Source organism: Snodgrassella alvi (genome assembly GCF_002777745.1).
Classification (GTDB): domain Bacteria; phylum Pseudomonadota; class Gammaproteobacteria; order Burkholderiales; family Neisseriaceae; genus Snodgrassella; species Snodgrassella alvi_D.
In genome coordinates this window covers 1-44,118 of the sequence record NZ_MEIO01000056.1, presented here as the reverse complement: position 1 = coordinate 44,118, position 44,118 = coordinate 1, and the positions used below count along the sequence as shown (strand labels likewise).

Below are 44,118 nucleotides of genomic sequence, written 5' to 3'. Positions count from 1 at the left end.
CCGGGGATAACAGGCTGATTCCGCCCAAGAGTTCATATCGACGGCGGAGTTTGGCACCTCGATGTCGGCTCATCACATCCTGGGGCTGTAGTCGGTCCCAAGGGTATGGCTGTTCGCCATTTAAAGTGGTACGTGAGCTGGGTTTAAAACGTCGTGAGACAGTTTGGTCCCTATCTGCAGTGGGCGTTGGAAGTTTGACGGGGGCTGCTCCTAGTACGAGAGGACCGGAGTGGACGAACCTCTGGTGTACCGGTTGTGACGCCAGTCGCATCGCCGGGTAGCTAAGTTCGGAAGAGATAAACGCTGAAAGCATCTAAGCGTGAAACTCGCCTGAAGATGAGACTTCCCTAGGGATTAAATCCCTCTGAAGAGACGTTCGAGACCAGGACGTTGATAGGTCGGGTGTGGAAGAGTGGTAACACTTGCAGCTAACCGATACTAATTGCTCGTGAGGCTTGACTCTATCATTTGAAGGACTTCGTACATAAAGATATGTACAGAATGAATGATAAAGCTTACTGATGAATACACATCACCAAGATTAAGGCTTTCTGATTTGACAGTTTAATGTCTGGCGGCCATAGCGGGTTGGTCCCACGCCTTCCCATCCCGAACAGGACCGTGAAACGACCTAGCGCCGATGATAGTATGGATACCCATGTGAAAGTAGGACACCGCCAGACTCCCCATAAGAAGAACCCAGTTGAGAGATCAACTGGGTTCTTTGCTATGTGCGTGAGATAGCGTGAGAGGGGGGAGATGTAGTGGGGGGAGCAGAATAGCAGCTGTGTGACTGCTGAGGGAATTCAACCTTCTATAAATAGAGTGATAAATACGGTGGTAGTATGGAAACCTCAGATATCAACGCTTAACGCAACTGGAAACTGAAAATCGTAAACTTAAGCAGATGTCTGCTGAGCTGAGTTTAAAATCTCAGCTTTAAGAGGAAATCATAAATAAGCTATAGTGCCAACTCAAGCACGTAAAACTTGGGCTGTGCAACTGCAATAAAATCATTTTATTACTATTGCCATGAGCTGCGCTATTGGTGGCTTAAGCCGTTGTGCTTACTATTATCAGCCTAAGTTACCGGATGATTCGGTGATTATGTCGGTACTCAGTGCTATCACGGATAAGCATTTACGCTGGGGCTTTCCTAAGTGTTTTAATCGTATCAGAAAGTTCGGCTATAAATGGAGTCATAGATGTGTGTATCGGGTGTATTGTGAATTAAAGCTTAATCTCAGGGTAAAGCGTAAACAACGCATTCCTCCACGAAGCCCAGAAAGGCTATCAGCACCCAATAAACAAGGTGAATGCTGGTCAATGGATTTTATGAGTGACAGCAGTCGCAATCAACAGCGTTTTAGAACCTTCAATGTGATAGATGACTTTAATCGTGAGGCGTTAGACATTGATATTGCGGTTAATTTACCGGCAGGTAGGGGGTTGCCTGTTATCTGGATAAACTGGCCGAATATCATGGCTATCCACTCAAAATACGAGTGGATAATGAACCGGAATTTACTGGAAAAACATTCATCGACTGGACAAAATCACATGGTATAAACATAGATTATATTCAAGCAGGTAGTCCATATTAAAACGGATATATTGAACGACTTAATCGCATCTATCGTACAGAGGTACTGGATGTATATCTATTTAATAATCTGGAGCAGGCAAGAAAGGTAACCGAAGAATGCGGTTAACCATTTATAGCACTAAAAGACCTCATGAAGCATTAAATAATATGACGCTGATTGAATATAAAACCCTAAAACAAGCAGCATAATTTGCTACTTGAATCTTGTACTAAGTTTGGGGTATTTACAATCTTAATCTCAAAGTAATATTTTTTGTTACGAGAAATACCTAACTTTTATTGCTTATACTGGTTTTTAATGTAGCTATTGCGACTATTACTACTTTATTTCTTTTCGTAATCAAAAAATTTTTCTTTAATCGATTTATTAATTAGGCCAGTTAATTTGTCTAAATCATCTTAGTTTTTTATCTCTGTTATCTCTACTGTTTTCTCATATGGCTCTTTTCGTCTATATTTATTTATCTTTTTTATTTAATAAGACAGTCCAATAATTGGCAAATACATAAAATTTTTATAGATTTTTTATTTTAGTATTTATTTAAATAACATTATTGTTTTTTAGTGGTAAATTATTTAAATATACATGTATTTATACTGCATTAGATTTTAATTTTTTTATGTAAAATATGAATTTTTTTAATATAAATATTAATTTATTTTGTTTTGTTAATTATGATGCTGTTTGTTAAGCTATAATCTTTTTCTTTTAACTAGATATATAAAGGTATGTTTATGAAAGAGGTCAGGGAACTGGTTGAGGCTGAGTTAGGTACTTTTATTCAGTTGCGTCATGATATTCATCAACATCCTGAATTGGCTTTTGCTGAAAATCGAACCAGTGATATGGTAGCTGGTTTGCTGGAGCAATGGGGTTATACGGTTGAGCGTGGGATTGGTGGTACTGGTTTAGTGGCTCAGCTTCGAGTTGGTAATGGTTCAAGGTGTATTGGTATCCGGGCTGATATGGATGCGTTGCCGATTACGGAGGAAAGTGGTGTTGCTCATACCAGTAAGCATACGGGCAAGATGCATGCCTGTGGTCACGATGGGCATACTGCGATGTTGTTGGCTGCTGCCAAGATATTGGCAGGCAGAAAGTCGTTTAATGGTACGCTGAATCTGATTTTTCAACCGGCAGAAGAGTATGGCAGATCTGGCAGTGGTGCGATGCGGATGATTGCTGATGGTTTGTTTGAGAAGTATCCGTGTGATGCGGTATATGGTATGCATAATATGCCAGGTTATCCACAAGGGCAATTGCATTTTTATGATGGATGGATGATGGCTTCCTCTGACGTGGTAACGATTACGGTTAAGGGTGTAGGTGGCCATGGGGCGAAACCGCATAATACACACGATCCGATTGTGGCTGCTTCTTCGATTGTGATGGCATTGCAGACGGTTGTGTCACGTAATGTGAGTCCGCTGGATTCTGCTGTGGTGACTGTAGGCATGTTTCATGCTGGTGTGGCCAATAATGTGATTCCGGAACAGGCTGAGTTGAAGCTGACTGTGCGTTGCTTTAAGCCGGAAGTACGTAAGTTACTGGAAGAGCGTATTGTGGCTATAGTGCAGGCTCAGGCACAAAGTTTTAATGTGGAGGCTGAAGTAGATTATCAGCATGGATATGCTCCTGTGTTCAATACTAGTAAGGAAACTCAGTTTGCCCGTCAGGTAGCGCGTGAAGTGGTTGCGGAAGAGAAGGTTGTTGATCAGACGGAACCGATGGCTGGTAGTGAGGATTTTGCATTTATGCTGGAAAAATGCCCAGGAAGCTATCTATTTATTGGTAATGGTTTGAAAGAACTGGATGCTGCTTCTGGTTTTGATTTGCATAATCCTTATTATGATTTCAATGATAAGAATATTGCTATTGGTGCGACTTACTGGGTAGCGCTCGCAGAACGTTTTCTGCAATAAATCCGATTTTGAATTTTTATAGAATAAAGGGGGTATTGATATGAGTACGGGACAAGTGGCGCTTGAACACAACAAACCACCGGCGAAGTCGATTGCGGCGGCGGTGGCAGGGAATGCACTGGAATTTTACGATTTTATTATTTATTCGTTTTTTGCAGTGTATATTGGGAAATCATTTTTCCCCTCAGGTGATGGATACGTAAGTTTGCTGTCTGCACTAGCTGTGTTCGGAGTGGGTTTTTTTACGCGGCCGTTAGGTGGTGTACTAATTGGTGCTTATGCAGATAAAAAGGGACGTCGGGCAGCGATGATGCTGACGGTGGCACTGATAACCTTAGGTACGCTTGGGTTAGCGGCTACTCCCAGTTATGAAAAGATTGGGATTGCTGCGCCGATTATTGTGGTTATTGCGCGCATGATTCAGGGGCTGGCTTTGGGTGGTGAGGTTGGTCCGGCTTCTGCAATGCTGATTGAGTCTGCTCCGCCAAATAAACGTGCTTTTTATGCCAGTTGGCAGATGGCCAGTCAGGGGGTGGCGGTAATGGTTGCCGGTTTGGTTGGTTATGTTGTTTCTAGTAATTTGACGCAAGAACAGCTGGGTACATGGGGCTGGCGCATACCTTTTCTGGTGAGTCTGGCTCTGATTCCGATTGCTCTGTATATTCGCCGCGCTTTGCCGGAAACTCTGGAAGAGCCTACATATCACAATGATACTGAGATGCTGACGATAATATTCACTCGCTATAGAAAAGAGGTGATATTGGGCATCATGGTGTTGATGGCAACTGCTATTACCGCTCAGGTAGGCAATTATATGACTACTTTTGCTATCAATACGCTGAAATTTAATCCAAAGATTGCACAAGTCTGTACGATTTCAGGTGGGTTGATGATGTTTCTGTTTTCTTTGCTGGCGGGACTTCTGGCCGATAAATATGGTCGTAAAAGCATTATGTTATGGCCACGTGTGGCTTTGATGCTGCTGATTGTGCCGATGTTTTATCTGCTGGTGAAAACAGAAAGTGTGGTTATACTGCTACTGGTGACGATGATGATAACGTTGTTAACTGGTATGAGCGGAGCCAGTAGTCTGGTAGCGATTCCGGAAATGATGCCGATTGCACTGCGCGCAACCGGGGTATCCGTTGTTTATGCTATTGGTGTTACGTTGTTTGGCGGTACAGCACAGTTTGTTTTTGCCTGGTTGATTAATAATTTTGGCGTGTTATCGATGGCCTACTATGTGGCTGGTACCAGTATATTATCTATTATCGCGATTTTGATGATGCCGGAAACACGTCATGTTAATGTGAAAGATTAAATTGGCTGTAAGCTGATTTAAAAAAAGCCAGCAGATTTTGCTGGCTTTTTATATGGCTGGGATTAAATAACGCTTTTAACCACATCGACAACTTGATCAACTGTGAAGCCAAATTCCTGAAACAGCTGCTCTGCGGGCGCGGATTCGCCAAAACGGTTGATGCCGATAATGGCGCCATTGGTGCCGACATATTTATACCATGAATCACTTACACCAGCTTCTATGGCAATACGTGGCAAATTGGTTGGCAGTACGCTGTCACGATAGGTTTTGTCCTGCTGATCGAAAATATGGGTATTGGGCATGGAAACAACATGAGTAGCTATGCCTTTTTCTGCCAGTCTGGTCTGGGCATTGATCGCCAGCTCAACTTCTGAACCGGTGGCAATCAATACTGCCTGTGCATTTTCTTCGGTAGCTGCTTTCAGTACGTAGCCGCCACGACGGATATTGGCCAGTTGCTGGCTATCACGCGGCATAAATGGTAGTCCCTGACGGCTGAATATGAGGCAGCTGGGGTGATTATCTGCGGCTACAGCATCAGCCCAGGCTACCAGTGCTTCGGCACTGTCACATGGCCGCCATACGCTCATATTGGGAATCAGGCGCAGGGTAGCAATTTGTTCGATTGGCTGGTGTGTGGGGCCGTCTTCGCCTAGGCCGATAGAGTCGTGCGTAAACACAAATATCGGATTAATCTGCATCAGTGCAGCCATGCGCAAGGCATTACGTGCATATTCGCTGAACATTAGGAAGGTAGCGCCAAATGGTTTGATACCGCCATGCAGGCTCAGTCCGTTCATAATGGCGGCCATGCCAAATTCGCGTACGCCATAATGGATATAGTTACCGCCTCCTGTGGCTGTTACTGCGGTGCTGTCTGACCAGTCGGTTAGGTTGGAGGGCGTGAGGTCAGCAGAACCTCCGACCAGTTCAGGCAGGATTTGTGCTAGGATTTCGATACTGTTCTGACTGGCTTTGCGGGTAGCAATTTTTTCTGCCTTGCTGCAAACATTGTTTAGTGCGTTTTGTACGTGTTCAGTAAAGTTTTCTGGCAGTTTGCCATCCATGCGGCGGATAAATTCAGCTGCTTCGGTAGGGTATTGTTGCTGGTAGCGGTTGAATAAATCCTGCCACTGTTGCTCTAGTTTTGCTCCGCTTGCTGCTGCATTCCAGGCGTCATAGATTTCCTGTGGAATGGTAAACGGTTCATGTGGCCAGTTTAGAGCTGTGCGAGTAGCTGCGATTTCTTCGGCACCTAATGGAGCACCATGGGTTTTATGGCTGCCTTCCTTATTGGCTGCACCTTTGCCAATTTTGGTTTTACAGCAGATTATTGACGGTTTATCGGTTTCGGCTTTGGCGGCAGTAATGGCTGCTCGGATAGCTGATTCGTTATGACCGTCTACATTGGCGATGGTGTGCCAGCCGTAGGCAGCGAAGCGTTCGGGAATATTTTCGCTAAACCAGTTGTCTACTTTGCCATCAATAGAGATGTTGTTGTCGTCATACAGAACAATCAGTTTACCTAATTTTAAAGTTCCGGCCAGTGAGCATACTTCGTGGGATATACCTTCCATCAGGCATCCGTCACCAACGAAAACGTAGGTATGGTGATCAACGATATTGAAGCCCGGTTTATTGAATTGGGCGGCGAGGATTTTTTCTGCCAGAGCCAGACCAACGGCATTTCCGATTCCCTGTCCCAATGGGCCGGTAGTGGTTTCTACGCCATCGGTATAGCCATATTCTGGGTGTCCGGGGGTTTTGCTGTGCAACTGACGGAAGTTTTTCAGGTCTTCGATGCTGAGGTTATAGCCGCTCAGGTGTAGTAAGCTATACAACAGCATGGAAGCGTGACCATTGGAAAGTATGAAGCGGTCACGGTTGTAGAATTTGGGGTTGGCTGGGTTATGCTGTAGGAATTCGCGCCACAATACTGTAGCCATTTCGGCCATACCCATCGGTGCGCCGGGATGGCCGGAATTGGCCTGTTGAATTGCGTCCATTGCCAGGAAGCGAATTGCATTAGCAAGATGTGATGCCATGAAGTTGCCTTTTGATGTGGGAAATAGCTGGTTTCAATAGCTATGTAAAGTAATGTGCTGAACCTTGCTGTGTGAGACAGGGTTTATCCAGTGTGAATTATCCTGAATCTGTGCAAACCTTTCAAGGTAAGTGTGTTTTTTGTGCTTATGCTGGTTGTGAGTAATTGAATATTTTTGATAGAAGAATTAGTAATTGCATAAATATTGTTTGTGTTTTATGCTTTTGGCAAATTTTCAGTGCGGCTATTATGATGCCGAGACTCTTCAATCAGGTATGGCAGGAGATAGAAATGCATAAAATTTTTATGATTCTGGTATTGCTGTCTGGTATGGCCGCGGTATGGGCTGCTGTAAATATTAATACAGCATCATCGAAACAACTGCAATCGTTACCGCATATTGGTGTAGTCAAGGCTCAGGCAATTATTGATTATCGCGATGCACATGGATCTTTCCAGTCCACAAAGGACATTATGCGTGTAAGGGGAATTGGTAAGGCAACTTATGAGAAGCTGCAAAATGATATCTGTGTGAGTGGGGGATCTGTTCAACCCGCTGCATCAGCTTCTAAATACCGTCGTGCATTACCAGCCACTGCTACCAGATAATGGCCAGTGATATGCAGGCTGTTAATTGCTAAAAATGTTGGCTTTGATATGGTGATAGAAATTCTCTGCTTGTACTGACAGTTTGCGCTCTTTATGTTTAATCAGATAAATGGAGCGCTCCAGATTCATATCTTTGACATCTTTAACCACTAGATTTTTGTGCTCGAACTGAAATAGTGTCAGTCTGGGCACAAGACCAATACCGAAGTTGGCCGCCACCAGACCCATCATGGTGGTGAGTTGGCTGACTTCTACTACATAATTAATCCCGAATAAATCAACAATTTTATCTACGTAGTGGCGGATGCTTGTACCTTTGGTAAAGCCTATCATGTCATATTCAAGTAAATCTTTTAATTCAATGTTTTCTTTACTGGCCAGTGGATGGTTGATATGACAGATGAGATGAAATTTATCTGAAAAAAGAAATTCAGAAGAAATTTCTGTCAGAGAAGGGGATTTTGCGGTTAAGGCCAGTTCTGCGTGTCCTTGTAATAAGGCTTGCAGACACAGATCCCATTGAGTGTCGAGTAATTCAACTTTGATATTGGCATGCTGGCGATGAAAAGTAGCTAAAAGCTGTGAAACCCATTGTACAACGATGGATGGCATGACGGCGACAACCAGTTTTTCCTGATGATTGTTGGCATGTGAACGTATTTCTTTGGTTGTACGTTCGTAGGCGAACATAAGTTCACGTGCCAGTTTGATGAAGTGGATACCGTTTTCATTCAGTTGAACTTTACGGGTATCTCGGTCAAACAGGCGATAGCCGATTTCTTGTTCCAGATTGGCGATGAGGCTGCTGAAGGCTGGCTGGGATAGATGGATCTTTTGTGCTGCTCGGGTGAAGTTGTCTTCTTCTACCAGTGCTAGAAAAGCTTTTATCTGTTTTATTGATATATTCATATAGCATTAATTGCTGACATTTTAATCCATAATACTGTCTACAATAGCATATTTATTGTAAAGGCAATTTGAAGTTTATCAAGTTTTCTATGGGTTGTTGGATTAATCGGTTTTGGTTATCAATCCATCTTTATTATCGATTAGACAGGCTGGGACGTTATGGTGAGAATGCGGAGGCTTTCTTGGATATTTAATTTTTTCTTTATTTATAACGACCCAAAAGGGGGCATTTATGCTGGCTTTAGTAGGCATATTGACTATTGCAATTTTGCTATTTTGCATTATGAGCAAGCGATTATCGCCGATAGTTGCTTTGATTATTATTCCTATTCTAGGGGCTGTGGTAGCACTTTATGTTGTACCGCTGTGTCAGAATGGTCTGGAAGCAGTATTTCCGCATTACACCACTATTCCGAAAATGGTGTTGGCCGGCATTGCAAAACTGGCACCGATGGCAGCAATGTTTGTATTCGCCATTATTTTCTTTGGTGTGGTGAGTGATGCGGGGATGTTTGATCCGATTATTGCCAAAATTCTGAAAGTTGTAGGTACTAGCCCGAAGAAAATTATCATTGGTACTGGTGTCCTGGCGCTAATTGCTCATCTGGATGGCAACGGAGCGGTAACTTTTCTGATTACTGTACCAGCGATGCTGCCTCTGTATGACAAACTCGGTATTGATAAAAAGATTCTGGCCGGAATTACCGCACTGAGTGCTGGTGTGAATTTTTTGCCGTGGACCGGGCCAATGATTCGTGCTGCAGGTGCTTTGGATGTATCTACACACGATCTGTTTACGCCGCTGATTCCGGCGCAGCTTTGCGGGCTGGCATTCATGGTGTTTATGGGCTGGTACTGGGGGCATAAAGAAGAAAAACGTCTGGGGCTAGTGGGAGCAGGTAATGCTGCTGGTGCGGCTGAGGAAGATTCAGATGCAATAACGCATTTTGCACCCAAGGAGCTGACAGAAGAAGAACGTAAGCTGCGCCGTCCGCACTTGTTCTGGCCGAATATTACTCTGGTGATTCTGGTGATTCTGGGAATGGTAACCACCAAAATACCACCAGTGGTTATTTTTATGGTGGCCTGCTGTATTGCACTGACGTTGAATTACCGTAAGCCGGCTGAGCAGTCTGCACGAATTAATGCTCATGCCAAGGGCGCACTGATGATGGCATCAATTCTGTTTGCTGCTAGTGTATTTACGGGCATTATGGGTGAATCCGGTATGCTGAAAGCCATGGCGGCTTCTGCCGGTCAGTTTGTGCCTGATGGTTTGTCTTCACATATTCCGTTTATTGTTAGTTTGGTAGCGATGCCGTTGAGTCTGGTATTTGATCCTGATTCTTATTATTTCGGCATTATGCCGGTGGTGGCCAATATTGGCGGATTCCCACCAATTCAGGTAGCACAGGCGTCTTTATTGGGACAGATGACTACCGGTTTCCCGGTTAGTCCGTTAACACCAGCTACATTTTTGTTATGCAGTTTGTGTGGTGTGGATTTGGCTGACCATCAGAAATTCTGTATTCCGATTCTTTGGCTGGCGTCTATCGTGATGGCTATTGGTGCGGTGTTGACTGGGGTATTCCCGATATAAACAGGCTGTTTTTGATTAGTTAAATATAAAAGAGGTATGACCTATGAAGAAAATCAGGATTGGTTGTGGTGCCGGATATGGTGGAGACCGAATTGAGCCAGCTGTAGAGCTTGCTGAAAAAGGGGATATTCAGTATCTGGTGTTTGAGTGTCTGGCAGAGCGTACGATTGCGATCGGACAGCGGCAGAAAAAACATAACCCGGAAACTGGCTTTAATGAGTTGCTGGCAGCACGTATGCAGGCTGTATTGCCGGCCTGTTTGGAAAAAGGCATCAAAATTGTTACTAATATGGGTTCGGCCAATCCACGTGCGGCGGCGAAAGTAACAGCTGAGATTGCGCGTTCGCTGGGGGCAAAAAATCTGAAAATTGCCATTATTGAAGGCGATGATGTTTATGAGCAGGTAATGCAACAGGATTTGCCGCTGGATGAGCTGCAAAAACCAGTTTCGCAATGTGGTAAGAAAATTGTTTCTGCCAATGCTTATATTGGTGCGGAACCTATGGTTCAGGCGCTGGACAATGGTGCAGACATTGTGATTGCTGGTCGTGTGTCTGATCCGTCTTTGTTTTTGTCAATCATGATGCATGAATTCAAGTGGGGCGCAGAAGATTGGGTTCATCTGGGTAAGGGGACTATTCTCGGACACTTGCTTGAATGTGCAGGTCAGATTACCGGTGGTTATTTTGCTGACCCGGGCTATCGTGATGTACCTGATCTGGCACGCTTGGGCTTTCCGATTGCTGAAATCAGTGCTGATGGTGATGCGGTGATTACTAAGGTTGAGGGCTCTGGCGGGATGGTAACTCCTGATACTTGTAAAGAACAGATGCTGTATGAAATTCATCGCCCGGATGAATACAAAACGCCAGATGTGATTGCTGATTTCTCTAGCATTACTTTCACTCAGGAAGGTAAGGACCGTGTTGCAGTTACTGGTGGTACTGGTCGCGCTCGCCCTGAAACGCTGAAAGTATCAGTAGGCTATGAAGATGGTTTTATTGGTGAAGGGGAAATGAGTTATGCCGGCCCGGGAGCAGTAGAACGCGGTAAGCTGGCTTTGGATATTGTTAAAGAACGCTTTGCTATTTCAGGTGTCAAACCTCAGGAAGTGCGTTATGACCTGATCGGGGTTAACTCTTTGCATGGCGCCACTTTATCCCAAAACAGCCAGCCTTATGAGGTACGTGCCCGTGTTGCCGGCCGTTTTGCTACTAAAGCTGAAGCTGCTGTGGTTGGTAATGAAGTAGAAGCGCTGTATACCAATGGACCGGCTGGTGGCGGCGGTGCCATGAAGTCTGTTAAGGAAATTGTAGCGATGGATTCAACCTATATTTCCCGCGATCTGGTTAAAACCAATATTGACTATCTGGAGGTTTGATAATGAAGTTACGTGAAATTGCACATTCTCGTACTGGTGATAAAGGTAATACCTCAAATATTTCGGTAATTGCTTATCGGCCTGAAGACTATGAACTTCTTAAAACGGCGGTAACAGCAGAAAAAGTAAAAGCTTTTTTTGCAGATATTGTAACTGGTGATGTGGTGCGTTACGAGTTGCCGAATATCGGTGCGCTGAATTTTGTGATGTATGGTGCTTTGGGTGGCGGGGTAACCCGTACGCTGGCTCATGATATGCATGGCAAAGGATTGAGTGCGGCGATTCTGGACATGGACATTGAGTAATTGTTGAATTGCTGGCAGTGCTGTCACGGCACTGCCAGTAGACAATGCGATATGCCTTGATGTGCCCGTTGACTGGATAGGTTATTACTTATTCTGTTCGGTTTTTTTGTTTGTCTCAGGTTAGAAGAGTATGAAAACGAAACAGCTCAGTTTGACAGAAGTGAAAAATCATCTGTGGGATGGCATGACCATTATGTTTGGCGGTTTTATGGGGATTGGTACCCCCGCTAGACTGGTACAGGCAATTCTAGATGCTGGAGTTAAGGATTTAACGATTATTGGCAATGATACTGCGTTTGTTGAAACCGGTGTTGGTCCGCTGATTACGCATAATCGGGTTAAAAAGGTTATTACTTCACATATTGGTACCAATCCGGAAACCGGTAAAAAAATGATTGCCGGTGAGATTGAAGTTGAACTGGTACCGCAGGGGACGCTGGCGGAGCGGATTCGTGCTGCTGGAGCTGGTCTGGGTGGGGTGCTTACGCCAACCGGACTGGGTACGGTTGTTGAAGAAGGTAAACAGAAAATTGCGGTGAATGGGCAGGAGTTTCTGCTGGAATTGCCGTTGCAGGCTGATTTAGCCATCGTGGAAGCAAAAACGGCTGATAAGCTGGGTAATCTGGTATATGAGCTGTCAGCTCAGAATTTTAATCCACTGGTGGCACTGGCAGCGAAAACTGTGATTGTCGAAGCCAATAATGTGGTTGAAGTGGGTGAGATTACGCCGGATGCAGCCATTACGCCGGCAGCACTGGTTGATTATATTGTTTATCCGGAATAAGGGAAGAATCACCATGAATGCAAAAGAGTTAATTGCCCGCAGAATTGCGATGGAATTTAATGATGGGGATGTGGTGAATCTGGGCATTGGCCTGCCGACTCAGGTAGCTAATTATGTGCCGGAAGATATTCATATTACCCTACAGTCGGAAAATGGTTTTTTGGGTCTGGCGGCGCTTAATCCGGATACGGCTAATCCTAATTTGGTTAATGCCGGTGGTCAGCCGTGCGGGATTGCTGCCGGCGGCTGTACTTTTGACAGCGCGTTTTCATTTGCACTGATCCGGGGTGGTCATATTGATGCTTGTGTGCTGGGCGGGCTGGAAGTTGATCAGGAAGCAAATCTGGCCAACTGGATGGTGCCGGGAAAAATGGTACCGGGTATGGGCGGCGCGATGGATCTGGTAACTGGTTCACGTCGGGTAATTATCGGTATGGAACACTGTACCAAACAAGGTGAATCCAAAATCCTGAAGCAGTGCACGCTGCCGTTAACGGCAAAAAATAAGGTTGATCTGATTGTCACTGAACTGGCAGTGTTTGCCTTTGCAGATGGCCAACTGGTTTTGCAGGAACATGCTCCGAGTGTTGATCTGGATACGATTAAGGCTAAAACGCAGGCTGAATTTGTGGTGGCTGAAAATTTCTGTGAAATGACAATTAGTCAGCGTGGTTTGTAAACCAGAAAATAGTCAGGTTGAGGAGTGAGTATGGAAAGTGCGGTTATTGTCAGTGCGGCGCGTACGCCGGTAGGCAGTTTTAATGGTTCATTGGCCAGTGTGGGTACAGTAGATTTAGGCAAGCTGGTGATTGCAGAAGCAATCAGCCGTGCCGGTGTTGAAGGTGCTCTGGTTGATGAAGTGATGATGGGCAATGTATTACAGGCAGGTCTGGGGCAGAATCCAGCACGGCAGGCAGCATTGGCAGCTGGACTGGCTGATACGGTGCCAGCCTATACGGTTAATAAGGTATGTGGTTCTGGGTTGAAAACAGTGGCTTTGGCTGCGCAAGCTATTGCTGCCAAGGATGCTGAGGTAGTGGTTGCCGGTGGCATGGAAAATATGAGCCGGGCACCCTATCTGCTTGATAACCGGGCACGCTGGGGCTATCGTATGGGCAACCAGCAGGTCATTGATACAATGGTGCATGATGGACTGACTTGCGCCACTAATCATTATCATATGGGTATTACGGCGGAAAATATTGCGCAGAAATACCAGATTAGTCGCCAAGAGCAGGATGAGCTGGCTTTGCGTTCGCAGCAGCTGGCCGCGCAGGCCGTAGCTGCCGGTGTGTTTGATGCGGAAATTGTGCCAGTGACAATTAAATCACGCAAAGGTGATGTTGTGTTTGCACGCGATGAGTATCCGCGTGCTGAGGCAACTGCTGAGGCGCTAGCTAAGTTAAAGCCGGCTTTCAGTGCCGAAGGTACGGTTACTGCGGGTAATTCATCCGGTATTAATGATGGTGCTGCGGCTGTAGTAGTAATGTCTGAAAGCAAGGCAAAAGCACTGGGATTGCAACCTTTGGCTCGTATTCGCAGCTATGCCAGTGCTGGTGTGAGTCCGGCACTAATGGGGCTGGGGCCGGTACCTGCTACGCAGAAAGCCTTACAGAAAGCAGGCCTGACTTTGGCTGATATTGATCTGATTGAGGCAAATGAGGCTTTTGCTGCCCAGTTCCTCGGGGTAGGCCGTGAGCTGCACTTTGATATGGATAAAACCAATGTTCATGGTGGTGCAATTGCCATCGGCCATCCGATTGGAGCCAGTGGTACGCGTATTCTGGTTAGCCTGTTATATGGTATGCAGGCCAGAGATGCCCAGCTTGGTTTGGCTACGTTGTGTATCGGCGGCGGTCAGGGTATTGCTATGATTGTTGAGCTGATGTAATGCTGTAGATTCAATGCGATGCTGGATTAATAACAGACCATATAATACTTGTGTTATGTGGTCTGTTTTTGCGTCTGGACAGTACTATTTACCCGTTGGAAAATTTGATGGGTAAGGGCTATTTTTTTGTTGGCTATTATTTGTAGGATATTTGCTTCACTCATGTTATGCATTTAGTTGGCCAAGGCATATTTAAGTTTATTGTCTATATATTTACAGTTAAAATCCAGTGGAGAAGCTGTTCAAAAATCTATGTTGCTATGAAATATTGATTGTTGTTTTTTGAGGAGATAACACAAATGAAATTTCTAGTACTTACTACAGCATTAGTTATTTTGTCTTTTACAAGTCAGTTTTCAAAAGCCAGTTCAAACACGCAAACAGATGATGCCATCAGGCAAAAAATAATTGATGCATCAATACAGCAGTATCCTAGTGTTTGCGCTTGTCCTTACCATACTGCCAGAAATGGTAGTTCCTGTGGAAAAAGAAGCGCATGGAGCAGACCGGGTGGATATTCGCCCATTTGCTATAAAAAAGAAATAACTCCTGAAATGATTGATGCATGGAAAAAATCAAATCAATAATTATGTGTGATAGGAGTCAGTCTGTATCAGATTTTGTGTAAATAGTTTTTCTATAAATAATCGGACGCGACTATCAAAAGTAATCATAAACCCATTCATAGCCGATTTCTAGCTATGGATGGGGATTATTTGTTATTGCAAAGTATTTATGTTTATGGCATTAAAAAATACTTTTTTGCCCACTCAGATGAGTGGTAGTATTTAATCAGCTATTTATTCTCAAAGTAAATTTTGCCAGTATGTATGTTGGTCATTAACAGGTCGGCACTTCATTTGCCGCAGGCGCGACTGTGACAGTCACGCAGTGACAGGTTATTCAGTTCTGGCCAAGTTTAGCCTTACCGTAAAGACAGCAACCGGTGATTTGTGTGAATCGGACATAAATTTATCTTCTTATAGCTGAAAAGCCTGTAGTGTACTTCTGCCGACCATTTTTTATATCAGCCATTTATATTCAGATTGCGGCGATATACAGAGCGATAATGCACAAAACGCCAAATCCCCAGATACAGGAACGGGCAAAAGATTTATCGTTGATATAGCAGTAAAAATAACCCAGACGGCTGAGGATAAACAGGACGCTCCAGAAGTTGATAGTGAACTGGGCTGCATTTTCGGTTGCATGAGCTATGATTACAGCGGCAGCGAATGGGGCAAAAATTTCGTAACCATTTTGTTGGGCAGCATTAGCCCGTGCTGCTTTGCCTCCAGCCTTAGCCAGAAATTCACGTGGCTGATGATTGTCGTCGGTGCTGAAACCACCACTTTTTTTGGCATAGGAAGCGGCAATCCACGGCAAGAGCATAGCGATTAAAACACACCAGTAAGCGAGAGTCATAATATTTTCCTATTTATGTATGTGGTTGTGCTGCGGTGGGATGGATGTGGGTACGCGGAAATCATAACGGTTTTATCCTGCTTCTGACTTTACCCTATGGGTAAATTATAAGATAATTTAAAGTTTTTCAAGTTTTTTGTGGTTTATAACTAATTTTATCTGTTTGATGCGTTGATGATGTAGTCGTCTGGGCAGTATGGCGATGTTGTCGGCGTTTTCGTTTCGGGAACTCTACCATGTTGTTTAAAAAATTGGCTGATCAGGATGTGTCTGGTAAGACTGTCGTGATTAGGGTGGACATGAATGTGCCTATTAAGGATGGTGTCATTGTTGATGATACGCGTATTCGTGCTTCGTTGGCCTCAATTCGTTATTGTTTGCAGCAAGGGGCAGCGGTAGTGGTGCTGACGCATCTGGGACGTCCGAAAGCGGGTGCACCCAAACCGGAAGACAGTGTGGCACCGGTGGCTCAGCGTCTGGGAGAATTGCTGGGGCAGAGTGTCAGAGTAGTGGAAGACTGGCGTGAGCATAAACCGCAATTACAGGCTGCTGAAGTAGTTATGCTGCCTAATGTGCGTCTGAATATAGGCGAAAAGGAAAATGACCATACTCTAGCAGCGGCTTATGCGGCACTGGGTGATGTGTATGTTAATGATGCTTTTGGTACGGCACATCGTGCTGAAGCTTCCACAGCGGCAGTGGCTGCGGTAGCACCACTGGCCTGTGCCGGCATGTTGTTGACAGCAGAGCTGGAAGCATTGACCCACACGGTGCAGAATCCACAGGCACCAGTGGTGGCTATTGTTGGTGGAAGTAAAGTTTCTACTAAACTGACCATTCTGGAAAGTCTGGCAGATAAAGTGGATTATTTGATTGTTGGTGGCGGGATTGCCAATACGTTTTTGCTGGCACAGGGCTTGCCTGTCGGGCAATCTCTGGCTGAAACTGATCTGGTGGAAAATGCACGGCAGATTATGGCTAAGATAGCAGCCAAGGGCGGCGATATTCCTTTGCCTACTGATGTGGTGGTGGCCAAAAGTTTTGCAGCGGATGCACCTGCTGAAATCAAAAATGTGGCGGATGTGGCTGCGGATGACATGATTCTGGATATTGGTCCACAATCGGCGCAAAGGTTGGCACAAATGATGCAAACGGCAAAAACCATTGTATGGAATGGGCCGGTAGGGGTATTTGAATTTGCCTCATTTGCGCATGGTACTCAGGTGCTGGCCGAGGCGATCGCTCAGAGTGATGCTTATTCGATTGCTGGTGGCGGGGATACGCTAGCTGCCATTGCCCAGTTTGGCGTTACTGATGACATCAGTTATATCAGTACTGGTGGCGGGGCGTTTCTGGAATTTCTTGAGGGTAAGACTTTGCCAGCCGTAGCGGCATTAACTGCCCGCGCCTGATTCCTGATAAAGCCTGCTGGCGCTGTTGTGGTGCCATTAATTCTGGCGAAATCACTATGTGCAGTGATTTCGCTTTTTTATTCTTTGTTATTTCGACCGACTGGCAAGGTGCCCAGAATGTGGCAGACTGAGTATTTCCCTGTGGTGCGGGATACGTAAGTATTGGGCATTAAAAACCATTAGCCGATGCCTAATTGATATGTCTGTGCCAGATGGTGTTATGGCTAAAGTTTCCGGTTTGGTGTGCTTTATTGTTATGCCGGGACTGTCAACCATACTGCGGCTGCTGGCGATTCTATAATTGCTTATGCGTTGAGCAGTAAAAAGTATCTGACAGGCAGAATAAAACGGCATCTTTTATGATGGATGCTATGATGCTTACCAAAGGGTCAAAATAGAATTGTTTACTAATTTATTGCATTTATATTCCTGTTTTTACGTTGGTTTATGGAATACTGATTGATAAATGAGGATGTAATGTATTGTTGACTGAGATAACAAGGAATCGTGTTATGAGAACTATTGCCCGTGTAGTAACGCTTGCTGCTTTCTCTTCCATGAGTATGGGTGCTTTTGCTGCTGCAACAGCACAACCGACTGCGGTAATGACTGAAACGGTAGTCGTTCAGGAACAGACGCCGGCTTATGGTCTAGTAAGTCCGCGTTCGATTCTGTCACAGTTGAATCTGAATACTCAGCAGAAAGCGCTGGTACAAAAGATTGACCATCAGTATGCCAGTCAGCGCCCGCTTATGAGCAATGAAAATCGCCAAACTCTGGCCAATCTGCGTCAGGAACGCAAAAATCTGGTGGTAAGCAAGCAGTTTGATGATGCTAAGGCCAAAAATATGATTGCACAGGAGCAGCATATCTGGGCACAACAGCAACAGGCACGTGCTGACTATGATTTCTTACAGTTGAAACGTGAGCACGATATCTACCAGATTCTGACGCCAAAACAGCAACAACAGTACTGGCGTTTGCGTCAGCAGCAGAAACTGATGCGTTAAGACTGTAGTAATTTTCTGTTGGTATAGATTAGATTTGTAATTTCTAACCCCGGTTTCCGGGGTTTTTGTTTACGCGGGCAGAAGATACGGCGGTTTATTAGAAACGAATCTGTGCCCGTGCCCACAGGGTACGGCCTGGTTCTTTGACCCGGCGCTCTTGTACGGAATAGGTGTCGAAATCATAAGCAGATTTGTTTACAGCTTCGGCATAGGTTTTGTTAAAAACATTATCGATACCAATTTGTACTAGTGTGTTTTTGTTGGCTTTCCAGCCAGCATTTAATGCCAGTGTGCCAAAGCCGTTGCTCTTGCCTAAATCCATACCGGCAATATTGCCCTGATTTCTGGCATAGCGATGCTGGCCGGTAGCAACACGCCACAAGGCACCGGCACTGAAGTGTTCATCTTCCCAGTTCAGATAGGTGCGCCATTCCAGTGGCGGGGTTTGGGCTAGCGGCCGCTTATCACTGCGGTTGCTGGCGTAGGTATAGGCAAGGCTGCCGCCCAGATTCCAGTGCGGGGCAAAATGCCAGTTGGTTCTGGCTTCAAAGCCATAACGGCGTGCCGCTATCTGACGGGCGGTATTCTTGCTATTAATGCTTTGAATTAAGATAAAATCGTTAATTTTACTGGCGAAGACATCAATAGAGCTGCTGATGCTGTTACTCTGGTAGCTTAGGCCGGCATCGATTTCGTGGTTGGTTTCCTTGTGCAGTTTTTCACCGTTTACTTTGCTGCGTTCCCAGTAATCGGGCGCCCGGTCAGCCAGGCCATAACCGATATAGCTGGTGAGCGTGTCACCACGGTGTTGCAGACGTATAAATCCGGCATTCAGCCCCTGATGCTGGTTCAGATAGTTTGCGGCAATGGTATTTTTCTGTGGATTGAACTGTGTGCTTGTCCAGTCGTGACTTAGACCGCTAAACAGACTGTTGCTGTTGCTCAGATTCCATTCGCTCTGAACATAGACGCCATGGCGCTTGTAAGTCTGATTCCATACAAATGGTAATTTAGCGTAATTTTCTGCCTGTTGTTTATTGGTACTCATAACCATTGGTCGTGTACTGACTGTGTCACTCTGCCAGTCGGCACCAATTTCGCTATGAGTGTTACCCAGTTCTATCTGTGCAGACAATTTGGCCGATTTAATCTCACGTGCCGGATTCATTACTGAATACATGCGCCGTATCGGCATAACTGCCATATGCATACCACCCATGCCTGATCCCATTTTCATCGGTGCAGGGGTACGCAGAGTGAAGTTATCCATTACATGGTTGATCTTGCTACGACCATATTCAAACTGTATCTGACTTAACCAGCTGGTTAGGTTTTGCTGACGCAGTTTCATCGACCAGCCGTGGCGATTAAACTGGGTTCCGTCCATTTTGCGGTCTGCATAGCGGGCATGGCCGGTGCTGTGTTCGTATTGCATGGCTAATAGCGTATCGGCAAAAGGGGTAAGCGCAGCCTGAACCATCTGATTGTTGCGCTTGAACGCTGAATGGACGGTGTCGCCATTGCCATCTTTGTAGTCTTTGGATTGATTATGGCTGGCATTGAGTCGCAGCCAGCCATAATGATTGCCTAGTATGCTGTCTATATAGGCATCGCTGCGCCCGAACGAACCCTTGGTGAAGGCGCTGTCCACTTTGGCTGTAGGATGAGTTAGTGGTTTTTCATCGCGGATAAAGCGTACTGAACCGCTAATCATGCCCGGCCCCTGATTGACGGCCTGCGGACCCTTGGTAATGATTACGCGGTCGTAGCTGGCAGGAAACAGGTAGGAAGTAGGTGGATCCATGCGTCCGGGACAGCCGCCAAGTACGAACTGGTCGTCAGCGCTAATCAGCAGGCGTGAACCGCCAAGGCCGCGTAGCAGCGGGTCGCCGGAACTGCCACCTTTGCGGATAACGCTTATCCCTGCAACGGATTTAAGTAAATCAGCACCATCTTGTGCTGGCAGAGGCTGTAGAGCGGTTTTAGGGTCAATTACTTCAACACCCGGCGTATTTTGTTTTGAGGCAACAACGACAACCGGACTTAATTCGGCTGTGTGTTCCTCAGAATTGGTCGGCTGTGCCTTTACGGTGGTAACGAGGCATGTGAGGGCGAAGAGAACGAAAGAGCGGTCACGATATTGCATGAGAACGGACACGCCTAAATGGTTGAGAATAATATAATTTATTATATATTAATTAATTATTGTGAACAAATCTTTAAATAAATTTGTATATAAAAATTAATTTTTATGCTTATGTTGTATTCAGAGGGTTAGCCATTGAGAAAGAATATAAATAATCAAACCGATGCATCCGCCCACCAGTGTGCCGTTGATACGGATAAACTGTAAATCGCGGCCAACGCTTAATTCAAGTTTGTCGACCATTTGTTTGCTATCCCAGCTTTTTACTTTATCAGCGATAAACTGGCTGACGCGATTTTTATATTGGCGGATGGTAATTCGTACACACAGGGTAATGCGGGTATCCAGCCGGCGCATAAATTGCGGATACTGGCTGGCCTGCTGCTGCATATGGGTACACAGACGTGTGAGTTGTTGCTGCCACCATGAGTGACTTTGGCTGGTGTCATGTTCGCTCCAGCCAACAAAGCTATCCCATAAATCCATGATGCTTTGCTGTAATGCGGCTGAATGTAGCAGTTGTTTCCGTCCGGCCGCAAGCCGCCGGTGCCAGTGCGGATTACGGCGTAACTGGCGTTCGGCAGTGAGAAGCTGTTTTCGGCAGGCACGCCAGAAGGCATGTTGCGGGTCGGCCAGTACAGCGTCTATATAAGAATCTGCCCAGTTGAGTGCTTTGCTGGCTACCCAGTCGTCAATCTGTGCAGTCAGGCTGATTTTTAGTGAGGCTTTGAGCTTATCCCATGTATTGGGGTCATTTTTTTCGATTTTACCTACCCATGACAACAGGCTTTTTTCAAGCTGGGCACGAGTCTGCTCATTTTGCAGCCACTGACGCACTTGCTGTAACAGAGCGCATAACAGTAGTGTGTGGATGCCCTGTTTATGGATTAATTCTAGAATATTGGCTAGGGTTCTGCCCAAACGAGCACCGTTGTACTGATTGTTGAGTAGCTGACTACAGAATCTGGCAACATCGTTGGCGGTGGCAGTACGTAATAGCAGTGGAATCTGGCGGGTAAGAACAGGCAGCCATTGTTGCTGATTGTGCGGATCAACTAGCCATTGCAGCGCTTTGCTGGCAGGATGTAAGCGATAGATTCGGCTGGCAATGGCTTTATCCTGCAAGAAATTGTTTTCGATAAAGCGCCCGAGCTCATTGGCGATTTTATCCTGCTTTTGCGGCAAAATGGCTGTATGTGGAATGGGGAGGCCTAGTGGGTGGCGAAACAGTGCACTTACTGCAAACCAGTCAGCTAGTGCCCCTACCATCGCCGCTTCAGCAAAGGCCTTGAGATAGACCAGCGCGGGATATTGTTTTTGCCACAGGCAGCTTATGACAAATAGTGCACAGGCTATTAGTAGCAGACTAGTGGCCAGTAAGCGCATCTGGCGCAGACGCCGGCGTTGCTGGAGGCTGATTACGGTGGTGGTAGACATGGTAATCGATTTGGTTTAACTTGGAATAAAGGTATCAGTACTTGAGCTTAGCAGCAGATACGGAATATTAATGTATGGATAAATACCTGATTCAATATTGCATTATTACATGAAGAAGATTTGGCATGACCCGAAATCATTATAACGGACTTTCGTGCAACTTTTCCTTTAGTTAAAACATCAATGGTTTTAATATACAAAAATTCTGCCTCAATAAGCGCAAATTGTTTAGGGTGTGTATTTATTATTTTGGTAAATTCTCTATTTTGATAAATATTTTTTTAAGGTTGCTGCTAATAGAATAATCAGCGTGCCAATGTAATTTAATATAGCACATGTTAAAAGATAATCTATAAAAACAATGCCATATTTTATAGTACTGATAAGCTGAGCCGGCTGATTACTGGCAATAATATACTTACCGTCAGTAAATAATAGCCCGACTTAAAGGTTAAATAATCAGATAAACCATAGTAAGACGGCGAACTACCTTCTGGGGCAAAATGACTTTTGATGGTGCGAATAAACACCAATAATCAATCAACCCAGTAAAGCACAGAAACATCGCTACTGACAGTATGATATGAATTAAATTACCCTCAAAATCAGGAGTCAGTACTCCTTTATTAATCACGTTATCACTATAAGTCACCACAAATAAGCAAACTGCTGCTCTGATTAGCAAATTTTTATTGTTTAATTTAACTGTATCAATTTTTCTGAGGTTGACGAGGCAGTAGGTTTGTAGCTAAAAGCAGTGCAACCACGCTTCAGTAATGTTATTCGGTTATGAACAGGCAGTGCCAAGATGTTTATGTTTAATGGTTACAATTTAACTTTAGGCTTTTTTGTCAGAATATTATTTTATGTATAACTGTAATTTAGCACTATGTGAAGATTGCAACGCAGCTTGTACTGTTTTGACGATAGTCAGATTAAGAAAGCGAACTGTTACATACAATAGCATAAAGATAATCGATAAAAGTAAGAATAGAAAACATTCTATATTTGTTGCATTTTTATCGTAAAAATATGGGTAAGATCATAATTAGATACATACCCATAGTAATTGTGATGCGCTTATCTCAGCCAGTGCGACATGATTCAGACGGATGTTTGCGAGCTATGGCGTTTATATTGCCACCATTTAAACGCATAGCTGCCCATCACCGGAATCAGAGCGTAGGCAATCAGTGCCGGCCAGCTGCCATACCAGTGTATCAGTTTGGTGATGCTGTTATCAGAGTTAATGATAACTTCAGCTGAGCCATAGTGTATAGCGCGCCACCAGCACATCACCAGTAAACCGAGAAACAGTGGCCAGATGTTACGGGTACGACCACGCTGCCACAACAGGAAAAACACCAATGCCCATACCAGAGTCAGGGTGGTTACCAGTAAACCCGTATCAGTAGGCAGTTGCAGATAGCGGCAAATAATAAAGGTAATAGCGACCCAGATGCCTGCGAGTACGGCCATGATAAATTCTTCGGGTTTGTTTAGCATGTTGTTGCTTCCTTAGCGAAAATATGGCAATTACTGTCAATATACCGCAGCTATTATGCTTTGTCATGTTCTACCAGCCAAGGCATCAGATTGCTGGTATCAATATCCCATTTCCATATACCATTATCATTATGAGGATTGAGGCCGCGCAGAAAAAGATAACGTACGCTGATGCTGGCCGGCAGTTGCTGGCGACTGTGTAGGAAACGTGCACAGGCAATACTGTAAATCAGTGCTTGAAGATAGTAGTGGTGTTTAGCAATGGCTGCATCCATGTTTTCTTGTGTATAGTCAGCCAGTCGATTGCCCAGATGGTTGGATTTGTAATCAATCACATATACCTGTCCATGTATGTCTTCTCCCAAAAGATCGATGGCGCCGTTTATAAAGCCGTTAACAGTAGTGAAATCCAGCTCCTGTGCAGCCTGAATACAGCACTCAGGCAGTCCGGATACCTGAGCAAACCATTGTTGTAAATCTTTGATATTGAAATCGGCAACGTGGAGCATGAAATTCATTTCTGATATCCGTTGCTGCACGGGCAGGCTGGCGATGGTGGTATGGGCAGACAGCGGGCACTGGTGCACGGAATCAATAAGTTCCTGCATGGTGCGGCCATGTTCGTTGTCAAAGCCGTAGCGAGCCAGACAGGCCAGTATCTGCTCCTGATCGGCTGCACTGGCTGGCAGACTGAGTTCAGTCTGCTCCAGTATGGCATGCAGGCACAAGCCGGCGTTGATGCCACGCTCAAAAGCCAGCAGAGCAGTTTCAGCTTCTGTACTGGTATCCAATGGCTGTACCTGTACTTCAGCATGATCCAGTGCGGGTGCCATTTTTTCTTCTTCGAGACTATGTTCATAGTGACGGTAATCATGCCGGCTCAGGCTGGTAAAGCTGGTATAGCGTATGGCATGAAACGGGCGTGCAGTTAGGGTTAAGGCGCGATAGGGCTGGTTTGGGGCTTTCTGGGGACGGACACTGGTGGGCGCCACGCTGCCTTCACACCAGTGAAACAGTGCCGGACTACAGCTGGCCAGACAGGTTTGCCAAGCTGCACGCAAGGTACTGGGCAAGTGTTTTTTATGCGTTTGCTGCCAGAATACTTGTGATTCTTCCAGTGTGCCATCTGGCTGGCCATCCAGCAGCCACGACATGGGATTAGTGGCAGTACTGTTACAGGCGGCAGCGTACAGAATCAGTTGTTCGCGCGCACGAGTAAAGGCTACGTAATATAAGCGCAGGTTCTCAGCCATGCTTTCGCGTGCCAGTTCTTCCTTGTCGCTGTCGCTGAGCAGGGCATGGGCAATCAATTCCACATTATCCTGCTGGTGTAGGCGTTGCCAGCGCTCCTGATTTTTTGCAGCTTTTTTACCGTCCCAGACAAAGGGGCAGAATACTACCGGATATTCCAGCCCTTTAGACGCATGCATGGTAACAATTTTTACCAATGCTTCGTCACTTTCCAGCCGCAGCAGACTGTTTTCATTGGCCGGATGCCTATCGCTGATGGCGCTGGACAGCCAGTCTAGCAGGGCATTGGCGGTAGGCAAGGTTTGTTCAGCTTCGGCCAGTAGCTCAGCCAGTTGCCATAAATTGGTCAGGCTGCGTTCATTGCGCTGGCTGAGCAGTCTGGCTTCCATGTTGGTCTGGCCGGCAAACCAATGCATGGCAGTATAAATACCATACTGCTGCCATTGCTCACGTGTTTTCAATGCCAGTTGAATCCATTCGCTCAGAGTATTTTCATTCTGATTCAGCTCTGCCAGTTGTGCTGCTGTCCAGCAAAACAGCACGCCGCCAAGAATAAAGCGCAGGGTTTCGGTACGCTGTGGTTGTAGCCAGAAGCGTAACAGAGCCATCACAGCCTGTGCCTCAGTACTGGCAAAAACCGACTGGCTGCCAAGGGATACGCTCATAATGCCACAGCGTTTCAGTGCGCTGGCAATCATGCTGCCTTCATTGTGTGAATGTACCAGCACGGCAATATCACCAGCCTGTAATGGTTGATTATCCAATTGCAGCTCACCGCGCATGCCCTGATTAATCATTGTCGCGATTTCATAAGCACAGCATTCAGCGGCACGTACTCGCAGGCTGTCCTTGTTCGGGATAATTTCTTCGCCTTTATCGTTAACCTCAATCTGTTCAGGCAACCAGCGCACCACCACTGCCGGCATAACATTGTCGTTCTGACTGGTGTGCAAACGGTTGTCTGTTGCCTGTGCTTGTACTGGTGGATAGTCAATGCCCTCAATAATAAATGGTAATTGTTTGCCACTGAACAGATGACCAATTGCCTGCACCAGCGCCTGATGGCTGCGGTAATTGGTAGTAAGAGTATAGCGCTGTTGTGGCGGGGTATCAGCGGCGGCACGTAAATAGGCATGAATGTCGGCGCCGCGAAAGCGGTAAATAGCCTGTTTCGGGTCACCCACCATAATAAGCGGTCTGTTTTGTGCGGCAAAAGCAGTTTTAAAAATCCGGTATTGCAGTGGATCAGTGTCCTGACATTCATCTACCAGCGCAATCTGCCAAGTCTGTGCCAATGCTGCGGCGAGGTTTTCTGCCATCGGATTATCCGCAGACAGAGCCATGCCCACATCAGCAAGTAAATCGTCATAGCTGCGCTGGTGGCTGTTGCGCCTGTGTTTACGCAGGCACTGGCGCACGTAATTAAAACAGTCTAACTGTAATTGCAGCACCATATTATTTTCTGCTGTCTGCATAGCGCCGGCAGCCTCAGCCAGCTCAGCCAGTAGGGCAACTTTGGTCACCAGCTCATCGTTGAGAATTTGATTTTTTTTGGTTTTTTCGTGTAATTGAGTTGCAGCCAGTTTGGTACATTTTTCCAGTGTAGTGGCTGAAAAGGTCTGACAACTGTCAGAGTTATCCACAGCCTGTTGCAGCTCGCTGAAAAGTTGCTGATAGCTTTTCTGGGCGTAAGATTTACCATTGAGCTGAGGATATAATTGCCAGAATGCATCGTGAATGCTGCTGAAATGGGTGCAAACGGTTTGCCATGCCTGCTGCCAGTTGGCATTAATAGCAGCAATATCCACAGCAGGTGGCTGGCGTATCTGTAAATCTGCCACACCACAATACTGTCCTATTTCCTGCATCAGTCGGGCAGGAGTCAGCTTGTTTGCTACTGCCAGCGTAGCCATGTGATTGTTATTGCTTACCTGCTGGCGCCAGAAATCTTCAGCAAAGCGGCACAATAGTTCAGGGTCGGTATCTATGGTTTCTGTGTCAAATGGTGTCTGGCACAAAAAGGCATAATCAGTGAGTACACGCTGGCAGAAACCATGAATAGTGTAAACAGCAGCACGGTCAAACTGGGTAATGGCTGCCTGCAGGCGCAAAATCAGACTGGCATCGTCATCCGTAGTACGTGCACTGTCAATCAATTGTTGCAATACAGGATCGTTCTGTTGCGGAGGTAAATTATTTTGCAGCAGAGCCAGTGCCTGATTCAGACGGGTACGCAAGCGAGTTTTCAGCTCAGCTGTGGCCGCCTTGGTAAAGGTTACCACCAGAATGGCGTCAACCGGCAGGCGTTCCAGCAGCACCAGTCGCGCAAACAGGGCAGCAATATTGAAGGTTTTGCCGGTACCGGCAGACGCTTCAATCAGACTGCTGCCGTGTAAAGGCATGGTAATCGGATTTAAGGCTTGATTCATTGTTCTTTATCAGCAGTTCCCAGCGTCACCACCAGCGGCAGTAATAATTCTTCAATCAGTTGCCAGAACAGAGGACTGTCAATTGGCAGTTCTTCATCGCGGCCAAATACTTGCGCTACTTCAGGATAATCGGCCTGCGGTTTACCGCTGTGGCTGTCCATATAAACTTTAAAGGCTGCGTTGCGGTCTTCGGCACTATGTTCAGGAGCACAGTTTTTCTTTTGCCGGCGTTTATACCAGGAGCGGGCTGCGGCGAGGCTGGTTTTCGGAAAAAACGGCAACGGCCGGCTTTGCCCCAGTTGGTAGTACTCCAGCCATAAAGCCAGTTGTGCTTGCGCATCTGGCCGGCTCAGTGCGGCCAACATGCGCGGTTTGGCCGGATAAAGCTCGTATGTGTCCTGTGCACATTCAGCTTCGGCTGCACAGAAGAGTAAATGGCGCAGGTATAGCTCAATATCATCAGGAGCGGTGGGTGCATGACAGCGTTCAAGCAGTTGTCCGCATTGGCGTAAATGGCTGATGTTGCCGCCTAGCTGTAGCTGCTGATGATGGAAAGAAAAAGGAATATCGACCACGGCCGGACTAAACAATATGTCGCTATCCAGAGCCAGCGTCTGCGTGCGCAGAGTCTGGCTGACAACCACGCCCAGCTCACCTTCCGGTATTAACCCGCTAACTGCCAGTGCGGCATCCACTTCAGCAAAATCCAGATGTTGCTGGCGTGCACGGGTGTAGGCAGTATATATCATCGCACTGTTTTCAATTGTAAATGGTTCCGCCGCGCTCACCGGTAGTTCCTGATACGGTGATTTCCATTGTAACTGCTGCTGGAGCCAGTGGCGTACCGGATTGCGCCAGAAACGGATGAAAGATTCAATATCAATTTCCTGATTATGATTTTCCGTTTCCACTTTTGTAGCGTAGAAAGGGGAGGGCTGGACAATTTCCTGATTCAGTGCATCGGCATAATCATGGCGATAGCTGGATAAATCACCATTGAAATAACGGTAGGAAAACGGCTGTAACGGGTGCTTAATAATATGCTGCTGATTGAATACCAGCGGATTGCTGCCGGTCATGGCTGCCAGCACATCAGTAAGTTCATATAGTAGAGCAGAAGGTGCCAGTTCTTCATTTCTGCGGATATCTTTACCAATATAAGACAGATACAGTTTTTCACGCGCACTCAGAATAGATTCCAGAAACAGATAACGGTCGTCATTGCGGCGGGCACGGTCACCACGGCGCGGATGTTGGGCAATTAAATCAAAAGCTGCCGATTTGGTGGTGCGTGGAAACTCACCATCATTAAGGCCAAGCAGGCAGATACAGCGAAAGGGCAGACTGCGCATCGGCACCATACTGCAAAAAGTAATGCCACCACGGAGAAATCCGGCTTGGCGGGTGCCGGATAGATAGTTTTGTAAATGCTCGATTGCAATAACCGGCTCAATGGGTAGCTCAAACTGAGCCAGAGCTGCCTGTGCCTGCCAGTCGGCCAAACTGGTTTCCAGTTGCTGCATAGCATTGCTGGCTAGAGAGTCTTCATCGGCCAAATCCCGCAGTAGCTGCCGGGTACGCGCAATCCATTCTGGAATCGTAGCGGTGCTTTGCCAACGCGTATGATGTTCAATCAGACAATCAATTAACTGTTGCGCCCGTGCCAGAATTTCAGTTTGACCAATATCGCCGAACCATGGCAGCTGTTGCTGCCACAGTGCAGTGTGTTTATTGTCTGGCAACAGCCAACCCAGTACCGTGCGTTCACGCGCCTGCTGCCAAGTAAAATGTTTGCCTTGACCACCATATTCATGGCGCATGTCTGCATCCACGCCCCAACGTACCCCCTGTTCACGCCAGACACGGTTAATCAGTTCCACATCACTATCATTTAGATCGAAGCGTGCGCGCAGAACGGATTCGTCCAGCAGAGGCTGTACCGTTTCGATATCAAACCGACTCTGCATCAGTCGCAACAGTTTTTCCAGCAATTGCAATAAAGGTTCTTGCAGACTGATTTTAACATCGGCTATATTGTAAGGTAGGGCTGGTGTATTGCCCTGATTCTGGCCGAATACGGCATGGATAAATGGCAAATATGGCTCAATATGTGGTGTGAGCACAGCAATATCTTGTGGCTGCCAGCTTGGATGTACTGCCAGGTCATGAATCAGCTGTTCTTTGAGAATTTGCAGCTCACGCAGGCGTGAATGCGCAGCAACAATCTGAATGGAATTATCATATGTCTGCTGCTGGTAGGGTGGTTCCGTCTGTTTCGGGTGTTGCAGACACTGAATATCGTTTTGTAGCCGGTGCAGCAGACTGTCAGCTACTTCACCGCATTCAGTGTACACCGGTGGCATATATACCACCTCACCCAGATCATTGAGTGCATCAAAAAAATCCCGCCCCTGTTTGCCCAGACTGGCCAGTAAAGGATGGCCGACTACACTCAGATCAGCATCCTGATTATGGAGCAATAAATCGGCGGAAAGCACATTGCCCCAGTATTCAGCGCATGGATTAACTGCAAATACATGTACATCCGTATATTGAGCCATTGTCTGAAATGCTTGCAGATAAACCGGTGCCAGTGTGGCAATGCCGAATACAAAAATCCGCTGCGGTAGGTGTTCTGCACCAAGCTGTGTCAGGAATTCTTGCATCAGCCCGGCGCGATGTGGTGAATCCGTTTTATTACTCAGCCAGTGCCACAATTCTGCCTGCCAGCCTTCATCGTCACCCAGATGAACAGATTCACCAGCCTGCCAACTATTTATCCAATCATTGCGATAGATTAAATATTGGTCAAACATATCAGCAAGTTTTCCCGCTAGATGATAAGGTGCTTGTATATTACTATCAAGATAGGATTGCAGTGCTCTGGCAGTCTGGCATAATTGAGGCTGATGTAACACCGTACTGCGAAACAGAGCCAGCAGGCGCCAGCGCAGCACTTCCGACTGAAACGGATTAAGTTTTGGAGTCTCTGGTAATACTCGATGGGTTAATTGCCAAATGTAACCGGCAGGCAGGAAAAAATGCAGATTGGCGGCAATGCCATGCTCCTGTGCCAGATAATGGTTCAGATAGCGGCGCATGCCCTGACTCTGCACTACGATTTCTGTAGGCGCCCATGCTGATTGCGGTGAGGTGTGCTGATATACGCTGGCAAACAGAGCAGCTAAATCAGCTAATTGATTGGATTGATAAACATACAGCATAACAGCATCCGCCACCGGTTAAGGCTGTTATTATAGCTGCACTGATGCAGTTTGCGCAGGACACTGAACAAGATTTTGCCGCTTTGGCCGGATTTATTGTACAGACACAAAAGCGCATGCTTGAATGTTGAATAGAAAGATTTTTTTAATTAAAAAAAGTTAATGCTGGTCAAAAGCTGGAAAAAATTGGAAAATAGATAATCAAATACCCTGCCATAAGCAATATGGCAATAGAAGAAGGATATCACAGTGAGATTTGATGGCGTCATTGATGAGTTGGCGGCAACTAAGGGTGTCATGGCGTGTGCTGTCGTGGATTATGAAAGTGGAATGTTTATAGATGGTGTCAGCCCCTCAGGCATGGATTTAGACATTCTGTCTGCCGGCAATACCGAAATTGTACGTTCAGAGGTTAAGGCGATTGCCCGGTTGTATGGAGAGGACAATAACGAAGATGCCATAGATGATATTCTCATCAGCTTGCATAAACAGTATTATTTATTGCGGCCGATGAAGAATGTGAAAGGTGTATTCATGTTTATGGTGCTTGACCGCAAAACCGCCAATCTGGCGCTGGCACGACGTGCCCTGAAAGTGGCCGACCGTCATTATCGTGACTAAACACAATTAAGCCCAAACTACCTATATAGCTTGCTCCCTGTGCAACAGCCTCCTGTATATAAGGAGGCTGCTATTTATTGTGCTTTCTGAAGCTGTTTTTCATACCAGCTTAACAGTTCCGGTGCTGGTACATAGCCAATCAATGGCTGGCTGCGATAGCCGTTACTGTGTACCACAAACAAACCCGGTGGCCCATACAAACCATATTGCTGCATCATCCGGCGCTGAGCAGGAGTATTATTAGTAACATCAATCTGCAAAAACCGTTCCTCTTCAATCACCCGTCTGACTGAAACTTTACTTAAAGTAAATGCGGTCATTTCCTTGCAGGAAATACACCAGTCAGCATAGAAATCCACCAGTACCGGCTTGTTCGGATCATCTTCAAACAGTTGTTGCATCGCCTGATGTAATTGTTCCGGTTTTTTGAAGTAACGGCCGAAGTGCTGGCCGCTTGGTGGCGTCAAAGTTAGAAAACGGTGCAGAGGCGTGGCATAGTTCATCGCACTTGCCGACACAAAATAAATTCCGCCAATCAAAAACAGCACACTGGCCACCGCATTAAACCAGCGCTGACGCCCTTTAGAGTGATACCACTGCCAACCCAGATAAATTGCCGGTACCAGCATGAGCAGAGTATAAATAGCCACCACCAGATGATAATTCAGAAACGGAGTAGCAATATAAGTAGCCGCTCCCATCAGCATCAGCCCGAACAGATATTTTACACAGGTCATCCAGCCGCCGGCACGCGGCAAAATGTGAACACCGAATACCGAAATCAGAATCAGCGGAATACCGGTACCCAGTGCCATCACATATAGCGCCATACCACCCAGCGTAGCATCACCACTCTGACCAATATAACCAAGTGCAAAAGCCAGTGGTGGCGCCACACATGGACCGACAATCAATGCCGACAGCGCCCCCATCACCAACACAGACAGCAAGTGTCCGCCCCGAAAACGGCCACTGGCACGCTGGAAAAAAGCCTGCCAGCGTGTTGGTAATTGAATACTGTACAAATCAAACATCGATAGAGCCAGAATAACCAGTATGGCCGCCGTGGCCAGTACCACTGCCGGCTGTTGCAGCCAGCCTGTCAGAAAAGCGCCAGTGCGCGCCGTGACAATACCGACAATAGTGTAAGTAAAAGCCAGTCCTTGTACATACACAAATGACAGCACAAATGCCCGCCATTTAGTTGTTTTCTGGTGAGAGCCCATCACAATGGCAGAAACAATCGGCAGCAGAGGATACATGCACGCAGTCAAGCTCAGACCCATCCCGGCAATAAAAAAGGTCATCAAATTAGTAATCAGTGTTGCCCGCGAAAGCTGAAACAAACTATCGCTGCCAGAACTGCCAGACCACTCAGGCGGCGAAGATTTTGCGGCTGGAATAGTGAAAGTACGCACATCCGGCTGGTCACGCAAAGGTTGAGATGTAATAGAGTATTTACCGGTACGGCTGATGGTTAACGTATTTTCTACCGGCGGATAACAGATACCTACATCAGCACAGCCCTGATACGACAAAGTTAACTGATACGGGACAGTTTGTGCCCCTGTGCTATAGCGCCAGATTACATCAGCATAGTTATAATAAACCTGCTGCTTACCAAAAAATTCATCATGTTTCTGTTTACCTGGCTGAATAAACTGTGCAGCATCAAACAAACCAGCCGGTTCAGTCGACACCTGAATTTTATTTCGGTACAGATAATAGCCGTCTGCAATAACAAAATGTACCCGGATTTCCTGATCATGAACAGTCAGTTGCGGCACAAAAGCCTGTTCTGGTGCCAATAGTCTGCCATAATCATTGGCAGCCAGTACAGCCTGGCTCAGCCCCGGCAATAAAACCAGTAGCAAGAATAATTGTTTTAATAGAGAAACCGTACAGACACGCAAGCGAGAAGAAGTGTGATACATAAATGTCACAGTAACCAGTGTAATTTCAACTTGAACAACGAACAAAGAGAATGACTACCAGCAAAAACGCGCAGGGTAGTCATTCATCTCCCCTATGTTTCTGAGTTTATCCACACAGATACAGATAAAGCTTAAGTTTTGAAAATGTCAGTTTACGGGTATTGTATCAGTGCATAGGCAGAATGATTATGAATTGATTCAAAATTTTCGCTTTCCACCGTAAAAGACTGAATGCGGGCATCGGCTTTCAGTGCCGTGGCTACATCGCGCACCATATCTTCAACAAATTTCGGATTATCATAAGCATATTCAGTGACATATTTTTCATCAGGCCGTTTCAGCAGACCGTATAGCTGACACGAACCCTCCTGTTCCACCAGATCAATGATTTCTTCAATTGTCACTGCCTCAGTAGATACCAGCGTAACTGTAACATGCGAACGCTGATTATGCGCCCCGTACGCAGAAATTTCCTTGCTGCACGGACACAGACTAGTTACCGGAATAATTACCTGCAAACTATGCTGATAAACACCAGCCTGAATTTCGCCACTGAGCATCACCTCATAATCAAGTAAGCTGGAGATAGCCGTTACAGGAGCCTGTTTGCGCCGGAAAAAAGGAAAGCGCATACTGATTTTACCTGCTTTTGCCTGTAACTTCTGCAACATGGCGATGGTTAGCTGCTGTAGTGCAGCAAAATCAATGTTGCACTGTTGTTCCTGCATTAACTCAATAAAGCGCGACATATGCGTGCCTTTCTGCTCGGCCGGCAGCGACACAGTCATGGTTAAATCAGCTACAGTATGCTGTTCACCGGCGGCGCTGATAATACACAGCGGCAGCCGCAAGCCCTTCACCCCAACCTGATTGATTGGCATATTGCGTTTATCAACACTGCTTTGCACATCGGCAATAGTGTCCATTCTGATAATGTTCCTTGCGAAATAAATCTGAATCCCGCCAGACCGGCATAATAAAATTACACCAATCGGCAGCGTACAAGGCATAAAATTATACTGTATGGCTTAAATCCGAGCAAATCAGTCGGAATTAGTAGCGAAGAAACAGCATGCTGCCTGATAAGCGGAGTGCGTGCTAAACTAAGTACCCGCAGCGCACAGCACCCCCCGATGATATAAACAGCAACTAAACAGCATAAACAGTAACATATCGGAGAAAATATGAAATTTGCCACACAGACCATCCATTCCAGTTATCAGCCGGAAGAGCATAACCGTGCCCTGATGCCACCGATTTATCAGAATAGCATGTTTGCCATGCATGAAATCGGTGAAAATATCCCGTTTCGTTATGCACGCATTTCCAATCCAACACGACAAGTGCTTGAAGATACCATGGCCGAGCTGGAAAATGGCTGTGCAGGCTTTGCGTATAGTAGCGGCATGGCAGGAATTGATGCCGTATGGCGTACTTTTCTGCGCCCGGGTGATACCATAGTAGCCGTTGCCGATATCTATGGCGGTGCCTACGACCTCCTAACTGAAGTATATGCACAGTGGGGAGTTAACGTAATTTTTGCCGATCTCACCAATCCGGCCAACCTTGACCGCATACTGGCACAAACCAAAGTAAAAATGGTATGGCTGGAAACCCCAAGCAATCCACTGCTGCGTCTGGTAGACATAGCAGAACTGACCGCCAAAGCCAAAGCGGCTGGTGCCATCGTTGGCATAGACAATACCTTTGCCACCCCCTATGTACAAAAACCATTGAATCTAGGTGTAGATATCGTATTTCATTCCGCTACCAAATACCTGTGCGGCCATTCTGATGTACTAATGGGTATTGTCGTGGTTAAAGACCCCGCACATGCCAGATTACTGCGCAGCCTAAGCATCAATACAGGTGGCGTGGCAGGTCCGATGGACTGTTCACTGGTATTGCGCGGTATCAAAACACTGGTTGTGCGTATGGATCGGCATCTGACCAATGCTGCCGAACTGGCCAGACGTTTGCAGCAGCATCCGGCAATAGAAAAAGTGTTTTATCCCGGACTACCAGAACATGAACACCATGACATAGCCTGCAAACAAATGCAGCATGGTTTTGGTGGAGTAGTATCAATTTATCTGCGCCAGAATAGCCGCCAAGCGGCCAACAGCGTGATAAAAAACCTGCGCCTGATTCGCATGGCTGCCAGCCTCGGTGGCGTAGAAAGCCTGATTAATCATAGTGCCAGCCAGTCGCACAGCGGCATGAGCACAGAAGTAAAAAAATCTCTGGGCATTTGTGAAGGCATATTGCGCATTTCTGCCGGTATCGAAGACATTGAAGATATCTGGGATGATATCAACCATGCACTCAATACCTTGATTTAACCAGTGTAAGTGAAAAATCCGTGCACAATTATTATGACGTATTAAATGTTGCTCAAGGGGCATCCGAAGAAGTGATTCGTGCGGCCTATCGGGCTTTGTCACAAAAATACCATCCTGACCGCAATCCACATAATCCACAGGCGCACCAGCGCATGGCCGAGATTAACGAAGCCTATAGCGTATTGTCCGATCCAGAAAAGCGCCATCATCATGATGTGTGGATTGCACGGCAAAGCTTACAGGCGCGTTTATCGCCAGCATTACTGGCGCGCAGGCAAACCCCGTTTGCACCGCCAGCCTTATTGCCCAATCATGAAGACAAAATAGTTGTTCTGCATGAACATGGCCATGGCTGGATGTGGATAGTAGGCATTGCAATCCTGATTGCCATGGGTGGAGTATGGTGGCGGCTGGCACATCCGCCAGTAGACAACTCATCGGTGCAAAACAGCACACCCGTGCTGGCTGCACCCAATGGTCAGCTTTTCCCGCTTAAAGCTGCCTACGTTTCCGGCTATCCCATCCTGCGCCAGCGCGGTAATAACACCATAGTAGTACATGCCACATCCTTGCAATCGCCCGTATTTGCCCAATTATATGAACTGCACGCCGGCAAATTTACCGCTATACGTACCTTTTATATTCCGGCGGGCGAAACCTTTACCCTGCAAAAAATCGGTGATGGCAATTTCAGCCTGCAATACCAGCGTATCAACGATGGAAAATGGGCAGTGAGCGATGGTATAGAAATCAACAATACCGAGGCCAGCCGTAAATATCAGGATATCGATATCAGACTGTAACCAATACCGCCACCGGCCAGCCGGTGGCATACACAGGAATAACTGCATGCAGGCTGCCGCAGAAGCCAAATTTACCGAAGAAACCGTACTGTGGGTTAAACAACACACCCCGAAACTGCTAACCTTTGCCATTACCCGGCCAGAAGCCTATCGTTTCAGCGCCGGCCAGTTCTCCCGTCTGGGTTTTCGCGATGGCGCAGGATTTATCTGGCGAGCCTATTCCATCGTCTCTGCCGAATATGCAGATACACTGGAATTTTTTGTAGTATTAATTGAAGAAGGGTCAATGAGTGCCCGACTGACACAACTACAGGCCGGCGACCATATCCTGCTGGACAAAACAGCCTTTGGCTTTTTACTGCCCGGCCGGTTTACCGATGGCGACCAGTTAGTTATGCTCAGTACCGGCAGCGGCATAGCACCGTTTCTGTCCATGCTACAACAGCCGGCTGTGTGGGAACGTTTTCAGCATATCGGGCTCGTACATTCCGTTTCTCATGCTGACGAGCTGATTTTCAGTCAGTACATCAATGACTTAATCAATCATCCCCTGATAGGTGAATATACAGCCAAACTGTCTTATCAGCCGGTAGTTACCCGGGAACACATAGCAGGAGCACTAAACCAGCGCCTGCCACAGTTATTGCACAATGGCACACTGGCAACAGCATTAGGTCTGACTTTTACCCCTGCACAAACCCGCTTTATGCTGTGTGGTAATCCAGCCATGGTGGCCGACACCTTTCAGACTTTACTGGATATCGGCTACAGCATGCACCGCAACAGAACACCCGGACAGATTATCATGGAAAACGGGTTTTAAACGGCAGTGTATCACCATCTTTTAAGCGCAGCCTGTTTAAAAACTGTCTGTTATTTACTGTTGAAGTACCAATGGATAATGCGTTGCTGCCTGCACAGACCATGCCATTGAGCTTTTACCCGAATTTATATCTGCACAGTAAAACCATCACTATTACTGTCAGATAAAAAATAAAAGCCCTGATGCCATCAACAAATTACGTTAGTATACAGGTATGAATCTAAATCGTTTTGGCAAAAAAAATGCCCAGCTTAACCAATTGCTGGAACAGTCTGCACACTGGCAGCGTCTGAGCGCCTGTCTTAAACAAGAACTACCAGCCAGCATACGCACACATTTTAACGTAGCCTGTGTGCGAGATGGCTGTGTAGTAGTAATTGCTCATAACAGCATGGCAGCCTCACGCCTGCGCATGGTATTACCCGCATTATTACCGCAACTACAGCAGATTGATGCCACAATCGAAACCGTAAAAGTTAAAGTACAGCCGGTAGATACAAAGCCCGAGGCAGTTAAGCGTGCCAGTTTAAGCCCCGCAGCACGTAGTGCACTGGCGCATTCAGCACAGGCATTAAGCCATCATCCCGAGCTGGCGGCAGCATTACGCCGCCTAAGTGAAAAAAACAGTTAGACTGATATAGCTATGTAATAATAAATTAAAAAATCTGCACAGTATTGTCTGGCCAGAAAAATTTTCCCAATAATAAAATAGCACTAAATTCAATTATTATCATTCAGAACAGAAATATGAGAATACCGCACAAACTCTTATGCAGCTTATTACTTATATTTAACTTATCTGCATGGGCGCAGACCACAAAAACAAATACCACAGCAGAAACACAATTTGAAGCAGCACTATTATGCAAAAGCGAGCGCACCTATTGACGCACGCGATTCAAAAATAGCTACACAGCTTAATAAACAAAAAATTACAGTAAAAAATTTCGACAAAGACGGCCTCACTAATCTGGAATATCGCTTTACCAAACCGTTACAGATTGCAAATACTTCCGTTTCCGTTATTCGGTATCTGGGCGATAGCGGTTCATACTTTTTTGCCGTAGCCAAAGGAGATATGGCCACATTTGCCAAATCTATTCATGCCAGACCCGTACCGGTTCAGTTAAAAGAAACCCTTTCCTGGGGCGATATAAACCAGTATTATCAACATACAACAGACGTAACTGCTGATAATCCATACCCAGACACTATTCTTATCGGGCGAGAAAAAACTTCGAAACAGAGTGAATTTTATTTTGGCTGCCTGCGATTTGATTATTAATCATATTAAAAATAAAGCCGTAACAATAATATAGCCTTTGCAGCTAAACTTAACCATTCTCAATATCTTTTAACCACATCATTAACCGTATCTTGAATAATTATCCGCATTGCAGAGGATATCTTTTATATTTACATTGCAGTATAAACCACAGCAGCTGCATCTTTTATCACAGACAGCGCTTGGAAAAAACAGTTTCACCATTATATTAACCGCCATAAACAGCAACCTGTAACTTCAAACCAGTTTCCGGTTGCACATAATTAACACAAGCACACAAACAGCCATGCAGCAGCATAGACGCTTGTGTTAAAATTCCTCATTTCATGCTTACTTTTTATTGCGCCTGATGGTGCCGGACTATTGATTTATGTTGAAAAACTTAGCTAAAAAAATTCTCGGAAGCCGCAACGACCGGCTTCTGAAACAATATCGTAAAGAAGTATCCAAAATCAATGCGCTCGAACCACAAATTCAGGCACTCAGCAATACCGAATTACAGGCTAAAACTGCCGAATTCAAACAACGTCTGGCCGATGGCGAAAAACTCGACAACCTGCTGATAGAAGCCTTTGCCGTGTGCCGTGAAGCCAGCCAGCGTATCCTTGGCATGCGCCATTTTGATGTTCAGCTCATCGGCGGCATGGTACTGCATCACGGTAAAATTGCAGAAATGCGCACAGGCGAAGGAAAAACACTGGTAGCCACTACCGCCGTCTATCTCAATGCCTTGACAGGTAGAGGCGTACATGTCGTTACCGTAAACGATTATCTCGCCACCCGTGACGCCAGCATCATGCGCCCGCTATATGAATTTCTGGGCATGAGTGTTGGTATCATCATCAGCAACATGGATCATGAAGCTAAAAAAGCCGCTTATCAGGCCGATATCACTTATGGCACCAACAACGAATACGGCTTTGATTACCTGCGTGACAACATGGTGAGTGACCTGAGTGAAAAAGTGCAACGTGAACTCTCATTTGCCGTAGTTGATGAAGTCGACTCCATCCTGATTGACGAAGCACGAACCCCATTAATTATTTCCGGACAGGCCGACGATAACGTAACCCTGTATCAGGTAATGAACCAGATCCCGCCACAACTGATTGCACAACAAAGCGAAGAAGGAGAGGGCGATTACTGGGTAGATGAAAAAGCACGTCAGGTTGTCCTCAGCGATCATGGGCATGAACACGCCGAACAGATTCTTACCCAAATGGGGCTGCTACAGGAAGGCGACTCCCTGTATTCCGCCACCAACATCATGCTTATGCACCACCTGATGGCAGCATTGCGTGCCTATACCCTTTACCAGCGCGACCAACATTACGTCGTCCAGAATGGCGAAGTAGTGATTGTTGACGAATTTACCGGACGCCTCATGGCAGGACGCCGCTGGTCTGATGGACTGCATCAGGCAGTAGAAGCCAAAGAAGGCGTAGAAATCAACAAAGAAAACCAGACACTTGCTTCCATCACCTTCCAGAACTTCTTCCGACTGTACAACAAACTAGCCGGCATGACCGGTACTGCCGATACCGAAGCATTTGAATTCCAGAGTATTTACGGACTAGAAACCGTCATCATCCCGCCAAACCGCCCGATGGTACGTAAAGACCTGAACGACCAGATTTATCGTTCCAGCGAAGAAAAATACGAAGCCGTTGTTGCCGATATCAAAGAGCGCCATGCCAAAGGCCAGCCAATACTGGTTGGTACCACCAGCATCGAAAACTCCGAGCTGGTATCCGCCTTACTCAATAAAGAACATCTGCAACACAACGTTCTAAATGCCAAGGAGCATGCGCGTGAAGCCGATATTATTGCACAGGCCGGCCGGCCGGGAATGATAACCGTAGCCACCAACATGGCCGGCCGCGGCACCGACATCGTACTGGGTGGCAACATCAAACCACAGATAGATGCCATCAATGCCGATAACAGCCTCACCGAAACAGATAAAGCAGGCAAAATCGACAAACTACAGCAGCAATGGCAACACGACCACGATGCCGTAATTGCCGCAGGCGGCCTGCACATCATCGGCACCGAACGCCATGAAAGCCGCCGTATCGACAATCAGTTGCGCGGCCGTGCCGGCCGGCAGGGTGATGCTGGTTCCAGCCGCTTTTACCTGTCGTTTGAAGATCCCTTACTGCGCCTGTTTGCCCTGGACCGTGCCACAGCCATACTCAATCGTCTGGCTCCCGAACGCGGCGTAGCCATAGAAGCAGGTATGCTTAATCGTCAGATTGAAGGCGCACAGCGCAAAGTAGAAAATCGCAACTTTGACATGCGCAAACAAGTACTAGAATACGACGACGTTGCCAACGACCAGCGTAAAGTTATATATCATCAGCGTGCCGAAATACTTGCCAGCAACGACATCGATGGTCTAATGCAGGAAGTGCGCCACGATGCCATCGTTGATACCGTAGACAGCTTTATTCCCCCGGACAGCCTGGAGGAACAATGGGATATCTCCGGACTCGAACAGAAACTGGCTGCCGATTACCATATCGATGTTTCCATCAGCGACTGGCTTAAAGAAGACAACAGCCTGGATAACGAAAGCATCAGTGCACGCCTGCTGGACATAGTCGAAAAAGATTATGCCCATAAAGTTGAACTGGTTGGCATCGATACCATGCGCCAATTCGAACGCAACATCATGTTGCAAATCATCGATACCCGCTGGCGCGAACATCTGGCCGATATGGATTACCTGCGTCAGGGGATTCATCTGCGCGGCTATGCCCAGAAAAATCCGAAACAGGAATATAAACGCGAAGCGTTTGAAATGTTTCAGACCATGTGGAGCAATATCCGCAATTCCGTTGCCTCACTGCTGATTTCAGTGCGTTTTGAACCGGCACAGCCAGAAGAACCACAGGAACAACCAGAAATATTTACAGAAGCCGATACAAAAGATCAAGATTTCAGCCCCGCAGCCATGGACGCCCGTGGCATCATGATACGCCGCAACGACCCCTGTCCATGTGGCAGTGGTCTGAAATACAAATTGTGTCACGGCCGCCTGTAAATTCAGTTAAATCATATCAACATCAACAGGTTGTCATAAAAATGACAGCCTGTTGATGTATTTGCATCAGCGGCAGAAAAAACATACAGATCAGCATACATTTATTAAAGTGAATACTCTAAACCCCATTGAACAGCACATCAAATTGTCTTAAAATTCACACCTTACGCCAGTAGCGAGAGCAAAAAATGCCCCAGAACGGCACACAACTGGCGTGTTTCGGTTTACGCTAATAATACCGCATTCCTTAACCATGGATAATTAATGGCAGCCTACAACACACAAAAAGTCCTGTCCGTACACCACTGGACAGATGCATACTTCACATTTACCTGCACCCGTGACGAATCATTACGCTTTCAGAATGGCCAGTTTGTCATGATTGGCCTGATGGTAGACGGTAAGCCACTGATGCGCGCCTACAGTATCGCCAGTGCCAACTGGGAAGAAGAGCTGGCTTTTTTCAGTATCAAAGTACAGAATGGCCCATTAACCAGTCGCTTACAGCATCTGAAAGTAGGTGATGAAGTCCTCGTGAGCAAAAAGCCCACCGGAACCCTGATTGCCGGCGACCTCAATCCCGGCAAAAACCTGTACCTGCTGTCTACCGGTACCGGTTTAGCCCCATTTCTCAGCGTTACCAAAGACCCCGATATCTACGAACAGTTTGAAAAAATCATCCTGATTCACGGCGTACGCTACAAAAAAGATTTAGCTTATTACGACCACTTCACCACCGAATTACCCAATCACGAATATCTGGGAGAAATGGTGCGCGAAAAACTGATTTACTATCCGGTGGTTTCCAGAGAAGACTTCATTCATCACGGACGCCTGACTGATTTAATGAAATCCGGTAAACTCTTTACCGACATCGGCCTGCCACCGATTAATCCCGCAGACGACCGCGCCATGATTTGCGGTAGCCCGGAAATGCTCAGGGATACCTGTGAAACCCTTAACAGCTTTGGCTTAACCATCTCCCCGAAAATGGGGCAGCGTGGTGACTACGTTATCGAACGCGCTTTCGTAGACCAATAAAGCCTGAAAACACAATTCACAGGCAGCCATTGTCAGCCAATGTGCTGCCTGTTTTGTCCTGCCAATAGCCACAGGTAGTTACCCATTACCCTTAATCTAGCCATACAGAACCACCTATGCAAAACTTAACTTCCCTGCTAATCATCCTCATACCACTGCTTGCAGGATTTTGCATACCCGTACCAGCGCGTGCCATAAACTGGCTCAACTACAGCCTGGCATGGCTAGTGTATCTAATTTTATTTCTAATCGGACTATCACTGGCACAAGATCCCAAACTTAGCACACAGCTAGCCAACATCAGCTTTACCGTAGGCGTATTGTTTATCTGCCTGATAGCCGCCAATCTACTTGTATTTATATGGTTCGACCGCTGCTATCCGTGGCGACTGAACCGGCGACAAACAGCAAGCCAGTCTGGCGATGTCAGCATCATGGGCAGCCTGAAGCAAGTTGGCAGCCTGCTTATCGGCCTGATAGCAGGTAACTGCCTGTCTTTCAATTGGTTAGGAGATCCACAGGCTGCCGTCAACAAAGCACTGATAATACTATTATTACTGGTAGGCATGCAGTTGCGCAGCAGCGGCATTACCCTGCAACAAGTATTTCTGAATCGCCGTGGCGTTATCAGTGCCGGATTATTTACCCTGGCCAGCCTGCTTGGAGGCCTCATATTTGCCCTGATTATGCCTGACGTATCCATCAGCAAAGGACTGGCACTCAGTAGCGGCTATGGCTGGTATTCCCTCTCCAGCATAATCATGAGCAAGGCCTATGGTGCAATCTGGGGCAGTATTGCCATGTTCAACGACTTAGCACGCGAATTTTTTGCCCTTATCTTTATCCCCATCTTAATGCGCCGCTATCCCACCACCGCCATCAGCATAGGCGGAGCCACCAGCCTGGATTTTACCCTGCCAGCTATTCAAGCTTCCGGCGGTATCACCGCTGTACCACTGGCCATCAGCTTTGGCTTTATTGTCAACATAACCGCACCGATACTAATGGTAGTTTTCTCATCATTAGAGTTTTAACAAAAGATGTAAGTTAACTAATCCTCACCACCATATACTGGATAGCCTTCACAACAGCAGCACCCAGTTAAATAACAGACATCTTCATCCACACTACCGGCTCCCAAAAATAATTAATTACAGAATCCGCATTCTGATAAACTCGGGTCAACAGTAAAACAACTTGTACAAAAATAATAATTATTTTCAAATTCAATGCAGATTGATTCCTCACCACAGAATGCACAAATACTTTCATTCTGATTTAAATAATCATTCAGATCATACCCATCACCAATTGCAAGAGCATTAACCAAATAGTCATACATATCCTTAGATTCAATCGTAACATTACATTCAGTACACTTGTCAGAACCCATAGTTAAAATAAATAATTCAGCATCACAGGTTTTACACCTATACTCAACTTGAGTACCAGCGTGCTCACATACCCTGCAAACAAAACCCGTAACCAGTTTATAGAATGAATCTTTCTAAACCACAGAGATATAATGCCAAAAACAGCATTTATTTATTAAGTAAAACCGAAATAGTAGAAAAATTACCTTTGATAGATTCATCATCTGAATCATTGGTATTCCAAAAACCAAATTCCAGTCAATCCTGCTTAAACGCACCCTGATAAAAAGCCCAAAATCTCAGGAGAAACAGATAACCGAAATTGTTAAATCATTTACGAGCCAGACTGCCGATTTATGTAAAAAGATGACTACATTATCAACCATTAATACAAATAATTATGACTTACTACTTCTGCAAAAATTTTTGTTTCCATAAGCTCATATTTAGTAATACCTAATTGTTTTTCAGTCATTATTTTTATGATCCCCGTTAAAATACACCATTAAATTTATCAATACCCATCACATAATAAAGAAAAAATTATCATATAGATGAAATCGATATATCTATATAAAAAAATAATATAAAATCTATAGCAACAATGTATTAATTAAAATATATAAATAAAGAT

33 protein-coding genes and 2 rRNA genes are annotated in these 44,118 nt (G+C 46.0%); 25 read left to right on the top strand and 10 right to left on the bottom strand.

Going from position 1 to position 44,118, the window contains the following annotated elements; genetic code table 11:
• The 6 genes from BHC51_RS10080 to BHC51_RS10060 form a co-directional block, all read left to right on the top strand.
• A 23S ribosomal RNA gene (locus BHC51_RS10080) occupies window positions 1-463 on the top strand; the annotation flags it as partial.
• A 107-nt stretch (window positions 464-570) separates the two neighbouring features.
• Window positions 571-683, top strand: a 5S ribosomal RNA gene (gene rrf, locus BHC51_RS10075).
• Window positions 684-1,032: 349 nt separating this feature from the next.
• On the top strand, window positions 1,033-1,569 hold the full coding sequence (locus BHC51_RS10070; protein WP_100153941.1) for an IS3 family transposase: 537 nt from the start codon (window positions 1,033-1,035) through the stop codon (window positions 1,567-1,569).
• A gap of 44 nt (window positions 1,570-1,613) precedes the next feature.
• A complete protein-coding gene (locus BHC51_RS13375) occupies window positions 1,614-1,712 on the top strand; it encodes a transposase (protein ID WP_143558830.1) in 99 nt (32 codons plus the stop codon).
• Between the two features lie 629 nt (window positions 1,713-2,341).
• Window positions 2,342-3,529 (top strand): M20 aminoacylase family protein, encoded by a 1,188-nt coding sequence (locus tag BHC51_RS10065; protein ID WP_218966406.1) that lies wholly within the window; start codon window positions 2,342-2,344, stop codon window positions 3,527-3,529.
• A 40-nt stretch (window positions 3,530-3,569) separates the two neighbouring features.
• On the top strand, window positions 3,570-4,850 hold the full coding sequence (locus BHC51_RS10060) for an MFS transporter (RefSeq protein WP_100153939.1): 1,281 nt from the start codon (window positions 3,570-3,572) through the stop codon (window positions 4,848-4,850).
• A 62-nt stretch (window positions 4,851-4,912) separates the two neighbouring features.
• Here the strand turns inward: BHC51_RS10060 and tkt are convergent, their stop codons facing one another.
• Complete coding sequence (gene tkt / locus BHC51_RS10055; RefSeq protein WP_100153938.1) at window positions 4,913-6,898, bottom strand: transketolase; 1,986 nt, start codon at window positions 6,896-6,898, stop codon at window positions 4,913-4,915.
• Between the two features lie 290 nt (window positions 6,899-7,188).
• Between tkt and BHC51_RS10050 the strand changes: the two genes are divergently transcribed.
• A complete protein-coding gene (locus BHC51_RS10050) occupies window positions 7,189-7,506 on the top strand; it encodes a ComEA family DNA-binding protein (protein ID WP_218966405.1) in 318 nt (105 codons plus the stop codon).
• A gap of 21 nt (window positions 7,507-7,527) precedes the next feature.
• On the opposite strand, the gene BHC51_RS10045 is transcribed toward BHC51_RS10050, so the two are convergent.
• The gene (locus BHC51_RS10045) at window positions 7,528-8,415 is read right to left on the bottom strand and encodes a LysR family transcriptional regulator (RefSeq protein WP_100098938.1); all 888 of its coding nucleotides are present in this window, start codon (window positions 8,413-8,415) and stop codon (window positions 7,528-7,530) included.
• A gap of 232 nt (window positions 8,416-8,647) precedes the next feature.
• On the opposite strand from BHC51_RS10045, the gene BHC51_RS10040 reads away from it, so the two are divergent.
• The 7 genes from BHC51_RS10040 to BHC51_RS10010 all read left to right on the top strand — a co-directional run bounded on the left by BHC51_RS10040 (window position 8,648) and on the right by BHC51_RS10010 (window position 14,963).
• The gene (locus BHC51_RS10040; RefSeq protein WP_100098939.1) at window positions 8,648-10,015 is read left to right on the top strand and encodes a CitMHS family transporter; all 1,368 of its coding nucleotides are present in this window, start codon (window positions 8,648-8,650) and stop codon (window positions 10,013-10,015) included.
• Between the two features lie 43 nt (window positions 10,016-10,058).
• Window positions 10,059-11,396 carry an acyclic terpene utilization AtuA family protein gene (locus tag BHC51_RS10035; RefSeq protein WP_037404669.1) on the top strand — a complete coding sequence of 446 codons (1,338 nt, stop codon included), beginning with the start codon at window positions 10,059-10,061 and terminating at the stop codon, window positions 11,394-11,396.
• Window positions 11,397-11,398: 2 nt separating this feature from the next.
• Window positions 11,399-11,701, top strand: coding sequence for an AtuA-related protein (locus BHC51_RS10030; protein WP_100098940.1), 303 nt, complete (start codon window positions 11,399-11,401; stop codon window positions 11,699-11,701).
• A 130-nt stretch (window positions 11,702-11,831) separates the two neighbouring features.
• Window positions 11,832-12,485, top strand: a complete 654-nt coding sequence (atoD, locus tag BHC51_RS10025) for an acetate CoA-transferase subunit alpha (RefSeq protein WP_100098941.1) — start codon at window positions 11,832-11,834, stop codon at window positions 12,483-12,485.
• Window positions 12,486-12,498: 13 nt separating this feature from the next.
• Window positions 12,499-13,164 (top strand): 3-oxoacid CoA-transferase subunit B, encoded by a 666-nt coding sequence (locus tag BHC51_RS10020; protein ID WP_100153937.1) that lies wholly within the window; start codon window positions 12,499-12,501, stop codon window positions 13,162-13,164.
• A 30-nt stretch (window positions 13,165-13,194) separates the two neighbouring features.
• Window positions 13,195-14,376, top strand: coding sequence for an acetyl-CoA C-acetyltransferase (locus BHC51_RS10015; protein ID WP_100153936.1), 1,182 nt, complete (start codon window positions 13,195-13,197; stop codon window positions 14,374-14,376).
• Between the two features lie 299 nt (window positions 14,377-14,675).
• On the top strand, window positions 14,676-14,963 hold the full coding sequence (locus tag BHC51_RS10010; RefSeq protein WP_100098944.1) for a hypothetical protein: 288 nt from the start codon (window positions 14,676-14,678) through the stop codon (window positions 14,961-14,963).
• A gap of 454 nt (window positions 14,964-15,417) precedes the next feature.
• On the opposite strand, the gene BHC51_RS10005 is transcribed toward BHC51_RS10010, so the two are convergent.
• Window positions 15,418-15,801, bottom strand: coding sequence for an MAPEG family protein (locus BHC51_RS10005; RefSeq protein WP_100098945.1), 384 nt, complete (start codon window positions 15,799-15,801; stop codon window positions 15,418-15,420).
• Between the two features lie 236 nt (window positions 15,802-16,037).
• On the opposite strand from BHC51_RS10005, the gene BHC51_RS10000 reads away from it, so the two are divergent.
• Together BHC51_RS10000 and BHC51_RS09995 are read left to right on the top strand one after the other, a co-directional pair.
• Complete coding sequence (locus BHC51_RS10000; RefSeq protein WP_100153935.1) at window positions 16,038-17,213, top strand: phosphoglycerate kinase; 1,176 nt, start codon at window positions 16,038-16,040, stop codon at window positions 17,211-17,213.
• Between the two features lie 512 nt (window positions 17,214-17,725).
• Window positions 17,726-18,223, top strand: coding sequence for a Spy/CpxP family protein refolding chaperone (locus BHC51_RS09995; protein WP_100153934.1), 498 nt, complete (start codon window positions 17,726-17,728; stop codon window positions 18,221-18,223).
• A gap of 97 nt (window positions 18,224-18,320) precedes the next feature.
• Here BHC51_RS09995 and BHC51_RS09990 read toward each other — a convergent pair whose 3' ends face one another.
• The 5 genes from BHC51_RS09990 to recC form a co-directional block, all read right to left on the bottom strand.
• Window positions 18,321-20,369, bottom strand: coding sequence for a TonB-dependent copper receptor (locus BHC51_RS09990; protein WP_100153933.1), 2,049 nt, complete (start codon window positions 20,367-20,369; stop codon window positions 18,321-18,323).
• Window positions 20,370-20,489: 120 nt separating this feature from the next.
• Window positions 20,490-21,806 carry a DUF445 domain-containing protein gene (locus tag BHC51_RS09985; RefSeq protein WP_100153932.1) on the bottom strand — a complete coding sequence of 439 codons (1,317 nt, stop codon included), beginning with the start codon at window positions 21,804-21,806 and terminating at the stop codon, window positions 20,490-20,492.
• Between the two features lie 1,104 nt (window positions 21,807-22,910).
• On the bottom strand, window positions 22,911-23,312 hold the full coding sequence (locus BHC51_RS09980) for a hypothetical protein (protein ID WP_100098950.1): 402 nt from the start codon (window positions 23,310-23,312) through the stop codon (window positions 22,911-22,913).
• 53 nt (window positions 23,313-23,365) lie between these two features.
• A complete protein-coding gene (gene recB, locus BHC51_RS09975; protein WP_100153931.1) occupies window positions 23,366-26,992 on the bottom strand; it encodes an exodeoxyribonuclease V subunit beta in 3,627 nt (1,208 codons plus the stop codon).
• Window positions 26,989-30,216 (bottom strand): exodeoxyribonuclease V subunit gamma, encoded by a 3,228-nt coding sequence (gene recC / locus BHC51_RS09970; protein WP_100099003.1) that lies wholly within the window; start codon window positions 30,214-30,216, stop codon window positions 26,989-26,991. The genes recB and recC overlap by 4 nt, the downstream gene beginning before the upstream one ends.
• A gap of 249 nt (window positions 30,217-30,465) precedes the next feature.
• On the opposite strand from recC, the gene BHC51_RS09965 reads away from it, so the two are divergent.
• On the top strand, window positions 30,466-30,837 hold the full coding sequence (locus BHC51_RS09965) for a hypothetical protein (protein ID WP_257381412.1): 372 nt from the start codon (window positions 30,466-30,468) through the stop codon (window positions 30,835-30,837).
• 74 nt (window positions 30,838-30,911) lie between these two features.
• Here BHC51_RS09965 and dsbD read toward each other — a convergent pair whose 3' ends face one another.
• Entirely contained in the window at window positions 30,912-32,771 is a 1,860-nt protein-coding gene (dsbD, locus tag BHC51_RS09960; RefSeq protein ID WP_100153930.1) for a protein-disulfide reductase DsbD, read from the bottom strand.
• 152 nt (window positions 32,772-32,923) lie between these two features.
• Window positions 32,924-33,697, bottom strand: a complete 774-nt coding sequence (folE2, locus tag BHC51_RS09955) for a GTP cyclohydrolase FolE2 (RefSeq protein ID WP_100098953.1) — start codon at window positions 33,695-33,697, stop codon at window positions 32,924-32,926.
• Between the two features lie 258 nt (window positions 33,698-33,955).
• Between folE2 and BHC51_RS09950 the strand changes: the two genes are divergently transcribed.
• The 8 genes from BHC51_RS09950 to BHC51_RS09915 all read left to right on the top strand — a co-directional run bounded on the left by BHC51_RS09950 (window position 33,956) and on the right by BHC51_RS09915 (window position 43,145).
• Entirely contained in the window at window positions 33,956-35,113 is a 1,158-nt protein-coding gene (locus tag BHC51_RS09950) for a trans-sulfuration enzyme family protein (protein WP_100153929.1), read from the top strand.
• A 20-nt stretch (window positions 35,114-35,133) separates the two neighbouring features.
• On the top strand, window positions 35,134-35,916 hold the full coding sequence (locus tag BHC51_RS09945; RefSeq protein WP_100124064.1) for a J domain-containing protein: 783 nt from the start codon (window positions 35,134-35,136) through the stop codon (window positions 35,914-35,916).
• Between the two features lie 46 nt (window positions 35,917-35,962).
• Window positions 35,963-36,739 (top strand): ferredoxin--NADP reductase, encoded by a 777-nt coding sequence (locus tag BHC51_RS09940; protein ID WP_100124063.1) that lies wholly within the window; start codon window positions 35,963-35,965, stop codon window positions 36,737-36,739.
• A 214-nt stretch (window positions 36,740-36,953) separates the two neighbouring features.
• Window positions 36,954-37,370 carry a DciA family protein gene (locus BHC51_RS09935; RefSeq protein ID WP_100098957.1) on the top strand — a complete coding sequence of 139 codons (417 nt, stop codon included), beginning with the start codon at window positions 36,954-36,956 and terminating at the stop codon, window positions 37,368-37,370.
• Between the two features lie 216 nt (window positions 37,371-37,586).
• Window positions 37,587-38,024: a hypothetical protein gene (locus BHC51_RS09930; RefSeq protein WP_100153928.1), complete on the top strand. Its 438-nt coding sequence runs from the start codon at window positions 37,587-37,589 to the stop codon at window positions 38,022-38,024.
• A 370-nt stretch (window positions 38,025-38,394) separates the two neighbouring features.
• Window positions 38,395-41,070: a preprotein translocase subunit SecA gene (gene secA, locus BHC51_RS09925; RefSeq protein WP_100153927.1), complete on the top strand. Its 2,676-nt coding sequence runs from the start codon at window positions 38,395-38,397 to the stop codon at window positions 41,068-41,070.
• A gap of 264 nt (window positions 41,071-41,334) precedes the next feature.
• A complete protein-coding gene (locus tag BHC51_RS09920) occupies window positions 41,335-42,111 on the top strand; it encodes a ferredoxin--NADP reductase (RefSeq protein WP_100153926.1) in 777 nt (258 codons plus the stop codon).
• Window positions 42,112-42,227: 116 nt separating this feature from the next.
• Window positions 42,228-43,145 carry a lysine exporter LysO family protein gene (locus tag BHC51_RS09915; RefSeq protein WP_100153925.1) on the top strand — a complete coding sequence of 306 codons (918 nt, stop codon included), beginning with the start codon at window positions 42,228-42,230 and terminating at the stop codon, window positions 43,143-43,145.
• Window positions 43,146-44,118: the final 973 nt, after the last annotated feature.

What these genes read in the sequence shown, in the direction of transcription:
- BHC51_RS10070 (WP_100153941.1), top strand. Translation starts at nt 1,033, where the DNA reads ATGAGCTGCGCTATTGGTGGCTTAAGCCGTTGTGCTTACTATTATCAG.
- BHC51_RS10065 (WP_218966406.1), top strand. Translation starts at nt 2,342, where the DNA reads ATGAAAGAGGTCAGGGAACTGGTTGAGGCTGAGTTAGGTACTTTTATT.
- BHC51_RS10060 (WP_100153939.1), top strand. Translation starts at nt 3,570, where the DNA reads ATGAGTACGGGACAAGTGGCGCTTGAACACAACAAACCACCGGCGAAG.
- tkt (WP_100153938.1), bottom strand. Translation starts at nt 6,898, where the DNA reads ATGGCATCACATCTTGCTAATGCAATTCGCTTCCTGGCAATGGACGCA.
- BHC51_RS10050 (WP_218966405.1), top strand. Translation starts at nt 7,189, where the DNA reads ATGCATAAAATTTTTATGATTCTGGTATTGCTGTCTGGTATGGCCGCG.
- BHC51_RS10045 (WP_100098938.1), bottom strand. Translation starts at nt 8,415, where the DNA reads ATGAATATATCAATAAAACAGATAAAAGCTTTTCTAGCACTGGTAGAA.
- BHC51_RS10040 (WP_100098939.1), top strand. Translation starts at nt 8,648, where the DNA reads ATGCTGGCTTTAGTAGGCATATTGACTATTGCAATTTTGCTATTTTGC.
- BHC51_RS10035 (WP_037404669.1), top strand. Translation starts at nt 10,059, where the DNA reads ATGAAGAAAATCAGGATTGGTTGTGGTGCCGGATATGGTGGAGACCGA.
- BHC51_RS10030 (WP_100098940.1), top strand. Translation starts at nt 11,399, where the DNA reads ATGAAGTTACGTGAAATTGCACATTCTCGTACTGGTGATAAAGGTAAT.
- atoD (WP_100098941.1), top strand. Translation starts at nt 11,832, where the DNA reads ATGAAAACGAAACAGCTCAGTTTGACAGAAGTGAAAAATCATCTGTGG.
- BHC51_RS10020 (WP_100153937.1), top strand. Translation starts at nt 12,499, where the DNA reads ATGAATGCAAAAGAGTTAATTGCCCGCAGAATTGCGATGGAATTTAAT.
- BHC51_RS10015 (WP_100153936.1), top strand. Translation starts at nt 13,195, where the DNA reads ATGGAAAGTGCGGTTATTGTCAGTGCGGCGCGTACGCCGGTAGGCAGT.
- BHC51_RS10010 (WP_100098944.1), top strand. Translation starts at nt 14,676, where the DNA reads ATGAAATTTCTAGTACTTACTACAGCATTAGTTATTTTGTCTTTTACA.
- BHC51_RS10005 (WP_100098945.1), bottom strand. Translation starts at nt 15,801, where the DNA reads ATGACTCTCGCTTACTGGTGTGTTTTAATCGCTATGCTCTTGCCGTGG.
- BHC51_RS10000 (WP_100153935.1), top strand. Translation starts at nt 16,038, where the DNA reads ATGTTGTTTAAAAAATTGGCTGATCAGGATGTGTCTGGTAAGACTGTC.
- BHC51_RS09995 (WP_100153934.1), top strand. Translation starts at nt 17,726, where the DNA reads ATGAGAACTATTGCCCGTGTAGTAACGCTTGCTGCTTTCTCTTCCATG.
- BHC51_RS09990 (WP_100153933.1), bottom strand. Translation starts at nt 20,369, where the DNA reads ATGCAATATCGTGACCGCTCTTTCGTTCTCTTCGCCCTCACATGCCTC.
- BHC51_RS09985 (WP_100153932.1), bottom strand. Translation starts at nt 21,806, where the DNA reads ATGTCTACCACCACCGTAATCAGCCTCCAGCAACGCCGGCGTCTGCGC.
- BHC51_RS09980 (WP_100098950.1), bottom strand. Translation starts at nt 23,312, where the DNA reads ATGCTAAACAAACCCGAAGAATTTATCATGGCCGTACTCGCAGGCATC.
- recB (WP_100153931.1), bottom strand. Translation starts at nt 26,992, where the DNA reads ATGAATCAAGCCTTAAATCCGATTACCATGCCTTTACACGGCAGCAGT.
- recC (WP_100099003.1), bottom strand. Translation starts at nt 30,216, where the DNA reads ATGCTGTATGTTTATCAATCCAATCAATTAGCTGATTTAGCTGCTCTG.
- dsbD (WP_100153930.1), bottom strand. Translation starts at nt 32,771, where the DNA reads ATGTATCACACTTCTTCTCGCTTGCGTGTCTGTACGGTTTCTCTATTA.
- folE2 (WP_100098953.1), bottom strand. Translation starts at nt 33,697, where the DNA reads ATGGACACTATTGCCGATGTGCAAAGCAGTGTTGATAAACGCAATATG.
- BHC51_RS09950 (WP_100153929.1), top strand. Translation starts at nt 33,956, where the DNA reads ATGAAATTTGCCACACAGACCATCCATTCCAGTTATCAGCCGGAAGAG.
- BHC51_RS09940 (WP_100124063.1), top strand. Translation starts at nt 35,963, where the DNA reads ATGCAGGCTGCCGCAGAAGCCAAATTTACCGAAGAAACCGTACTGTGG.
- BHC51_RS09935 (WP_100098957.1), top strand. Translation starts at nt 36,954, where the DNA reads ATGAATCTAAATCGTTTTGGCAAAAAAAATGCCCAGCTTAACCAATTG.
- secA (WP_100153927.1), top strand. Translation starts at nt 38,395, where the DNA reads ATGTTGAAAAACTTAGCTAAAAAAATTCTCGGAAGCCGCAACGACCGG.
- BHC51_RS09920 (WP_100153926.1), top strand. Translation starts at nt 41,335, where the DNA reads ATGGCAGCCTACAACACACAAAAAGTCCTGTCCGTACACCACTGGACA.
- BHC51_RS09915 (WP_100153925.1), top strand. Translation starts at nt 42,228, where the DNA reads ATGCAAAACTTAACTTCCCTGCTAATCATCCTCATACCACTGCTTGCA.